This window comes from Nocardia sp. NPDC057663 (genome assembly GCF_042799895.1).
Taxonomy (GTDB): Bacteria; Actinomycetota; Actinomycetes; order Mycobacteriales; family Mycobacteriaceae; genus Nocardia.
This window is the reverse complement of record NZ_JBHVHX010000005.1, coordinates 340,519-396,664: the sequence shown is the minus strand read 5'-3', so window position 1 is coordinate 396,664 and position 56,146 is coordinate 340,519. Positions and strand designations below refer to the sequence as shown.

Annotated in this window: 51 protein-coding genes and 2 pseudogenes (2 of these 53 running past the window's edge); 24 read left to right on the top strand and 29 right to left on the bottom strand. The window is 68.4% G+C overall.

Translation table 11 applies throughout. The features are described 5' to 3' along the window. Positions 1 to 631, bottom strand: the 5' portion of a protein-coding gene (locus ACFVAV_RS15455) for a universal stress protein (RefSeq protein WP_379035293.1). 233 nt of this gene lie to the left of the window's left edge; 631 of the gene's 864 nt are visible here — the first part of the coding sequence; its start codon is at positions 629 to 631; the stop codon falls past the left edge of the window. A gap of 205 nt (positions 632 to 836) precedes the next feature. On the opposite strand from ACFVAV_RS15455, the gene ACFVAV_RS15450 reads away from it, so the two are divergent. Then, on the top strand, positions 837 to 1,787 hold the full coding sequence (locus tag ACFVAV_RS15450) for a CHAD domain-containing protein (protein ID WP_379035291.1): 951 nt from the start codon (positions 837 to 839) through the stop codon (positions 1,785 to 1,787). Between the two features lie 3 nt (positions 1,788 to 1,790). On the opposite strand, the gene ACFVAV_RS15445 is transcribed toward ACFVAV_RS15450, so the two are convergent. The 3 genes from ACFVAV_RS15445 to ACFVAV_RS15435 all read right to left on the bottom strand — a co-directional run bounded on the left by ACFVAV_RS15445 (position 1,791) and on the right by ACFVAV_RS15435 (position 4,889). Beyond that, entirely contained in the window at positions 1,791 to 3,530 is a 1,740-nt protein-coding gene (locus tag ACFVAV_RS15445) for a GAF domain-containing protein (RefSeq protein ID WP_379035289.1), read from the bottom strand. A 40-nt stretch (positions 3,531 to 3,570) separates the two neighbouring features. After that, positions 3,571 to 4,215 (bottom strand): response regulator, encoded by a 645-nt coding sequence (locus ACFVAV_RS15440; RefSeq protein ID WP_379035287.1) that lies wholly within the window; start codon positions 4,213 to 4,215, stop codon positions 3,571 to 3,573. Between the two features lie 242 nt (positions 4,216 to 4,457). After that, positions 4,458 to 4,889: a hypothetical protein gene (locus tag ACFVAV_RS15435; RefSeq protein ID WP_379035285.1), complete on the bottom strand. Its 432-nt coding sequence runs from the start codon at positions 4,887 to 4,889 to the stop codon at positions 4,458 to 4,460. 294 nt (positions 4,890 to 5,183) lie between these two features. Between ACFVAV_RS15435 and ACFVAV_RS15430 the strand changes: the two genes are divergently transcribed. Next, the gene (locus ACFVAV_RS15430; RefSeq protein ID WP_379035283.1) at positions 5,184 to 6,089 is read left to right on the top strand and encodes a universal stress protein; all 906 of its coding nucleotides are present in this window, start codon (positions 5,184 to 5,186) and stop codon (positions 6,087 to 6,089) included. A gap of 75 nt (positions 6,090 to 6,164) precedes the next feature. Here ACFVAV_RS15430 and ACFVAV_RS15425 read toward each other — a convergent pair whose 3' ends face one another. The 5 genes from ACFVAV_RS15425 to ACFVAV_RS15405 form a co-directional block, all read right to left on the bottom strand. After that, the gene (locus tag ACFVAV_RS15425) at positions 6,165 to 7,163 is read right to left on the bottom strand and encodes an Acg family FMN-binding oxidoreductase (RefSeq protein ID WP_379035281.1); all 999 of its coding nucleotides are present in this window, start codon (positions 7,161 to 7,163) and stop codon (positions 6,165 to 6,167) included. Between the two features lie 84 nt (positions 7,164 to 7,247). After that, positions 7,248 to 8,171, bottom strand: a complete 924-nt coding sequence (locus ACFVAV_RS15420) for a universal stress protein (protein WP_379035279.1) — start codon at positions 8,169 to 8,171, stop codon at positions 7,248 to 7,250. A gap of 30 nt (positions 8,172 to 8,201) precedes the next feature. After that, positions 8,202 to 9,728 carry an AAA family ATPase gene (locus ACFVAV_RS15415; RefSeq protein WP_379035277.1) on the bottom strand — a complete coding sequence of 509 codons (1,527 nt, stop codon included), beginning with the start codon at positions 9,726 to 9,728 and terminating at the stop codon, positions 8,202 to 8,204. Then, positions 9,725 to 10,471 (bottom strand): SDR family NAD(P)-dependent oxidoreductase, encoded by a 747-nt coding sequence (locus ACFVAV_RS15410; RefSeq protein WP_379035275.1) that lies wholly within the window; start codon positions 10,469 to 10,471, stop codon positions 9,725 to 9,727. The genes ACFVAV_RS15415 and ACFVAV_RS15410 overlap by 4 nt, the downstream gene beginning before the upstream one ends. Positions 10,472 to 10,513: 42 nt before the next feature. After that, positions 10,514 to 10,795 (bottom strand): hypothetical protein, encoded by a 282-nt coding sequence (locus ACFVAV_RS15405; protein WP_379035369.1) that lies wholly within the window; start codon positions 10,793 to 10,795, stop codon positions 10,514 to 10,516. Positions 10,796 to 11,324: 529 nt separating this feature from the next. On the opposite strand from ACFVAV_RS15405, the gene ACFVAV_RS15400 reads away from it, so the two are divergent. Together ACFVAV_RS15400 and ACFVAV_RS15395 are read left to right on the top strand one after the other, a co-directional pair. Next, positions 11,325 to 11,984: a DUF2267 domain-containing protein gene (locus tag ACFVAV_RS15400; RefSeq protein WP_379035273.1), complete on the top strand. Its 660-nt coding sequence runs from the start codon at positions 11,325 to 11,327 to the stop codon at positions 11,982 to 11,984. A 64-nt stretch (positions 11,985 to 12,048) separates the two neighbouring features. Beyond that, on the top strand, positions 12,049 to 13,029 hold the full coding sequence (locus ACFVAV_RS15395; RefSeq protein WP_379035270.1) for an Acg family FMN-binding oxidoreductase: 981 nt from the start codon (positions 12,049 to 12,051) through the stop codon (positions 13,027 to 13,029). Positions 13,030 to 13,249: 220 nt separating this feature from the next. Here ACFVAV_RS15395 and ACFVAV_RS15390 read toward each other — a convergent pair whose 3' ends face one another. Genes ACFVAV_RS15390 through ACFVAV_RS15380 form a run of 3 tightly spaced genes read right to left on the bottom strand, consistent with a single transcriptional unit; the run spans position 13,250 to position 15,247 of the window. Then, positions 13,250 to 14,215 (bottom strand): acyl-ACP desaturase, encoded by a 966-nt coding sequence (locus tag ACFVAV_RS15390; RefSeq protein ID WP_379035268.1) that lies wholly within the window; start codon positions 14,213 to 14,215, stop codon positions 13,250 to 13,252. Beyond that, positions 14,190 to 14,657 (bottom strand): pyridoxamine 5'-phosphate oxidase family protein, encoded by a 468-nt coding sequence (locus ACFVAV_RS15385; protein ID WP_379035266.1) that lies wholly within the window; start codon positions 14,655 to 14,657, stop codon positions 14,190 to 14,192. The genes ACFVAV_RS15390 and ACFVAV_RS15385 overlap by 26 nt, the downstream gene beginning before the upstream one ends. After that, positions 14,654 to 15,247, bottom strand: a complete 594-nt coding sequence (locus ACFVAV_RS15380) for a sigma 54 modulation/S30EA ribosomal C-terminal domain-containing protein (RefSeq protein ID WP_379035263.1) — start codon at positions 15,245 to 15,247, stop codon at positions 14,654 to 14,656. The genes ACFVAV_RS15385 and ACFVAV_RS15380 overlap by 4 nt, the downstream gene beginning before the upstream one ends. Before the next feature lie 626 nt (positions 15,248 to 15,873). Here ACFVAV_RS15380 and ACFVAV_RS15375 point away from each other — a divergent pair. Further along, positions 15,874 to 17,241, top strand: a complete 1,368-nt coding sequence (locus ACFVAV_RS15375) for a wax ester/triacylglycerol synthase family O-acyltransferase (protein WP_379035261.1) — start codon at positions 15,874 to 15,876, stop codon at positions 17,239 to 17,241. 258 nt (positions 17,242 to 17,499) lie between these two features. Here ACFVAV_RS15375 and ACFVAV_RS15370 read toward each other — a convergent pair whose 3' ends face one another. Next, on the bottom strand, positions 17,500 to 17,916 hold the full coding sequence (locus ACFVAV_RS15370) for a hypothetical protein (RefSeq protein WP_379035259.1): 417 nt from the start codon (positions 17,914 to 17,916) through the stop codon (positions 17,500 to 17,502). Between the two features lie 227 nt (positions 17,917 to 18,143). Next, entirely contained in the window at positions 18,144 to 18,362 is a 219-nt protein-coding gene (locus tag ACFVAV_RS15365; RefSeq protein ID WP_379035257.1) for a hypothetical protein, read from the bottom strand. Positions 18,363 to 18,474: 112 nt separating this feature from the next. Here ACFVAV_RS15365 and ACFVAV_RS15360 point away from each other — a divergent pair, with 112 nt between their 5' ends. The 4 genes and pseudogenes from ACFVAV_RS15360 (at position 18,475) to ACFVAV_RS15345 (ending at position 23,589) form a co-directional block, all read left to right on the top strand. Continuing rightward, the gene (locus ACFVAV_RS15360) at positions 18,475 to 19,149 is read left to right on the top strand and encodes a response regulator (protein ID WP_379035255.1); all 675 of its coding nucleotides are present in this window, start codon (positions 18,475 to 18,477) and stop codon (positions 19,147 to 19,149) included. Beyond that, entirely contained in the window at positions 19,137 to 20,420 is a 1,284-nt protein-coding gene (locus tag ACFVAV_RS15355) for a sensor histidine kinase (RefSeq protein ID WP_379035252.1), read from the top strand. Before ACFVAV_RS15360 ends, ACFVAV_RS15355 begins: the two co-directional genes overlap by 13 nt. A 168-nt stretch (positions 20,421 to 20,588) precedes the next feature. Further along, positions 20,589 to 21,800, top strand: coding sequence for a DUF4158 domain-containing protein (locus tag ACFVAV_RS15350; protein WP_379035250.1), 1,212 nt, complete (start codon positions 20,589 to 20,591; stop codon positions 21,798 to 21,800). Next, a pseudogene (locus ACFVAV_RS15345) lies at positions 21,763 to 23,589 on the top strand (Tn3 family transposase). The gene ACFVAV_RS15350 and the pseudogene ACFVAV_RS15345 overlap by 38 nt, the downstream one beginning before the upstream one ends. A 103-nt stretch (positions 23,590 to 23,692) precedes the next feature. Here ACFVAV_RS15345 and ACFVAV_RS15340 read toward each other — a convergent pair. Continuing rightward, a complete protein-coding gene (locus ACFVAV_RS15340; RefSeq protein WP_379035248.1) occupies positions 23,693 to 24,478 on the bottom strand; it encodes an SDR family oxidoreductase in 786 nt (261 codons plus the stop codon). Between the two features lie 63 nt (positions 24,479 to 24,541). Between ACFVAV_RS15340 and ACFVAV_RS15335 the strand changes: the two genes are divergently transcribed. Further along, positions 24,542 to 25,567, top strand: a complete 1,026-nt coding sequence (locus ACFVAV_RS15335) for a helix-turn-helix transcriptional regulator (protein WP_379035360.1) — start codon at positions 24,542 to 24,544, stop codon at positions 25,565 to 25,567. A 12-nt stretch (positions 25,568 to 25,579) separates the two neighbouring features. Here the strand turns inward: ACFVAV_RS15335 and ACFVAV_RS15330 are convergent, their stop codons facing one another. Next, a complete protein-coding gene (locus tag ACFVAV_RS15330) occupies positions 25,580 to 25,756 on the bottom strand; it encodes a hypothetical protein (protein ID WP_379035359.1) in 177 nt (58 codons plus the stop codon). After that, complete coding sequence (locus tag ACFVAV_RS15325; RefSeq protein ID WP_379035357.1) at positions 25,699 to 26,451, bottom strand: tyrosine-type recombinase/integrase; 753 nt, start codon at positions 26,449 to 26,451, stop codon at positions 25,699 to 25,701. Before ACFVAV_RS15325 ends, ACFVAV_RS15330 begins: the two co-directional genes overlap by 58 nt. 255 nt (positions 26,452 to 26,706) lie before the next feature. On the opposite strand from ACFVAV_RS15325, the pseudogene ACFVAV_RS15320 reads away from it, so the two are divergent. The 10 genes and pseudogenes from ACFVAV_RS15320 to ACFVAV_RS15275 form a co-directional block, all read left to right on the top strand. Further along, positions 26,707 to 26,933, top strand: a pseudogene (locus ACFVAV_RS15320) (IS21 family transposase); the annotation flags it as partial. Between the two features lie 514 nt (positions 26,934 to 27,447). Then, entirely contained in the window at positions 27,448 to 28,398 is a 951-nt protein-coding gene (locus ACFVAV_RS15315) for a hypothetical protein (RefSeq protein ID WP_379035246.1), read from the top strand. Positions 28,399 to 28,649: 251 nt separating this feature from the next. After that, on the top strand, positions 28,650 to 30,101 hold the full coding sequence (locus ACFVAV_RS15310) for a S8 family serine peptidase (protein WP_379035244.1): 1,452 nt from the start codon (positions 28,650 to 28,652) through the stop codon (positions 30,099 to 30,101). A 7-nt stretch (positions 30,102 to 30,108) separates the two neighbouring features. Then, complete coding sequence (locus tag ACFVAV_RS15305; RefSeq protein WP_379035242.1) at positions 30,109 to 30,732, top strand: 1,4-alpha-glucan branching protein; 624 nt, start codon at positions 30,109 to 30,111, stop codon at positions 30,730 to 30,732. 48 nt (positions 30,733 to 30,780) lie between these two features. After that, positions 30,781 to 31,986: a GNAT family N-acetyltransferase gene (locus ACFVAV_RS15300; RefSeq protein ID WP_379035239.1), complete on the top strand. Its 1,206-nt coding sequence runs from the start codon at positions 30,781 to 30,783 to the stop codon at positions 31,984 to 31,986. Between the two features lie 162 nt (positions 31,987 to 32,148). Continuing rightward, on the top strand, positions 32,149 to 32,754 hold the full coding sequence (locus ACFVAV_RS15295) for an HdeD family acid-resistance protein (protein ID WP_379035237.1): 606 nt from the start codon (positions 32,149 to 32,151) through the stop codon (positions 32,752 to 32,754). Positions 32,755 to 32,977: 223 nt separating this feature from the next. Continuing rightward, on the top strand, positions 32,978 to 34,411 hold the full coding sequence (locus ACFVAV_RS15290) for a three-helix bundle dimerization domain-containing protein (RefSeq protein WP_379035235.1): 1,434 nt from the start codon (positions 32,978 to 32,980) through the stop codon (positions 34,409 to 34,411). Positions 34,412 to 34,682: 271 nt separating this feature from the next. Beyond that, positions 34,683 to 36,314, top strand: a complete 1,632-nt coding sequence (locus tag ACFVAV_RS15285; RefSeq protein WP_379035233.1) for a TlrC/CarA/OleB/SrmB family ABC-F type ribosomal protection protein — start codon at positions 34,683 to 34,685, stop codon at positions 36,312 to 36,314. Positions 36,315 to 36,409: 95 nt separating this feature from the next. Beyond that, complete coding sequence (locus ACFVAV_RS15280) at positions 36,410 to 37,783, top strand: MFS transporter (RefSeq protein ID WP_379035230.1); 1,374 nt, start codon at positions 36,410 to 36,412, stop codon at positions 37,781 to 37,783. Positions 37,784 to 37,862: 79 nt separating this feature from the next. Next, complete coding sequence (locus ACFVAV_RS15275; protein WP_379035228.1) at positions 37,863 to 38,690, top strand: alpha/beta fold hydrolase; 828 nt, start codon at positions 37,863 to 37,865, stop codon at positions 38,688 to 38,690. A 39-nt stretch (positions 38,691 to 38,729) separates the two neighbouring features. Here the strand turns inward: ACFVAV_RS15275 and ACFVAV_RS15270 are convergent, their stop codons facing one another. After that, positions 38,730 to 39,695: a helix-turn-helix transcriptional regulator gene (locus tag ACFVAV_RS15270; protein WP_379035226.1), complete on the bottom strand. Its 966-nt coding sequence runs from the start codon at positions 39,693 to 39,695 to the stop codon at positions 38,730 to 38,732. A gap of 62 nt (positions 39,696 to 39,757) precedes the next feature. Between ACFVAV_RS15270 and ACFVAV_RS15265 the strand changes: the two genes are divergently transcribed. Further along, positions 39,758 to 40,894, top strand: coding sequence for an epoxide hydrolase family protein (locus ACFVAV_RS15265; RefSeq protein WP_379035224.1), 1,137 nt, complete (start codon positions 39,758 to 39,760; stop codon positions 40,892 to 40,894). Positions 40,895 to 40,900: 6 nt separating this feature from the next. Here ACFVAV_RS15265 and ACFVAV_RS15260 read toward each other — a convergent pair whose 3' ends face one another. Genes ACFVAV_RS15260 through ACFVAV_RS15250 form a run of 3 tightly spaced genes read right to left on the bottom strand, consistent with a single transcriptional unit; the run spans position 40,901 to position 43,964 of the window. Then, positions 40,901 to 42,457 carry a multicopper oxidase family protein gene (locus tag ACFVAV_RS15260; RefSeq protein WP_379035222.1) on the bottom strand — a complete coding sequence of 519 codons (1,557 nt, stop codon included), beginning with the start codon at positions 42,455 to 42,457 and terminating at the stop codon, positions 40,901 to 40,903. A gap of 5 nt (positions 42,458 to 42,462) precedes the next feature. Next, positions 42,463 to 42,846, bottom strand: coding sequence for a hypothetical protein (locus ACFVAV_RS15255; RefSeq protein WP_379035220.1), 384 nt, complete (start codon positions 42,844 to 42,846; stop codon positions 42,463 to 42,465). Continuing rightward, entirely contained in the window at positions 42,843 to 43,964 is a 1,122-nt protein-coding gene (locus ACFVAV_RS15250; RefSeq protein ID WP_379035218.1) for an amidohydrolase family protein, read from the bottom strand. The genes ACFVAV_RS15255 and ACFVAV_RS15250 overlap by 4 nt, the downstream gene beginning before the upstream one ends. A gap of 162 nt (positions 43,965 to 44,126) precedes the next feature. Between ACFVAV_RS15250 and sigJ the strand changes: the two genes are divergently transcribed. Beyond that, positions 44,127 to 45,059, top strand: coding sequence for an RNA polymerase sigma factor SigJ (sigJ, locus tag ACFVAV_RS15245; protein WP_379035215.1), 933 nt, complete (start codon positions 44,127 to 44,129; stop codon positions 45,057 to 45,059). A gap of 13 nt (positions 45,060 to 45,072) precedes the next feature. Here the strand turns inward: sigJ and ACFVAV_RS15240 are convergent, their stop codons facing one another. After that, positions 45,073 to 46,077: a saccharopine dehydrogenase gene (locus tag ACFVAV_RS15240; protein ID WP_379035213.1), complete on the bottom strand. Its 1,005-nt coding sequence runs from the start codon at positions 46,075 to 46,077 to the stop codon at positions 45,073 to 45,075. A gap of 65 nt (positions 46,078 to 46,142) precedes the next feature. Here ACFVAV_RS15240 and ACFVAV_RS15235 point away from each other — a divergent pair, with 65 nt between their 5' ends. Both ACFVAV_RS15235 and ACFVAV_RS15230 read left to right on the top strand, forming a co-directional pair. Beyond that, positions 46,143 to 46,751 (top strand): TetR/AcrR family transcriptional regulator, encoded by a 609-nt coding sequence (locus ACFVAV_RS15235; RefSeq protein WP_379035211.1) that lies wholly within the window; start codon positions 46,143 to 46,145, stop codon positions 46,749 to 46,751. Positions 46,752 to 46,781: 30 nt separating this feature from the next. Next, a complete protein-coding gene (locus tag ACFVAV_RS15230; protein ID WP_379035209.1) occupies positions 46,782 to 47,111 on the top strand; it encodes a hypothetical protein in 330 nt (109 codons plus the stop codon). 112 nt (positions 47,112 to 47,223) lie between these two features. Here ACFVAV_RS15230 and nuoN read toward each other — a convergent pair whose 3' ends face one another. The 7 genes in view from nuoN to ACFVAV_RS15195 are tightly spaced (at most 1 nt apart) and all read right to left on the bottom strand, a layout consistent with a single transcriptional unit that may run on beyond the window. Beyond that, positions 47,224 to 48,846 carry an NADH-quinone oxidoreductase subunit NuoN gene (gene nuoN / locus ACFVAV_RS15225; RefSeq protein WP_379035206.1) on the bottom strand — a complete coding sequence of 541 codons (1,623 nt, stop codon included), beginning with the start codon at positions 48,844 to 48,846 and terminating at the stop codon, positions 47,224 to 47,226. Then, positions 48,843 to 50,465, bottom strand: coding sequence for an NADH-quinone oxidoreductase subunit M (locus ACFVAV_RS15220; protein ID WP_379035204.1), 1,623 nt, complete (start codon positions 50,463 to 50,465; stop codon positions 48,843 to 48,845). Before ACFVAV_RS15220 ends, nuoN begins: the two co-directional genes overlap by 4 nt. After that, positions 50,462 to 52,348, bottom strand: a complete 1,887-nt coding sequence (nuoL, locus tag ACFVAV_RS15215; RefSeq protein WP_379035202.1) for an NADH-quinone oxidoreductase subunit L — start codon at positions 52,346 to 52,348, stop codon at positions 50,462 to 50,464. Before nuoL ends, ACFVAV_RS15220 begins: the two co-directional genes overlap by 4 nt. A gap of 1 nt (position 52,349) precedes the next feature. Continuing rightward, on the bottom strand, positions 52,350 to 52,649 hold the full coding sequence (gene nuoK, locus ACFVAV_RS15210; RefSeq protein ID WP_189028720.1) for an NADH-quinone oxidoreductase subunit NuoK: 300 nt from the start codon (positions 52,647 to 52,649) through the stop codon (positions 52,350 to 52,352). After that, positions 52,646 to 53,467, bottom strand: a complete 822-nt coding sequence (locus tag ACFVAV_RS15205; protein WP_379035200.1) for an NADH-quinone oxidoreductase subunit J — start codon at positions 53,465 to 53,467, stop codon at positions 52,646 to 52,648. The genes nuoK and ACFVAV_RS15205 overlap by 4 nt, the downstream gene beginning before the upstream one ends. Beyond that, the gene (gene nuoH / locus ACFVAV_RS15200) at positions 53,464 to 55,248 is read right to left on the bottom strand and encodes an NADH-quinone oxidoreductase subunit NuoH (protein WP_379035198.1); all 1,785 of its coding nucleotides are present in this window, start codon (positions 55,246 to 55,248) and stop codon (positions 53,464 to 53,466) included. Before nuoH ends, ACFVAV_RS15205 begins: the two co-directional genes overlap by 4 nt. Then, a protein-coding gene (locus ACFVAV_RS15195; protein WP_379035196.1) for an NADH-quinone oxidoreductase subunit G crosses the window boundary here: on the bottom strand, positions 55,241 to 56,146 show its final stretch. It continues 1,554 nt past the right edge of the window; 906 of the gene's 2,460 nt are visible here — the last part of the coding sequence; its start codon lies beyond the right edge, outside the window; it ends in the stop codon at positions 55,241 to 55,243. Before ACFVAV_RS15195 ends, nuoH begins: the two co-directional genes overlap by 8 nt.

The following is a 56,146-nucleotide window of genomic DNA, read 5'->3' as shown; positions in this document are numbered from 1 at the left end:
CGGCCAGCACCGCCTCGCCTTCGGTCTGCATCGTGGCCCGAGCCTCGTACCGGAAGAGCTCCGACCAGGCGTGCACCGCGATCAGGCGGGCACCGCGCCGGGCGGCCTCGTCGAAGGCGATGGCGATGGCGAGGGAGCTGCACAGCGAGCCGTCGACGCCGACCACCACCGCGGTGCGGGAGTAGAGCTCGGTTTCCGGGATCACCGCGACCGGGCATTCGGCGTGGCGGGCCAGCGAGGTGCTGACCGAGCCGAGCAGGGTGCGCCGCAGCGCGCCCAGGCCCCGGCTGCCCACGACCAGCAGCCGCGCGGATTTGCTGTGGTGACGCAGCACCGCGACCGGCGAGCCCTCCACCGCGGCAGTCGAGATCGCGACATCGGTGAACTCGGCGGCCTGGGCCGCGGCGGACGCGACGACCGACTCGCCATGGCTGCGGAGGCGTTCGGCATCGTAGATCGGGGCGGTCACCCCGGGCCCGAAGTCGACGGGGACATCGATGGCGTAGACGATATGCAGCGGCACTCGGTGTCGTGCCGCATAGTGAGCCGCCCAGCGCAGCGCGACGCGAGACTGTTCGGATTCGTCGACGCCTACCACGACCGGCTGATTCGGATTTCGAGAAGTGGACATGGTGCGTGCCTTTCTGTCTTCTGTCACTGTGCGCCCGGAGTCGCACACATCGGCAGGGCCGGAGTGCCCGCTGGCAGGGGTACTAGGTCGTTGCCGGGCCCGACCTGAATCGGGGACCGTGCGAGGCCAACGACCCTGGGGGTACGGGCGCGGCAAGCGCAAGGTGGAGGGAACAGATCCCACTCACCGAGGTAGGTCTTTTGCGATGACCGAGATCCCCACCGCCGATGCCGAGGGCGCCACCGAGCCCGCATCGGCGAGCACTTTGCTGGCTCGATACCTGCACCGACAGCGCGAGACGATCATGGATGGGCAGATCGCGGCCTGCGCCCACGATGACCCGGATGCAGTCGCCGACATGGTCATCGCCGCCCGACGCGCCCGGGGCGCGCTGGCCGCCCACCGGCAGACCGCTCGCACCCAGCCCGAGGTGCACCGGCTCATCGAGGAGTTGCGATGGTTCGGCATCACTGTCGGCGCCGCACACGAACTCCGGACACAGGCGGCATGGCTGCTCGCCGCAGCGGATCTGCTGCGACCCCGCTATGTGCGGGGTCCGGTGCGTGCCCGGATCAGCGGGTACTTCGCCGACCGCACCCGACCGGCGTGGATCGCGGGTCGAGAGCTTCTCGCCTCGCCACGATTCCCCACGATGGTCGAAGATCTGATGGCCGAGGAACGGCTGCTGTGCGGTGGTGTGGTGCCAGGGATCGACGACGTCGACAACACCGTAGTGCTCGAGGCGCTGCTCGAACGGGTCAGGTCGCGAATGCGTGCCGTGGAGTCCGCGCGCGGCGAGGATGCGCGCGATGCGGCGATGCACGGGTTGCGCAAGGCGATCCGCCGCACCCGCTACTACCTGGAAAGCGTCGACGATGTCGCTCCGGCGCGCACCGAACAAGCATGCCAGGGCCTGGCAGCGGTGCAGGACCTGCTCGGTGGCCACCAAGACGCGGCCGTGGCCAAGCATCATCTGATGCAGATCACCAGGGAAGCCGAGAACGCCGGGGAGTCGGCATTCACCTACGGGCTGCTGTTGCAGCGCGAGATCGATCGGGCCGCGCAGTGTTCGGCGGCGTTGCCCTCGGCGTACTGGCAGGCCCTGCGTGGTGCCCGGGTGATGGCCGATGTGCACCTGGGTTCGGCGAGCGGGTGAGGCTCAGTTCAGTGGCACCGACCACACCAAGGTGGTGCCGCCGTGTTCGTCGGCTGTGATGGAGAAGGTGCCGCCCATGTCGCGGGCGCGGGCGGCGAGGTTGGCCAGGCCGCTGCGGCGCGTGGCCTCGGGCGCGATACCGATGCCGTCGTCGGTGACCTCGATCGAGACCTCGTCGCCGACCACCAGCTCCACCGCGACGGCGTCGGCCTTGGCGTGGCGCACGACGTTGCTCACCGCCTCCCGCAGCACCGCTTCGACGTGGTCGGACAACGGCGGTTCCAGGACGGTGACCGGGCCGGCCAGCCGGACGGTGGTGCGCAGGCCGGTCTCGGCGGTCATCTCGGTGATGATGGCGTGCAGTCGTTTCCGGTAGGTCGGGGAGTCGGTCGACGCCCTGTTCTGTAGATCGAAGATCGAGTAGCGGATGTCCTGGACGATGGCTTGGATGTCGTCGATGGTTTCGTCGAGGCGGCCACGGATCTCGCTGGTCCTGGCCCGCTGCATCGTGCCCTGCAGGGACAGACCGACGGCGAAGAGCCGTTGGATGACGTGATCGTGCAGGCCGCGGGCGATTCGATCGCGGTCGGCGTAGACGTCGAGCTCCCGCATCCGGCGTTGGGTGTCGGCCAGGTGCAGCGCCACCGCCGCCTGGTCGGCATAGGTGGTCATCGACGCCTGATCGACCGCGTCGAGGCGGCGAGCACCGGCGGGAAACACCGATGTCAAAACGCCGGTCACTGCGCCGTTCGCGCGCAGAGGCAAGGTGAGTACCGCACCGACGTCGTGGAAGGAATCGAAGATCGGGTTGCTGGCGGGGCATGCCTCGCCCGAGACTGTCCGTCCGGCGCGGAACGCTTCGGACGAGTGCGGGTCGTCGAGCGGGATGTGCTTGCCGATCAGGTTCTCGGCATCGGTGCCTGCCGCGGCGACGACGACGAGTTCGGTGATTTCCTCGTGGGGGATGTCGGGGTCTTCGGGCAGTGCGAGGTAGGTACATGCCGAGCCGGTCAGTCCGTGGCCGCGTTGGGCGACGAGTCCGAGCACATCCCCGGAGGGGCTACCGGCGAGCAGTTCGGTCGCCACATCGCGGATGGCTTCGAGCCACTGCTGGCGTACGCGTGACTGCTCGTAGAGGCGAGCGTTTTCGATCGCGATACCCGCGGCGGCGGCCAGTGCCCGCACCACCACCTCGTCGTCGTCGGTGAACTCCTGCCCGCCGGCCTTCTCGGTCAGATACAGGTTGCCGAAGACCTCCTCACGCACCTGCACCGGCACACCGAGGAAGGTTCGCATCGGTGGATGGTTGGCGGGAAACCCCACCGAGGACGGGTGATCGGAAAGGTTGGCCAGCCGAATGGGTTTGGGTTCGGCGATGAGCAGGCCGAGTACACCGTGCCCGCGGGGCAGATCCCCGATCAGCACCCGAGTCCGGTCGTCGATGCCCTCGTAGACGAACTCGGCGAGCTCGGTGCTGTCGAGGTCGGTTTCACGCACACCGAGCGCACCGTAGCGGGCGTCGACGAGTTCGATCGCGGTGTGGACGATGGTGCGTAGCGTGTTGTCGAGGTCCAGCCCGGCGGTCACCACGAGCATCGCTTCCATCAACCGGTCCATCCGGTCACGAACATCGACGATCTGGGCGATCCTGTCCTGCACTTCGCTCAGCAGTTCACGCAATCGCAGTTGAGACAGGGTGTGGGTTACCGGCGGAAGGCCGCTAGCCGCCGACGAGTCGTCCATGCGGCGATTCTCGCATGGACGTTTCAGGCGGTGCCTGCGGTCATCGGTGCTGCGTCGAGCCGAGGTCGGCGGCCATGACCGCGGCCTGGGTCCGCCGCTCGACGCCGAGCTTGGTCAGCAGTCGCGACACGTAGTTCTTGACCGTCTTCTCCGCCAGGAACATGCGCGCGGCGATCTGCCGGTTGGTCAAGCCCTCGCCCAGCAAGGAGAGCAGGGTGCGTTCCTGTTCGGTCAATGTGGCCAGCGGGCCGGTCTCTTCCTCGGCTTCGGAGCGAAGCTTGGCCATCAGCGCCGCGGCGGCGCGGTTGTCGAGCAACGATTTGCCCTCGCCGACCTCACGCACGGCGTTGATCAGCTCCAGGCTCCGGATGTCTTTGACGACATAGCCGCTGGCACCGGCCAGGATCGCATCGAGCATGGCCTGCTCGTCGGTGAACGAGGTCAAGATCAGGCACCGTAAGCCGGGCACGGTCGAGAGCAGTTCGCGGCACAACTCGATCCCGTTGCCGTCGGGCAGGCGGACATCGAGCACCGCGACGTCGGGCCGCAGCGCGGGGATGCGGGCCAGGGCCTGCGCGCAGCTACCTGCCTCGCCGACGACGTCGAGATCGGGTTCGAGCGCGATCAGGTCACCCACGCCGCGCCGGACGATTTCGTGGTCGTCGACCAGGAACACCTTGGTCATCGCGGTTCCTTTCGTGGATGTGTTGTCGACAGTATTCCCAATTGTCCCCGGATTGTCCCCGGCCGCCGGGGACAATCCGGGGACAAATCGGGCAGCACGGCTCGGCATGATCATCGCGGTGTCCTCGGCAGGGTGGGTTCGGTCGTGGCCAGCTGTGCAGCCCGTTCGCAGGCCGGCGGCGATTGCTTCGGCGACCGCAGCGGTGTTGCCGAACATGGATTCATAGACGATCTGTGCTCGCATCATCGTTCTCGTTTCAGCGTCGTGAGATCGGTGCGGTACGGCAGCGGCGGGGCGCCGAGCGCGGCCACCGCGACGGCCAGGATCACACACACCGGCTGCACCCAGCTCAGTTCACGCAACACCAACAGCTGCAACAGAATCCAGACGATCAGTGCACACGCGGCGGCCATCGTCGTCTGCGGGGTGCGCGGGTCGCGGTGGGTGGCGGTGAGGGCGACAACGGTCATCGGCAGGCCGACCACCAGCGCCAAAGACACTCCAGCCAGGATCGGGCTCTGCCAGGGCAGCCGGTCCTGTGCCTCCGGGCCCAGGGTCAGAGCCCCGATGATCAGTCCGAGCGCCCCTGCGAGCGCCCACGTCGCCAGCAGCCCGGCGATCAGGCACAGCACGGATCGCCGTGGGTCGAGTCGCTGCAGGTAGGTCGAGATCATGCTCACAAGCCTGGCGTTTCAGCCCTGGTCGGGGGCAGGGTCGAAGGTCCCGCAGGTCGAGGACCAGCGTCTCGATCCGGTGACATACGGCCATCTTGTGCCGGTGGTGCACGCATCGGCCCCGAACGGCTGTTTCCCACCCTGGCGACCGCGATCGCGGCGTTACGCGAGGATTCAGGGCCGATGGCCCACCCCGGCAAGGACCTTGGCCCCTGACGCGCAGACCCGCACCAGACGAAGCTCGATATCGGCACGGCGATCGTGCCTCGATCGCGACGAGGAACAGGAGCGATGATGAGCGACAAACAACACGGGCCCACCGAACACCGCATCCAGCCGGTGCTGGCCGCGGTCGACGGATCGTCGAGTTCGTATCAGGCCGCGGCGTGGGCAGCGGTCGAAGCTACCCTGCACCATCTGCCGCTGCACATTCTCACCTCCGGTGCGGTGCAGACCGGGTTCGGGCCCGGCATATCGCTGGGTGAGGCGGATCTGGAATGGCTGCGCGTGGACGCCGAACGTGTCGTCGGGGAAGCCGAGCGGGTCGCTCGGGCCGCGGTACCCGACCAGGACCTCACGATCACCACCGAAGTCAGTTTCGAGCTGGCCGCCCCACTGCTGATCGAACGATCCCGGTCCGCACAGATCCTGGTGGTCGGCAGCCGCGGGCTCGGCGCGTTCGAGCGTGGACTGCTCGGCTCGGTCAGCCGGGCCGCGGCCCAGCATGCGCATTGCCCGGTGGCGGTGATCCACGGCATGGCCGCGATCGATCCGGTCTCGGCGGCGCTGCCGGTAGTGGTCGGTGTCGACGGCAGCGCCAACAGCATGCCCGCGGTGGAACTCGCTTTCGACGAAGCCTCGCGGCGCAAGGTGGAGTTGGTCGCGTTGCATGCGTTCAGCGATGCCAGTGCGCTGGATCTGCCCGCGTTCGGCTGGGAAGTCGGTCGGGTGTCGGCCGAGGCAGACCTGGCCGAGACCCTGGCCGGGTTTGCCGAGCAGTACCCGGACGTGCCGGTGCGGCGCATCGTGGTCGCCAACCGCCCGGTCCGATCGCTGCTCGACGAATCGGCGTCGGCGCAGCTGCTGGTGGTCGGCAGCCACGGTCGCGGCGGATTCTCCAGCATGCTGCTGGGGTCCACGAGTAACGCGCTGCTGCATTCGGCGGAGATCCCGACCATCGTGGTCCGCGACCGCAAATGAACGACTCCGGGCAGCGGCCCGGCGATACCGACGATCCCTCGTTTCGATCGGGTCCGTGGCGCCTAGGGGTATGTATCAGGGTGAGGCTCGCTTCTCGGTGAAGACATCGGTGAGTGGGCGACGCGGGGTGGGCGGTGGTTGGTCCTGCTCGGGAGCGACCCCGATCCGCACGATCACCTGCGGCACGCCGGGGTGACCGATCAGGCTACTCAGCAAGCGCCGTCCGGAGACCAGTTCGGTGATGTGGGTCAGCGCGCACGTCGATAGCCCGGAGGCGGTGCACTCGAGCAGCAGCGCCGAGAGCGCTTCGCCGGCGTGCAGCCACGTCATCGGGGATTCGTCGGTCGCGGTGAGCACGGCCAGATGGGCGCGGTCGCGCAGTTCGCCGCGCCGCGCCGACGGACCCGGTGTCGGGAAGTCGCGGGCGATGCCGACCCGGGCGCGTTCGGAGTCCGAGACCAACGCCGACGGCGGAACACCCTCGGCAGTATCGAGATGGCCTGCCCACCAGCCGATCTCGGCCTGATACCGCGGATCGTAGGCGCGCAGGGCACCAGACTGCTCGGAGGCCACGGCAAGGCGTGCGCGGGCGTCCTCGTCGAGCACATCGAGGGTGAGGTCATGGTCCTCCACGAGCGCGTCGAGGACCAGGCGCACCGAGGCCCACCCGAACGGTTCGGTCATCGGCAGCCGGTCGGTGTAGCGGCGTTGGATCGCTTCTGCGCGCCGGAATATCCCGATCGGCGGATGGGACCAGGGCTGGAACTCGAGGGTGGCCAGCAGATCGGGGCGGGTGGGGTCGGGCAACCGCACGACATCGGTGTGCCAGCAATGCGACGCGAACGCCGTCTGCACGTGGTGCAGGACGGCCCCGCAGCTGATCACCGCTTGACGGCCGTGCGGGTCGGCGGCGTAGAGGTGGCGTTCGGTGTCGCGCCACAGGTGCAGCCGGGTGCCGTCGAGCACCCACCGCCACGGCTGGGTGTTGTGGATCGACGGGGCCCGGCACCCGAGCTCGATCGCCGCCCGGATCGTGGGAGCGCCTGGGGCTCGGGGGACTGGTTCATCGCTCATATCTGCCAGTGTGATCTTCGCCGAGGGTGTGCCGAGACGGTCTTTGCACACCTTCGGCGGGGACCATATGCCCTGATCGGTGGGTCAGTCGTGGTGCACGACCATGACCGGGCAGTCGGCGTGTTGGACCAGCCAGTTGCTGGTCGACCCGAGCAGCAGGCCACGGAATCCGCCGCGGCCGCGGCTGCCGACGACGAGCAGTTGCGCGGTCTTCGACCAGTGGGCCAACCGTTCACGCGGCCCGTAGACCTCGATTTCCCGGCGCACGAGGACGTCGGGGAATTGTTCGGCCCACCCGGCGAGGCGTTCCGCCAGCAGCGCTTCCTCGGCGACGGCGAAGTCGTCGATCGGCATCTCGAGGTAGCTGGTGCCGCCGAATTGTCCCTGTGTCAGATCGCTCCACGCGTGGACGGCGACCAGCTCGGCGGCACGGAGGGAGGCTTCGGCGAACGCTGCGCCGATGGCGGGCTCACCGACGCTGCTGCCGTCGACACCGACGACGACGGGACCGCTGCGGCGATCGGGTTCGGGGCCGCGCACGATGACGACCGCGCCGTGCGCGTGCGAGGTCACCGCGAGCAGCGTCGAACCCAGGTGGGCGATCGCCCCCGCCGAGGCCGCTGCGCCCAGGACGACCAGATGCGCGTGCGCCGAGGCGTCGATGAGTGTTCGGGCGGGATTGCCGGGCGCGAGTTCGGTGGTCACCGTGAGCGAGGGTGCGACGGTCAGGGCGTACTCGCGGGCGGTGGCCAGCACGTGTTCGGCGGCAAGGCGGATGTCTTGCATCGTGGCGTAGATGAACGCGTCGTAGGCGCTGCGCGGTGTTCTGTCGGCGATCGGGTCGGTGCAGTGCACGATATGTAGCGTGCGGTCGCGGTCGGCGGCGAGGCGGGCGGCCCAGCGCACGGCGGGGACCGATCCGTTCGATCCGTCGGTGCCGACGACGACCGCGGCCGAGGCGGTGCGGTGGGGGCTGTCGCTGTGCAGGCTCTGGCTGTGGGAAGGCATGGTCGTTCTCCTTGGATCCGGTGAACTTGTTCACGCGGGGTGGACGATCGCGATGTCCTCGGGTGCGGCGCGCGGGCAGGCCCTTGTGCCACCGTGCCAGGTTCTGCAGGCGGCCGCGACGGACTCGGCGAGCGCGCCGCCGGTGTCTACGGTGTCAGCGTCGGGCCAGTCGGTGTCGCGGGCGGCCATCGCGTCGGCGACGTCGACGGTCGCGTCCGATTCGTGGCCGTGGCGTTGCCGGATCCGTTGGTGGGCCACTTCGGTGGGGCACTGGCACTGCAGCGCAACCAGTTCGGCGGCCAGCTCGGTCGCCAGTGCCTCGGCGCGGCGACGGTCGCCGGGATCGGTCCAGCTCGCATCGAGGATCACCGAGACTCCGCCGGCGAGCAGTTCACGTGCGCGGTCGAGGAGTTCGTCGTAGACCCGGCCCCGGTTGGCCGCGGAATATCGTCCGGCTCCGAATCGGCCGATGTCGCCGCCGATCTCCCCGGCTTGGGCCAGTTCCTTGCGCAGGTGGTCGCTGGACAGCACCACGGACCCGGTCCTGGCTGCCAGTGCCACCGCGACAGTGGATTTGCCGGTCCCGGGCAGCCCCCCGATCAGGGCCAGGCGTACTGCACCGCGGTCGAGGCGGTCCGCGGCGATTTCGAGGTGTTGGCGCAGGCGTTGACCGGCGGTCCGATCGCCTTGACCGGCGCGGATCATATCCACCTTCGCTCGTACCGTGGCCCGGTAGGCGATGTAGTGATCTCGCAGCGACGCCGGTGCGGGATCATCGGCCGCGCGAAGGTAGTCCGCGACAAGCTGGTCGGCCAGCTCGGGATGGCCCAGGAATTCGAAATCCATGGCGAGAAAGGCGATGTCGTCGAGCCGGTCGACACAGCGCAATCGATCGTCGAAGTCCAGGCAGTCGAGCACCCGGAAACCGTCGGGCAGATCGAAGATGTCTTCGGCCAGCAGGTCTCCGTGCCCGTCGAGCATGCACCCGCGGGCGATCCTGGCCTCCAACAGCGGGGTCCGGCCCTCGAGGTAACGCATCGCGCGGCGATCGATCCGGTCGAGCAGCGCGAGATCGACGAGGTCGGCCGAGCCTGCACGCAGCGGGTCCAACAGCGAGCGCCACCGGCCGCGCACAGCGCTGCAGGTGCCTGCCTGGTCGATGTCGGGGCCGTGTCGTGCGCCGTTGTGGAACTCGACCAGCAGATCGATCAGCGCCGCCAGCTCGGTCGCGGGCACGGTTCCTGCGGTGAGCAGCGCCGACAATCGTCGCTGCTCGGGCATGCGGCGCATGATCAGGACCGGTTCGGCGGGCCCGCCCTCGGGGTCGCTCAGGTGCGCGACCCCGAGGTAGACATCCGGTGCCAGTCGCGCGTTGAGCGTGAGCTCGCGGGCACAGGCACGTTCGCGCCGGGCCGGTGTAGTGAAGTCGAGGAAGTCGGTACGCAGCGACTTCTTCACCTTGTACGCGCGGTCCCCGCACAGCAGCACCACCCCGGTGTGGGTTTCGTGCACCTGCGCCGCGGGTGGGGAACTGGCCGATCCGGGTGCTGGTGTCATGAGGGCAGTACCAGAGAGGCCCCAGCGGTCGCACCGCCGTCGAGGACGAACTCCGAACCGGTGGAGAAGGTGGCTTCGGTGACGATGAACCCGACCATCGCCGCGACTTCTTCCGGCTCTCCGAAACGCGCAAGAGGTTGGCCGGCGACGACACTGGGATCCATGTCGGCGGTCATCGGGGTGCGGATCGGTCCTGGATGCACCGAGCAGACCCGGATTCCGGCCGCCCCGAGCTCGAGCGCGGCCGCTTTGGTCAGTCCGCGCAACCCCCACTTGCTGGCGACGTAGCCGGCGACGCCGGAGTAGCCGATGAGACCGGCGGTGGAGGACACGTTGACGATGACACCATCGCCGGCGGCACGCAGCCGCGGCGCGGCCAGGTGCATGCCCAGCCAGGAGCCCACGAGGTTCACATCCAGGACGTGACGGAACTGCGAGGGCGATTCGGACTCCACACCACCGAAATCGACGATGCCTGCATTGTTGATCAACACCGCCAGCGGCCCGAAGTTCGCTTCGGCGTCATCGAGTACCCGCCGCCATTCGCTTTCGTCGGTGACGTCGAGGTGGCAGAACATCGCCTGGGGTCCCAGGGCAGAGGCTGTGTCATGACCTTCGTGTTCGAGCAGGTCCGCGACGACGACGCCCGCACCGGCCTTGACGAGGGTGTGCACGACAGCCGCGCCGATGCCGCGTGCGCCGCCGGTGACGACGACGCTGCGTCCGTGGAGATCAGTAGCCATGATGATCGAACCTTCCTGTCGTGATGTGCGAAAGGGGAGTGTTCAGGCCGGCTGCGCGGGAGTCGCGGGGTAGGTGAGTGCGTAGTCGAGCAGGATCCGGCGTTCGGCGGAGGCGACGGCCCGCTCGCTGGCCTCGATGAGTTCCAGGCATGCTTCCAGCTCCCAGCGGGTGCGCACGAACGGGGTCATCACGTGCAGATCGGGGCTGCCAGGGGGCACCGGCAGACCCGCGGCGACGAGTTCGCCGAGGCTGGCGCCCTTGCCTCCGGCACGGTCGGCGTCGGCGAGGCGCAATCCACTGAACTCGGTGACGAATTCGCCCATCTCGGTTTCCTCGTTCCCGCTCGGATCCGTGTCTGCTTCCAGCCTCCGTCGGCACGCGCACACCCCGATACGGTCGAAGGTCCCGGTGGGGCGGGCATAAGGCCCCGACGAGTGCCCCACCCGGCTCGTGGGCGGTGGGCGTCCGTGCCACGCTGGTCTCAGCGCCGTCGCCACGCTGTGGGCCGAGGACCCACCTGCTCCACACGGACATCGGGCTGTACGACAACGGTTGGTCAGACCTACGATGCGGGAAGTACACGCTGACAACGACCGTGCCGAGCGTAAATCTCAGTCGGCAAGCGCTCGCGCATCACCGGGCCCCGCTCAGGTTCCATCTGAGGCAGCGCTCGAGCCGGTCGTCGCCGATGCCACCGCACGCCTGCGCACGGCGATCGCTGCCCTCGAGCACGGCTCCGGCGCGTAGCCGAGGTGACGACCAACGGCACCGGCCATGGGGCCGGTGTGCCCTGGTCGCCGTCTCCGCGGCCTGGTCGAATCGATGTGTCCGCTTCGACGACCAGGAGAAACCATGTCGACCAACCATGATCCGCTGGCCCCGACGGTCCACACGGCCCACGTGTGGCTGCGTGCGGTGGCCGACACTCTCGACACCGACGACCGCCGGTTCGCGCTGCGTGCACTGCGTGCATGGCTGCACACGGTGCGTGATCGGATCGGGGTCGACAGTTCGGCACACCTGTCGGCGCAGCTGCCCGAACTGCTGCGCGGGGTCTACTACGAGAACTGGGTGCCCAGCCATGTCCCCGTGCGGCACGGTGTGCGTGAGTTCTACGCCCAGTTCGCGCGCGAGGCCGGGATCGAGACCGCCGAGGTTCCCGCCGTTGTGGCGGCGGTGACCTACGCGCTCGACGAACAGTTCTCCCCGGGGCTGCTCGCCCGGATTTTCACCGGGATGCCGATCACGCTGTATCGCCTCCTGTACGGGGTGACATCCGATATCGCGGGCGAGCTTCGCCTGCCCGACGACATCGGCGCGCCCGATCAGCTGGCACCTGACCGTCTCACCCACCTCGAGCAGCACATGACGACGCTGACCGAGGCTGTCGTGGCACTTGCCCACGGGCTCGAGCAGTTGCCCACCGACTCCACCGACTCCACCCGCACGGCCGAGGCCGCGCGTCGCGCGCACGACCTGGTGCTGGCCGGTGGCTTCACGGCCGGTCGATGACCTGTTGGCCCTGCGACGACGAGGTTTTGCGATGATGATCCAGCAACACCCTGACCTTGACACCGTGCGTGCAGTTTTCGAGCGTGCGGCGCGGGCGCCGTCGCTGCACAACAGTCAGCCGTGGCGATGGCGCTGGGACGGATCGGGCGCGGCGCTGTATGTGGATACCCAGCGGATGCTGCCCGCGACCGACATGTTCAACCGCGAAGCCATCCTCGGCTGTGGAGTGATGCTGCACCATGCCGACATCGCCTGGGCTGCGGCGGGCTGGGACACCTTGGTGTCGCGCTTCCCGGACCCAACCGTTCGCGCGCATGTCGCCTCGCTGGAGCCTCGACACCCGCACGCACCCAGCGAACCCGAACAGCTGCTCGGTCGAGCGGTCGAGGCACGCTACAGCGACCGGATGCCGATGGACCCGCCACCGGAGTGGGCCACGACGCCGCAGGTACTGGAGTTCCTCGCAGGCAGATCCCACACGAACGTGACGTTTCTCGACGAGAACGGGGCCGGTGAGCTTCGCCGGATCTCGGAATTGACGGCGCGTCTACGCCGCTACGACCCCCAATACGGTTCCGAACTGACCTGGTGGACCGCAGGCCCGGATCAGGGCAACGCCGGAGTCCCCGCCGCGGCTCGGCTCTCGGCTGCCGACCGAGGCCATGCTCCCCTCGGCCGGGAATTCCCGGCCGGGACAGCTGAACCGGTCGGCGAGGACGTCGACGACGAGGCCAGGATCGCGGTCCTGTCCACCGAGGGCGATTCGGCCGCGGCGTTGCTCGACTGCGGATACGCGCTGTCTGCGGTGCTGGTCGAGTGCACTGTGCAGGGCCTGTCGACATGCACCGTCTCCCATGTCGTGGAACTTCCTTCGTCCCGGGCGTTGGTCGCCGATCTCGTCGGGCACCCCCACCCTCAAGTGCTGGTGCGGATCGGCGCCGCACGAACGCCACCACCCCCGCGGACTCCACGCCGCCCGATCGACAGCATCCTCGAGGTCGACACGTCCCGCGACGTCTCTGGAGTACATCGGCAAGACCAGTGACGGCTCGACACCGCCGACCGCCCGCCGCATCGAGAACGACTCCACCACGAGGTTCCGCTTCCGTAGCGGATCCGAGATAGAAAACGGAATCTGTCAGGGGTGCCGGATATGCTTGTGCCGCAAGTGATGGCACAAACCGCGTACCCTGGTCCCGATCCGGTCGCCGGTGTTGTCCTGCTCGCGGTGGCGGCGGGTTTGGTGGGTGTCGGCTGGGCTGGGATCAGGCGCGGGCGCGAGCTCTGTCGCGGGCCAGCGCCCGATCGCGATGCTCCTCGAACCTGGGGATCTTCTGCTGCTCCAGGTCGTCGAGGAAGGCGGCCAGGTGTTCTCTGGCTCGCTCTCCGCGGGCAGTGAAATCGCTGCGTTCGAAGATGCGCCATTGCCGCAGAACCGGATTCAAGACCTCTTCCAGATGCTGGCGCAGGTCGTAGACCCCGTGTTTGGCCATCAGCACGCCGTGGCGGCGGAAGTCGGGCATACCCGCACCGGGCATCTGGAAGTTACAAACGATGGTATCGATCGCTTCGATCGTCTGGTCGGGGATCAAGTCCAACGCCGCGGCACACACACTGCGGTAGAAGATCATGTGCAGGTTCTCGTCAGCGGCGATCCGTTGCAGCATCTTGTCGGCGATGTCGTCGCGGCACACCTTGCCCGTGTTGCGGTGGGTGACGCGGGTGGCGAGTTCCTGGAAACTGACATAAGCGACCGAATACAGCAGACCCGCACCGCTGTCGTTGTCGGATTCGGCTGTCCCCGCGGTGAATCCGTTGCTCATGTGTCTCATTCGCGCTGATTCGAGCCTGACCGGGTCCACGCCACGAGTGACGACGAGGTAGTCCCGGATGACGGTGCTGTGCCGCATCTCCTCGGCGGTCCACCGACCGACCCAGGTGCCCCAGGCGCCGTCGGGGGAGAAGTTCTGTGAAATCTCACGGTGATAGGAGGGCAGGTTGTCCTCGGTGAGCAGGTTGGTGATCATGGCTGCCTTGGCGACTTCGCTGAGTGCGGACTGCTCGGGATCCCAGTCCGTTCCGCCGAGCATCGCGAAGTTGCGGCCCTGGTCCCAGGGGATGTAGTCGTGGGGGTGCCATTGCTTGCTCATCCGCAGATGGCTGTTGAGGCAACTTTCGGCGACCGGTTCCAGCTCGGTGAGGATCTCACGTTGTGTCAGATCGCGGTGCATTGTGGTGGTTTGTCCTTCCGCAGTCGATGAGACGAATACCGGTGACGATGGTGGTCTCGATTTCGATGACCGAATCCATGGTCTTGTCCACCCATGGGGTCAGCATGCGCTCGTAGCGGGCGATCCGATCGGCGTCGGTGACCGGTCGTGCGAGCCCGGTCACCGTGACCGACCATCCGAGACGGTCGATGGGGTCGATGTCGTCGGCTTCGTAGGTGACCACCACCACGGAGTTGCCCCCGACCGCGGTGGTCAGCTTCGAGGTGACTCCGGTACGCACGATGACGGTGTCGTCGTGCTCGACCAGGTGATTGACAGGTCGCACAGCAGGCAATGCATCGCGCATGAACACGATCCGGCCGAACGGTGCCGAGGCAAGCAGCCCCAGGGCGGTGGCACGGTCGAGGTCGACGATGCGCCGGTCGGGTTCGGTGTCGTTCACGAGTCCGAGCCCGCCTGTGCGGTGTCGCAGGCAGCTACGGACATGCCGGCCTGAGAAGAGGTCGGCGACATCGGCTCGACGAGGCTCAGGTCGCCGTCGTAGCGGCGGTACAACAGCCGCCCGCGCCGGTCATAGGCGTCGGAGTAGAACAGAAACGGTAACCCATAGGCGCACAGGCGATCCGCGGCCTCGAGGTCGGTGAGCTGCAGTGGGGCATGGGAATTGACGGTGATCGCCATAGCGTGCGACGCCGCGGGAAGCTGCATCCGATGCTGGCGTGCAAGCCGGACACCCAGTGGGCCCGCCCAGTAGACGATCGCGTCCTCGCCGGTCTCGGCGTCGGTGAACAAATGGGCGTCAAAGTCCATCGCGTCCATGACTCGCACCGAGGTCTCGACACTGGTGGTGGCCAGCTCACAGCGTTTGCGCCGGACGATCCGACCGAGCTCGGTCACCGCGGCGAGGACCGGACGCGACGGATCGGGCCAACGCCGCGATGCCGCGGTCTCAGGGTGTAGTCGTGTGAGCAGACGGTCCAGCCGCTCGGCGGCGATGGCCGCGGCGAAATCGCGCGGGCCGCTGATCTGCACACGGACCGGCTCGTCGTGCCGATAGGTGTTCACCTGGATCAGCAGGTGCGCGTCGGCATCGGATACGGCGGTGAGTCGCACACGCCCGCTTCCGATGGAGTGTCTGCGCAGTGCGCGACCGATCTGGCGTGCCGCGCGTGCGGCCGTGGTGGGGTCGACCGGACCGTGAGTGGTTACCGTCAGTCCTGAATGCAGATCAGGTAAAGGCTGTTCGGTGGTTGCCACGCGACCCGTCCCCACTTTCATGTCATCGATATCGGTGTGGTCTGTCTGCACCTACATCACCATCGCCTCACCCGTACTCCGTAGGGCTGAATGACACATCGTGGGAGGACCTTCGGCAGCGCCGACACCATCCGAACCGGTGTCGCTCGTGTTCGCCCGGAACCCGGCGACCACCGCGATGCGCCTGTGCGCGACGGCTGGACGCGAATCGGTCCAGCATCTGCCAGAACCTGGTGACGGGTGCGGACGGTTTCACCGGTAGAGCAGTTCGGCGCGCTGGTCGGGACCATGTTCTCTAACCATCCCGACCCTTACACGAGAGCATTGAGCCAGTGGCCGTGCCCACCATTTCCCTGTACGGCACGACCGCCCGGCTGTCACGTCTACTGCGAGGTCGACCGATGAGTGAGCTGCATCCCCTGGACTGGGGGTTTATGGAGTTGGAGGACACCGACCGGCACATCAGCCTGGGAATCGGTGCCGCTGCGATCGTGGAAGGACCGGCGCCGACGCGCGCCGAGTTCATCGCGTGGCTGCAGCAGCGACTCGACCGCTATGAACGCCTGCGCCAGCGAGTGCGCAGATCGCGGCTGGACCTGACCGCCCCGACATGGGAAGAAGACCCTCATTTCGATCTGGCACACCATATTCGCTGGACCGCGTTGCCCGCACCCTGTGACGAGTCGACGCTGCAAGAGCTCATCGCGACCGAATTGGAACAACGGCTCGACCGAGACCATCCGCTGTGGCAATGCGTCGTCGTCGAGCAGCTGAGCAGTAACCGCTGGGCATTGATCGTCAAAGCCCACCACAGCATGGTCGACGGAGTCTCGGGAATCACCTTGTTCGAGCAGCTGTGCGATCCACCCGACGACGGCCCCGCCACAGAGCCGAAACCGGCCCCGGTCCCATCGGGCAACGGTCTACTCGACCTGGTGGCCAAAGGGATCAGCCTGCCGGTCACCGCACCCCGCTTCGCTGTCGCGATGATGCGCAGCCTGGTTCCCGTCGTGTTCGCCGCTGTGACGCCGAGCCCCGCGTCGTCGTTGAACGGACCCATCGGGCAGCAGCGACGATATGTGGTCGCCAGGGCATCGATGACTGAAGTCCGCGAGATCGGGGCGGTGTTCGGGGTGTCGGTCAACGATGTGGCACTGGCCGCGGTCACCGGCGCCTACCGCACGATTCTGCACCAGCGCGGCGAGCAGCCGACGGCGGAAAAGGTACGCATTCTGGTGCCGGTGTCCACACGGCCCACCGACGCCACATTCGTGATGGACAACCGTATTTCGGCGCTCCTTCCGTATCTGCCGGTGGAGCTGGTCGACCCGGTCGAGCGGCTCCGCGCCATCCACCAACGGGTGTCTCATCATCGTGCGAGGGGCGAAGCCGAGGCCGAGAGATCGATGTTGGCGATGGCAGAAGCGTTGCCTTTCGCAGTAGGGGCGTGGGCCTTCCGGCTGGCCGGACACTTCCCGCAACACAGCGTCGCCGCACTGGCGACCAACGTGCCGGGCCCGCGCCGACAGCTGACCCTGAACAAGCGCGAGGTGCTGGAAATCTTGCCCTGCATCCCCATCGCGATGCGCCTGCGCACCACGATCGCGATCTTGAGCTACCACGACCGCTTGTTCTTCGGGATTACCGGCGACTACGACTCCACACCCGATATCGCCCTGATCGCCGAGGGTATCGAATCCGGTATCGCCCAGTTGCTGGCCCAAGCCCATCTCACTCGTATTTCCCGTGCCAGAGATTCAATCGAGTAGTCGCCGCCCCACAGGACGGATACACGGTAGATGGCGGTCGCCGGTCGAGAAATGCCACTGCGAGATGGTCGTCGGTACCGACGCCGGGCAGCGTAGCCGGCCACGGCGACACCGTCGATAGGCGAACAGCTGCCGGATCAATGCGACAGTCAGGTCACCACCTCGACAAGAAGCCCCTGATGGAAACTCTCGAACCCGCTAATCCGGTGCAGTTGCGCGGGGATCTGGACGAGCCGCTCTCACGCGGGCTGGTCCTGGTCACATGGTGGCTGCTGGCGATTCCCCACTATCTGGTGGCGTTGGCCATGACCGGCGGCGGCATCCCCCGGTGCCGACCATGCCGCCGAACGAGGCCTTGTTCAGCTCGTCCATGAACCGTTGCTGGGAATTGATGTCGCGCACCGGAAGCACCTGGGAGACCTGGGTCGCGCGCAGCGCGAAGCTGCCGCCGTCGAGATCGTCGATGGTTCCGGCACCACCATCGGTACCATCCCGCTCACGTACCGGGTCGCAGGCAATGTCACCGAAGGAAGTAGAGCAGTTGCGCGCTATCGCGAAGCGTTCCCCAGTCTTCTGATCGATCCGGGGAGGGGACGCACCCGCCGGCGGGAAGTAACGGCGGGTGCGCCGGATCAGGCGGTATCGGGTAGCGCGTGGCTGTGGACGAGTCCGCATCGCGAGGGCAGCTCGTGATGCGGCACCCGCCAGGCGTGTGCGAGGAAGCTCGGCGGGGTTGTCGGGTCCATTCGGTCGGCGAGCCAGAGCTGCCGTACCTGATCCAGTAGCGATACTTCCGTACCTGTCGTGAGAATTTCGTGACCGGACGAGCGGCCGGGACAACGGCAAACGGCCCTCGATGTCTCGGGGAGTCGACATCGAGGGCCGCAGTGAGCGGGGGTGGATCAGTAGGTGTACAGATCCCAGCCGCCGATGACCTCGACGCACTCCCACTGCGAGCCGCCGGTGATCGGCGAGTTGCCGTCGGCAGCGCACGCTTCGAAAGTGGCGTAGTTGCCGACCCAGCCGGTGTGCGCCAGCGGGGCGGCGGTGGCCAGCCCGGCACCCGCGGCGATGGAGCCCAGGGTGATGGCGGAGACGGCGATCGCGGTCTTGATCTTCATGGCTTTCCTTTCGTACCAACCCGGTGGCTCCCGGGCTGAGCCCATTCCATGTGATCGACCATGAGAATTTCATGATGGAAATGCGGCGGGGGGTGGGTTACCCTCGCTGCTCGTGCGTGTGTTGGTGGTGGAGGACGACGAGAAGCTGGGTCAACAGATCGCGACCGGGCTGCGAAAAGCCGGATTCGCGGTCGATCTGGCGCAGAGTCTCGCCGACGCGGATATGAACATCTCGGTGAATCGATATGACGTGCTCGTCGTCGACCGGGGTATGCCCGACGGTGACGGTGTGCAGTTGATCGCCGCCTATCGTTCTGCGGGCTACCGGGTACCTGCGCTGGTGCTCACCGCCCGTGACGGGTTGTCCGACCGCATAGCGGGATTCGAGCACGGCGCCGACGACTACCTCACCAAGCCCTTCGCACTCGCCGAACTGGCGGCTCGGGTGCGGGCGCTGTGCAGGCGTCGCGACAATCCCGCGCCGACGCGAGTTGTGCTGGGCGACATCGACATCGATCTGCCCCGTCGCCGGGTCCAGCGCGGCGGGATTCTGCGCACGCTGACACCGAAGGAGTTCGCGGTGCTGGAGCTGCTCGCCGCGCGGGCGGGCACGGTGGTGACCAGGTCGGAACTGATCGAGGCCTGCTGGGACGAGATGGCCGAGCCCAATTCCAATGTCGTCGACGCCGTCATGGCTGGTCTGCGTCGTAAACTGGGGCCGCCGCAGGTGATCGACACGGTTCGCGGCGCGGGTTTTGTCCTCGGCGGGGCGGCATGCGCACGCTGATCTCGACCTCCGATCCGCGGCCCGCGGTGGCACGTCTGCGCCGCACCCGCAATCAGCTCACCCTGCTGATCACCGCCATCACCGCCATCTGCCTCATCGTGCTCAGTGTCAGCGCCGCGGTGATCGACGCGCGCTCCCGCGACGACGCCTTGGACAGCGAGCTCGACCGGGTGCTGACCGGGCTCGTGCCGCGGGTCTATCTCGACGATGACGACGAGGTCGACACCTCGGAGCTGCCCGGCCAGGAGCTGGTCGGCGGCAAGATCGCGATCCTGGTGGTGACCCCGCAGGGCACCGGTGGGTGGACGGTGCACTACGGCCATCTGCGCTCGCACATGCCCGCGGAGAGCGGGATCGCCGCCATGGCCGACGCCGCGCTGCGCGAGCAAGGCGAGACCGTCTATCGGGACTCCATCGACAGCGCTGGGCGCGACGTGCGATTGGCCGCAGCCGCGTTCGGCTGGGAGGACTCCGATCGTGAGGGCGTGCTGATCACCAGCGGCGATCCCGATGGCTGGGACCGTGGGCGCGCACTGCTGCTGTGGGCGTTGGTCGTCGGTGGTGTCACCATGGCGATGGCGGCCGGGGTGGCCGGGCATCTGCTGTCGGGGCGGAGCATGCGGCAGGCGCTGACGATGCTCGACGAGCAGGAACGCTTCCTAGGTGACGCCGCGCACGAGCTGCGCACCCCACTGGCCACCCACCGTCTCGTCACCGCGCCGCGCCCTCGTTCGGCGGCGGAAACCGAGCAGGTGGTGGACAACGCAAGGGCGCTCGGCGCCAGGATGGAGCGGGTGGTGGCCGGGCTGCTCACGCGCGCCCGGATGCAGTCGGGCGTCACCAGAATGGAACGGGTGCAATTGCTGCTCGACCAGCTCACCGAATCGGTGATCGATGAGTTCGACGGTGCCAATATCGTGCTGCACGCGAATCCGACTGTAGTGGTGGGTGATCCGAGCCTGCTGAGCTTGGCCATCCGCAATCTGGTGGAGAACGCGCTCACCCACGGCTCGGTGAATCCGCGCGCGCCCGTCGAGGTGTACGTCGGTGAGGGGCGGGTGAACGTGCGCGATCACGGCACCGGGCTGGCGCCACAGCTGTCGTCGAATCCGTTCGAACGTGGCGTCACCGGTGGGCGTGGCAGCGGCATCGGGCTGGCGCTGGTGGCCTGGATCGCCGAACTACACAGTGGCACAGCGACTATCGAACCGGTCGCTGGTGGTGGGGCGATGGCGACCTTGCGGCTGCCGCCGCCCGGGTCCGCGCTCTAGGCGTGCTGTTCCGCCGCGACGGCTGAACGTGGAGGACTGGGCACTAGAGGAGCATCCGGCCGAAATCCGGCGCTAAGCGCCGTGACGGTCGTTCCGTGAGCGGTGTTGGGCTGTAGGTGATTTCATGTCGCGATGATCGGTGATGGCGGATACGGCCGGTTTGGAGTGTTGTCTCGACAGGATCTGGAGAGGTACTGCTACCTCGATGATGAGGACCGCAGGCTGATCGCTGCCCGGCGCCGTGACTACAACCGGTTGGGGTTCGCGGTCCAGGTCGTGACGGTCCGCAATGTCGGGATGTTCCTCACCGATCCGCTCGATGTTCCCGCCGATCTCATCGACTACCTGGCCGAGCAGTTGGAGATCACTGATCCCTCGTGTGCGAAGGCATACACCGAGCGGGACAAGACCCGACTCGAACACGCGTGGGAGATCCAGCGCGAGTATGGGATTAGAGCCTTCGCTGATGTCGCGGACGAATTGTCGGCGTGGATCGCTGATCAGGCGTGGACGACCGGTGACGGGCCGAAGGCGATCTTCGCCGGCGCGGTCGAGTGGCTGCGTGCCCACAACGCGCTACTTCCGGGCATCACCACGCTGGAGACCTTGGTCGCCGAGGGCCGCAAGATCGCCGACGAACGATTGTGGGTGCAGGTCGCAGACCAGGCCAGTCCCAGCGCGGTGTCGGCGCTAATGCGGTTGTTGGAGGTCCCGCCGGACTCGAAGGCGCGGGTGAGTGAGCTGGAGCGGCTGCGTAAGAGCGCGTTCCGGACGTCGTCGAGAGGGATTCTCAAGGCGCTGGACCGGCTCAGGGATGTCGAGGCGATCGGTGTGGGTGAGGTGGATCTGAGCATGATCCCGCCGCGCCGGTTGACCGGTCTGGCCACGTATGGGCTGTCGGGGAAGGCTTCGGCGTTGCGGAGGCTGGAGCCGCGAACCCAGCGGATTGCGGTGTTGGCCGCGACCGCGACAGCGATGCGGGCGCGGGCGGTCGATGACGTGCTCGAGGTGTTCGACCTGCTGATGACGACCCAGTTGCTGGCCAAGGCCGAACGGCAGTCCAAGGACGAGAAGGTGCGCCGCTACCCGAGGGTGTCGCGGAACGCGGGAAAGCTCGCGGCCGCGGTGAGGGTGCTGCTGGAGATGGTCGAGGTCGACCAGAACGTGGAGCTGGGGGTGGTGGTGGATCTGATCGAGCAAACGGTCACCCGCTCCGAGCTGCGGCATGCCGTCGCCGCGATCGACGAGCTTGTGCCCGCTGGGGATTCGGAACTGGATGGGCAGCGGTTGACCGAGCTGGCCGGTCGGTTGTCCACGGTCCGCCCGGTTTCTGCCCGCGTTGATGACCCGGGTGCGGTTCGGGGCGACACCGGACGGTGAGCGAGTGCTGGCGGCGATGCGTGCCCTTGCCGAGCTGCTGACGGTGCGGGCGACCGGCGCGCTCGGGCCGCATCTGCTCGATGCCCGTGCGGTCGACCACGACCTGGTGGTGGGTGCGTGGCGGCGGCTGGTCTATGTGCCGGGCCGTCCGGAGGCGACGGTGGACAAGGCCGCGTACACGATGTGCATGCTCGAACAGTTCCATCGCCATCTCAAGCACCGCAGCATCTTCGCGGTGGATTCGCAGCGGTGGCGTGATCCGCGCGCTCACCTGCTCGACGGCGCGGCATGGGAATCCGCCCGTGAGCGGGGCATGAACGCGTTGAACCTACCCACCGCGCCGACCGACCTTCTCACCGAGCACACCGAAGCGGTGGACGCGGCGTATCGGGAGTTGGCGGAACGTCTCGGGGAGGACAGCGCGGCCAGCATCGATGACGACGGCCGGCTGCATGTGGCGGCGCTGGAGGCCAAACCCGAACCGGCGTCGCTGATCGACTTGCGGAAACGAGTCGCCGCGATGGTGCCCGAGGTCGACCTGCCCGAGCTGATCATGGAGGTGATGAGCTGGCTGCCGGGGTTCGTCGAGGCGTTCACCCACGTGTCGGGGGAACGCGCCCGCGTCGCCGACCTGGGCTTGTCGGTCGCGGCAGTGTTGTGTGGGCATGCGATGAACGTCGGGTTCAAACCGGTCACCACCCCCGGCGTTCCTGCGCTGACCCGCAACCGGTTGCTGCATATCGATCAGTGCTACGTCCGCGCCGAGACCCTGGCCGCGGCCAACACCGTCCTGGTCGACGCCTAGGCCGGGATCGAGCTGGCCCAGGCGTGGGGCGGTGGGTTGGTTGCCTCGATCGACGGGATGCGGTTCGTGGTGCCGGTACGCACCCATCACGCCCGACCGAACCCGAAGTACTTCGGCCGCCACACCGGGATCACCTGGTTGAACATGCTCAACGACCAATCCGCAGGGTTGGCGGCACGCGTGTATTCCGGCACGCCCCGGGACTCGCTGAACATGATCGACGTGGTGTTTTCCCAGCGTGGCGGGCCGACACCGGAGGTCATCATCACCGACACCGGCTCCTACAGCGATATCGTGTTCGGGCTTTTGCACCTGCTGGGATTCCAGTATCGGCCGAAGCTGGCGAACCTGCCCGATCAGCGGTTGTGGCGGTTCGACACCCGCGCCGACTACGGGCCGTTGAACACCGCCGCGCGTGGGGTGATCGCCGCCGACAAGATCAGCGCCCACTGGGACGACATGTGCCGGGTCGCGGTGTCGATCAACACCGGTGAGGTGTCCGCGCATGAGGTCACCCGCATGATCTCCCGCGACGGCCGACCTACCGCGTTGGGCGAAGCGATCGCCCACTATGGGCGGATCTTCAAAACCTTGCACATCCTGCGGCTGGCCGACGACGAACCGTACCGGCGGGAGGGCAAACGCCAGTCCAACCTCACCGAAGGTCGTCACGACCTGGCTCGGTCGGTGTATCACGGCCGCAAGGGTGAGATGCGCCAGGCGTACTACGAGGGCATGGAGGACCAGCTTCACGCGCTCGGCCTGGTTCTGAACTGCGTCGTGCTGTGGAACACCGTCTACCTCAACCACGCCATCGAGGCACTGCGCGAGCAGGGGTATCCCGTGCTCGATACCGACGTCGAGCGGCTCTCAGCGTTCATCCGCTCCCACCTGGGTTTGGACGGACACTACAGCTTCGTACTGCCCGACCTGGGCGGAGTCGTCCGGCCGCTGCGCGACCCCACCCAGGTCGGGCAGGACTAGGTTTCGGGCAGCGACAGCGGGTCGAGGCTGCGTTCGATTCTCACGACCTCGGACCAGAACAGCGCATCGACGACGGAATTCAGCGGCACACCAGGGTATTCGGTCAGGTCAATCCGCCGTCGGCGCGGATGTTCTGGCCGGTGACCCAGCGGCTGTCAGGGTGAACGAGGAGCGCCACGAGGTCGGCGATATCGGTAGGTTGGCCGATGCGACCGAGTGCGGTCATCGCAGCGGCCCCCTCCACGGCGCCTGGTTGCGCGCTGGCACGCAGCAGATCGGTATCAGTCGGGCCGAGCGAGATGGTGTTGGCCGTGATGCCCCTGTGCCCGAGCTCGCGGGAAGCGACGCGAGTGAGCTGCTCGACGGCAGCTTTGCTGGCCGCGTAGATCGCTTCCCCAGGGCTCGGCCAATGGGTGCCGACAGTGGAGACCGTGACGACCCGGCCGTTGTCACGCAGTCGCGGCGTTGCCTGAGCAAGGGTCAGGAACGTGCCTCGGGCGTTGACGGCCATCACCCGATCCCACTCGTCGACAGTCGCCTCAGCCAGTGGTGCGCTGATGAATACACCGGCGTTGGCCACGAGAATGTCGAGCCCGACGCCCGCGGTCCGAAACACCTCGTCCGCCGCAGCGAACCCAGCAGTGACCTGGTCGGGGTCGGCGAGATCGACCTGCACGGCCGATACTTGCCCGTTCGATTCGGTGTTCTCGGCGACCAGCGTGTCGGCGGCATCGGAGCTAGTGGCGTAGGTGAACACCACGGTGGCGCCGTCTGCGGCCAACCGGCTGGTGATCGCGCGGCCGATGCCGCGCGATCCTCCGGTGACCAGGGCGCCTCGCCCCGCCAGCGGTCGGAACGGTCTGGCAGATGGACGTGTCGAAGTAGTCATGTCGGTAACGGTGGCATCGATCGCGGCACGAATCGCTCCGCAATAGATGAGACGCTGGTGACCATGGTCGATACCAGTGTCCGGCTGCTGCGGCTTCTCGGGCTCCTACAAACCCAACGGCTGTGGACCGGGGCCGAGCTGGCGTCGCGTCTGGGCGTGAACACCCGCACGATCCGTGCCGACATCGCACGCCTGCGGCGGCTCGACTATCAGGTCGACGCTGTTTCCGGTGTGGCAGGCGGGTATCGACTCCGCGCCGGCGCGAGACTGCCACCTCTGCAACTCGACGACGACGAGGCCATCGCGGTAGCCGTAGCTCTGCGCACCGCCGTCGGTGCCGGTGTGGTCGGTATCGGCGAAGACGCGGCCCGCGCGGCCACCAAACTCCAGCAGCTACTCCCGCCCCAGCTGCGTCACCGGCTACACACGATCAGCGCGGTTGCTGAGGCCATACCGAACTCTCGAGATCCGGTGGAACCCAGTATTTTTCGCGATGTGGCCACGACTGTCGAGCGCAGCGAAGTGCTCCGCTTCGACTACACTGATCGGCACGACAGAGCCAGCGAGCGTCGTGTCGAACCGTACCGGTTGGTTCACTCCGGCGGCCGGTGGTATCTCGTCGGCTACGACCTCGATCGCCAGGACTGGCGCAGCTACCGCCTCGACCGAATCTCACCGAAGACGCCGACCGGGCCCCGATTCACCGCCAGAGACCTCCCCGCGCGCGATCTCGCGACATTCGTGACCCGTGGACGGATGGCCGCACTGTGGAACTACACCGCCCGAGTGATCGTCGACGCGCCTGCCGAAACCGTCGCAGCGCGCATACCTACCGGCATCTGGATGGTTGAACCGATCGATCCGCACACCAGCGCGCTCGAGGCCGGCGCACAAAGCCCGCAACTGCTCGCGGCATACCTCGCCGCGATGGACCTCGATTTTCGTCTAGAGGCAGGCCACGCGCCCGAGCTCGCGGCCGCCATCGCGACGCTCGCGGCACGCTACACGGCAGCTATGCACCCTACGGAATCACCAGGACTCCATAGAGGCAGCTGTTCGCTGAAAGGGCTTACTACCCCTTCTAGTTGACGCGCCCGCAGCTCACCGCTCGCGGCGCCGTGACGCCGGATCGGTCGATGCCTGCCACCGGCCCAGCGCCTCGGCCGAAACTCGGGTGTACTTGGCCAGGCTTCGCACCGACGTGTGCCCCGACAACGCCATCAGCATCGGGGTAGACGCACCGTCCTCCGCAGCGTGCGTGAGTTTGCTGTGCCGCAGCTGTGCAGCGTGAACGGGCCCCGCGTCATCGGCTCGGTGTGCTCTTCGAACAGCGCCGCCGCGCGCCGATACGACAACCGAGCCCGCCCGGTGGTCGGGTCGACATCGACCAGCGCCACCGACGGCTTCGCCTTCCGGTCGGTGAGAAACAGCGGGCCACGTCGACGGCCCGCGACCATGCGCGGCAGCAGCCGCGCGGTACCGGTCTGCCAGTAGACGACATCACGGGCACCGCCCTTGCGGACCACGGTCGCGCAGCGGTTCACCGGATCGAGATCGCCGACATCGAGAGTCAGGATCTCCTCGGCACGGGCGGCGGTCTCGTACAGCATCGTCCACAACGTCCGCTCCCGCAGCGAGGCATCGGAGGCGAGCAGCTCGCTCACCTCATCGTGGGTCATGACCCGGCTGCGATCCGGAGCAACTGGCCGCGCCCGCAACCGGACCAACGGATCGCCGGCGAGCCAACCCTGCTCCCGCCACCACGCGCACGCCGACGTCAACGCGGTCAGCCGAAGGTTGAACGTCTTGGGCGACATGGCGCCCCACACGAAGGTGAACCAGCCACTGATCCGGTCAGGCTCCCGGTCCAGCAGTGCTACATCGGTGTCCGCATCGAAGTCGGCCACGAGCCGATCGAGCGCGACCGCGTAACCGCGGCGGGTGTTGGCGACGGTGATCGTCGCCGAGAACATCCGCACCGCGTCACCGCACTCCGCCCGCCACAGTCGACAGCTTGCGCACGACACCCATCAGAACCGACCTCCAGCGCTACGGCAGATAGTTTCCCGAGTCACCCCTGCACGAACTCGGCATCGCGCCAGGACGACTCCCGGTCTATGGCAGATAGTGGGCCGCTATCTGCCATAACTCCTTAGCGCCGGATTTCCCGCCGATGCTCCCCGACCCCCGACTGGGCGGAGATCCGCCGGTTGCATCGCGCGGAAGGAATGGCGATCCGCGCGAGCCGCGTGGGTCGGCGGTCGATGAGTTCGAGCCGTCGATCCGGGTGGAGCTCCCGGACATGCCGACGACTGTGGTCATGGAGTGCGTCGGCTGACGGCGGGGCAAGACGGTGTTCTTCGAACGGGTGCAGCAGCTGCGGCCGTTGTTGAAGCCGGTGGATCCGGCCTCGCGGACCGAGCATCAGCCCGGCGAGCTGGCCCAGTGCGATCTGCGGTTACTGACATCCAGTGACGCCTTCTACTGACACGACCGACGTATCGCCTGATCGCGGCACTGACATTTTGATGACGGGTGTCACGAAGGTGTCATTGGTACGCCCGTACAGGCGAGCACAGTTTCCGACTGGTTTCGTGGCATTTACGTTTGGTTGGATACAACCAAACGTAAACGTAAATAATCCGAGGTGCTCGGGCGTAGGCCAGGACTCTGACCGCCGATAATGTTCACTTATCGGCGGTCAGACAGAGAACCGCTCGATTCGAGTCCTCAAGGGGCGACACGGTTTTCGTTTCGTCTAATCCGTAGGGAAATGACGAAACCAACGTTACGATTCTCCCGTGTCGAGCGTCTGCAACTATCCGGGCTGTGCCCGTCCCATTACCCGCGGCGGTGGCCCGGGTCGTCCGTCCGAGTACTGCGATCACCCGGACCACACGCGATGGCGTGCCTGGCGTGAACGGCAACGGCTGCAACAGGAGTCGGAGAGTGCGGGGGATTCCGTCACTGTGACGACTCAAGGGCCGGTGACGGTGGCGCGGCTGCGGGCCGACGAGCTGCTCGGTCAGTTCCGTGGGCTCGCGGAGCAATTGGGGACCACGCTCACTGCCGCGGTCGCGGAGCTGCAGACGCTGGGTGACCCGTCGGTGGCAGAAGCGCAGGTCCAGGCGGTGCAGGCGGATGCCGCGCGACGGATCGCCGAGGCCGAGATGGCAGGCGTCGCTGCCGAACAGGCGCGGCGGGGGGCCGAGGAAGCGCGGACACTGGCGGAATCGGTGGCACAGGAGGCGGTGCTCGCCGCCGAAGAGGCCGAACAAGCGGTGGCCGAAGCGCTCGCCGCCAGGGATGAAGTACTGGCCTCGGTGGAGCAACTCAGCAAACAGGCCGCCGACGACGTCTTCGCCGCGCGCAGCGAAGCCGAGTCCGAAGTGCGGGCCGCGCAACGGAAAGCGGCCGACGAGATCGACGCCGCACGGCAGGACGCCGCCGACAGCGTTGTGCGGGCCGAGCAGCGGGCCGATGCCGAGGTGGCCCACCAGCGCCGGGATGCCGAAGCGCGGGTCGCCGCCGCGAACGCCGAACGGGATCTGGCGATCCAACGTGCCGCCGACGCCGACCGCGCCACCGCACGTGCCGAACAAGCCACCGCCGAGCGGGTGGAAGCCGCGGCCGAAGCGCGTGAGGAGTGGCGCCGGGCGCGGACCGAACTCGACACCACCCGAACCGAACTCGATCGAACCCGCGTCGAACTCGCCGAGCTTCGCCGCACCACCGCGGCGGACGCCGAGCAGCGGCGCGTCGAATCGGCGGCCGCGCTCGACCAACTGCGGACCGAAACCGCGGAACGATTGGCCACGCTGGACGACGCCCGTCAGCAGACCCTCGCGCGCGCCGAACGTGCCGAACGTCAACTCGACGAACTCCTGGCCGTCCGGGCACTACACCCTGCGCGCGAGTAATCGGAGCCGGTGACCGAGTTCACCGGCCTTGATCGACGCGGTGGCCTTCGAGTCCTCACCGTGGCCGATCTTCCGCCGGGCCAAACCGTGTGCGACACCCGCCGTTCGCGCCGCAGGGCGTCGGCGCGGCACAGCGGATCCTGGCCGATCTGCTCGGCGCGACCAGGTTCGCGGCACGAGTCGGGCGTGTCGCGAATCCGGTTGCGGCGCATCGGTGGCGGCTCGGCCCGGCGCACTGTTCACTGGTAGCCATGGCTTCCACCGCCCGACCCAGCAGGCAGCGTCGACCAGGGGTGCCCGGCCCCGCGGTCTCGCCGGCCGAACTGGTCGTCGTCACCACGCCGACCGCTACCGAGCTCACGCCGATCGCGCTACGTGAGAACCGTTCCGTGCGCAGCCACGTCGACGACCTGCTCCCTGCCGCGGCGCAGCTGGTCCCCATCTTCGGCCCGGACAACCGGCTCGCGGAGCGACTGGCGGATACACCGCAGGCGCCGGTCGCCGGGGAGTACCTCGGCTACTACTCGGTGCGCGGTCAGGTGGGTGATCTCGCGGCACTCGCGGATCGACTCCGCCGGGACGACACGGTGGCCGCCGCCTACGTGAAACCCGCGGCCGAACCGCCCCTCGCGCCACTGGCCGAGAACACCGTCGCACCGGACGCACCGGCGGCGACCCCCGATTTCCGCAGCAGGCAAGCCTATCTGGACGCCGCGCCGACCGGGATCGACGCGGTGTGGGCGCATACCCGGCCCGGTGGGCTCGGCACCGGGATGCGGGTGATCGACGTGGAGGGGGCCTGGCGATTCACCCACGAAGACCTGCGGCAGAACCAAGGCGGCGTGATCGGCGGAACCTCCTCGGCCGATATCGGCTGGCGCAACCACGGCACAGCGGTCGCGGGGGAGATCAGTGGCGATCACAATGGCTTCGGTGTCACCGGGATCGCGCCCGAAGCGCACATCAGGGCGATCTCGATCTTCGGGATCGGCTCGGCCGCCGCGATCCGCTCGGCGGCTGATGCCCTCGACCCCGGCGACGTCCTGCTCATCGAATTGCACCGCCCCGGACCTCGATTCGACTACCGGAGTCAACCCGATCAGCGCGGCTACATCGCCGTCGAGTGGTGGCCGGACGATTTCGCCGCCATCCGGTACGCCGTCGGCCGCGGCATCGTCGTCGTCGAGGCCGCAGGCAACGGGAACGAGAACTTCGACGATCCCGTCTACGACGCCCGGCCCGGCGACTTCCCCGCGACCTGGCACAACCCGTTCCGCGGCGGCGACACCGACTCCGGCGCCGTCCTGGTCGGCGCGGGCGCCCCACCACCCGGCCTGCACGGCCGCGACCACGGCCCCGCCCGCTCCCGCCTCCCGTTCTCCAATTACGGTGCACGCCTGGATGTCCAGGGCTGGGGCCGTGAAGTCACCACCACCGGCTACGGTGATCTCCAGGGCGGCGCCGACGAAGACCTCTGGTACACCGACGAATTCAGCGGAACCTCGAGCGCATCCCCGATCGTCGTCGGTGCCATCGCCGCCTATCAGGGCATGCGAGCCCTCGGTGCCGGGCGCGCCACGCCGGATCAGATCAGAGCCCTCCTGCGTGCCACCGGCTCACCGCAGACCCCGGCTCCCGGCCGCCCCACCACCCAGCGCATCGGAACCCTCCCCGACCTGCGCGCAATGCTCGGACGGACATAGCGCACTCATGGCAGTCATCCACCAGACCACCCTCACCCCGAGCAAGCTCGAGCTCGTTGCCGCGTGGCTGCCCGGGCGGCAGTGGTACCTGGGCACGACACCCAGGCTCAGGAAGGTCGGCGGGTTCCGGCTCGACGATGCCGACGGAGCGGTGGGCATCGAGTTCCTGTTGCTGATGGACGAGTCGGGAGCCGATGCGGTGCTGTACAGCGTTCCGCTCACCTATCGCGGTGTCCCGGTGCCCGGTGGCGACGGTGCGCTGCTCGGGACGGCCGAGCACGGTGTCCTCGGTCGCCGGTGGATCTACGACGGCGCGAGCGACCCGGTGGCCGTGGACGCGGTCCTCGACCTTGTGGCAGGGCGAGTGTCGGCTCGAGCGCAGAATGCCAGTGACAGCGTCGATACGTCGGTGGTGGTCAGCCGCGCGGAGTTGTCGTGGGCTGGTGGCGAGATGCGCGGCGCCGTCGACGATGACGCCGGCACCGACGTCAGTGTCGGCGGGATCGTCTTGCGCTTCAGCCGTAGGCCGGTCGCGCCCGCACCCGGTGTGGTGGGTTCGGTTGCCGCGCCGTCCGCGTCGGCCGACCAGGGGCAGGGGTTGGTCGAGGTGGTGCGGGTGGTGCCCGGCTAGCCGGAAAATGGGATGTGCGGTGGTGGCTGGGCGTGGGATGGTACGGAGATGGCATCAGCGAAGAGCGTCACCGTGCGGTCGGGTACCAGCGAGGATTGGGCTGCGATCATCGGATTGCAGGAGGCCGGTTTCGGGATGCGGTACCGGGAGGACGAACTCGGGTACCGGGGCGAGTTGTTTCCGGTCGAGCGGTCGCTGGTCGCGGTCGACGGTGATCGGATCGTGGGCCACACGGTCGATCTGACGATGACGGTGACCGTGCCGGGGGAGCGCACCGTGCAGGCGTGCGGTGTGTCGGGGGTGGCGGTCGCGCCGACGCATCGGCGGCGCGGGATCCTGCGGGAACTGTATACCGCGCAGCACGAGCGGACCGAGGCCGACGGGTTACCGCTGACGATCTTCACCGCCAGCGAGGGCACGATCTACGGTCGGTTCGGCTACGACACGGCGATCCTCGCCACCACCGTCTCCATCGATCGCCGGCGCGCCGAATTCCGTTCGACCACACCCGATCCCGGTGGTGTCTCGATGGCGACGCTCGCCGAGGCCGCACCGCATATCCGGCAGGTGTACGAGCGCTGGCAGCGGTCGGTGCCCGGCGCGCAGGTGCGGCCCGAACCCAAGTGGGACCTGTTCTTCGCGGATGTGGAACGCCACCGCGGCGGCGCCACCTCGCTGTTCGCGCTGATTCACCCCGACGGCTACGCCCTGTACCGGCGGCGCTACCACGATCAGCGGTCCGTCGCGGCCGTGTGGGAATACCGTGCCGTCACCCCCGACGCCCACGCCGCATTGTGGCGGGTGCTGCTCGGCATGGATCTGATCGACGCGGTGGAAGTCGAGATCGCCGACGACGATCCGCTGCCGTACCTGCTCACCGACCCACGTGCCGTTCGGGTGACCGATCGCGGGGACGCACTGTGGGCGCGGCTCATGGACATTCCCGCAGCCCTGACCGCGCGCACGTACCGCCACGACGTCGACACGGTGCTGTCGGTCCACGATCCGTTCCGGTCGGCGGGCGGCACCTTCGCCCTGCGGATTCGCGACGGCATCGCCGAATGCGAACCGACCACGCGGCCCGCCGAACTCGGTTTCGACATCAACGTGCTCGGCGCCCTGTACTTCGGCGCGCATCGCGCCAGGAACCTCGCCGCCGGCCATCGGATCCGGGTCGGCGCGCCCGCCGCGCTGCGCGATTTCGACGAAGCGTTCGCCTCCGAGCGTGCGCCCGAACTCGGCTGGTTCTTCTAGCGCGCCCGCGAGTGTGTGTGCCGGGTCCCGGGCGCGCAATCTGAGTAGCTGTGGATTCGCGCGAGGGCGATCCTCTGGTCCGGGACCGGTTGACGTGAACCCGCCGCCGACGCGCGCGGGCAAATCTACGGCTATCGAGCGATGCGGGCATATCGTGTGCCAATGCCCGTGCACGACGGGGAGGGGAAACCGGCGCGTGACCGAACCCGCCAGGCGATGCTGATCGCCGGCGGGTGCTCCTTCGTTCTCGGCGTCGTCACACTGCTGTGGCCCGGCCGCAGCGAATCCACGCTGGCCGTCCTGTTCGGCATCTCGCTGCTGCTCAGTGCCGCCGTGCAGGTGTATCTGGCGCTGCGGGCGCGGATCGCGTTCCTGCTGCGGGTGCTGGTTCTGGTCAGCGCCGTGCTGACGGTGATCCTGGCGGTGCTGGCCTTCAGCGGCGGCAACATCGAACTGCTCGCGCTGTGGATCGGGATCGGCTGGTCGGTCCGCGGCGTCGTGCAGGCACTGGTCGCGGCCTGGGACTACAGCGTCACCGACGGCTGGCTGCACGAAGTCTGCGGGCTGGGTACGACGGCGATCGGGATCACGATGATCGCCATGCAGTTCCAGACCGTCACCGGACTGGCGACGGTCGCCGGGAGTGCGCTGCTCGTGATCGGCGTGCTGGAACTGCTCGCCGGTGGGATGCTGAACACGGCACTGCGCGCCGCACGGCAGGCGCCGACCGAAACCGCGGTCGTCCACAGACCGGCCGCCTCCGAATAAAAGTAGTGAATCCCACACGGGCAGTAGGGGATTCGATGTTTACGCGAACGCCCGGACAACATGACATTGCGGGCAGCGGAGCGGGTGCTGAACTCTGCGTGCCAGGCCGTTCACAGCTGGGGCAACTGTGCTGCGCGCCGGTAGCGTGGCCCGCGGCGTGCGCACGGGAGGGCCCGGTCGGCGCGCCGCGTCCGCAGCCCGATGTGAGTCCAGGAGAATTGTGGTGTCGCGCGTAACCCCCGGCGAAGCCGCCGATACCGTCCAGCGTGAAGAGCTGGCCATGCGGCGCATGACCGAGAGTCTGGTCGAAGACCTGTCCGAGAACGTCCCCGCCGACCAGGTGACCTCGGCGGTGGGCGCCGCGCATCATCGTTTCGCGGGCAAGCCGATCCGGGAGTTCGTGCCGATCCTGGTCGAGCGGATCGTGCGCACCGAACTCGCCGATCCCGATCCGACCGTCCGGGTGCCCGCGCCCGCGGCGACCGTCCGCGCCGCCACCCCGGATCCGGAGACTGCGCCGGAGGCGAACTCGACCGGCGAGCGCGGGAGCCTGGTGAGCAGGCGCGGCGTGCTACCCCTGTCGATCGGTGCGGTCACCGTCGTCGCCGCGGTCGCGGCCGGGGTGATCCTGCTGCCGGGCGGTGCGGACGCCCCCGCCGCCGAGACTCCCGCCGTCGCGGCGGCGATTACCGTGCGCGGTGTCGTCGGCTCGGAGAAGGTGGCGTTCTTCCAGGACGAGCGCGTGGTGAAGGTGCTCGCCGACAACGGGGTGAAGGTGGAGGTCGAGCCGGCCGGGTCGCGCCAGATCGCGACGACCGTCGATCTCGGTCAGTTCGATTTCGCGTTCCCGTCGAGCAGCCCCGCCGCCGAACGGATCCAGCGGCAGCGCAACATCACCGCCAAGTACACGCCGTTCGCCTCGCCGATCGCGATCGCCACCTATCGGCCGATCGCGGACCTGCTGACCGCGGCAGGGGTGATCAAGCCCGGCCCGGTCCCGACCTTCGACATGAACCGGTACCTGGAACTCGCCGGCACCGGCGTGCAGTGGGACGACCTGCCCGACAACACCACCTACCCGGTCGCGAAGAACATCCTGGTCTCGACCACCGACCCACGCAGCTCCAACTCCGCCGCCATGTACCTGTCGATCGCGAGCTACGTCGCCAACGACCACACCATCGTGCGCGGCGCCACCGCCGAACAGCACGTGCTGCCCGCCCTGTCGAAACTGTTTCTCGCCCAGGGCTACACCGACAACAGCAGCGAAGGCCCGTTCACCCAGTACCTCACCAACGGAATGGGCCCGACGCCGCTGGTCTGCATCTATGAAGCCCAGTACGTCGAGGCCGCGGGCCAGGGCCGGATCAAGCCTGACATGGTGCTGACCTACCCGACCCCGACCGTGCTGTCGAGCCACACCCTGGTCCCGCTGACCGGCACCGGTGACACGATCGGCAAGCTGCTCACCGAGAACCCCGAGCTGCGGCGGCTGGCCGCCGAGCACGGCTTCCGCACGGGCGACAACGCGCAGTTCACGGCGATCGCCACCGAACGGAATGTGCCGGTGCCCGCCGACCTGATCGACGTGGTCGACGCGCCCGCCTACGACACACTCGAGCATCTGCTCGACGGGGTCGCGAAGTCCTATAACTGACCGACAGCTCACCCGGTGCCGCGCAGCTCCACAGCTGCGCGGCACTCGTGTTTTCTGCCACCGAAAAAGAGGTGGCGCACCGAGCGGACTGTCGTTATGGTCGTAGACCTCATGGGTTTCCTGATCTAGTGACCGCGCCGAACGCGTAGAGCTGAGCTCCGCGTTCCGCCACCGCACGCCACCTCGCTCGGTCCGCGTGCGTTCCCTCGATCCAGCCCCGTCACGGGGCCTTTCGTGCGGCCCTGCGCGGCCGAGAACAGGAGCTGCCGACATGACCAGCACCGCCCAACTCACCCTCCATGACGTCACCAAGCGCTACGACGCCACCACCGTTCTCGACACCGTGTCGCTGTCGATCGCACCCGGTGAAACGGTCGGCGTGATCGGCGAGAACGGTTCAGGGAAGTCGACCCTGCTCCGGCTGCTCGCCGGAGCCGAACACCCCGACAACGGCAGCGTGATCGTCGCGGCGCCCGGCGGTATCGGCTACCTCCCGCAGGTCCTCGAACTGCCCGGTACCGCGACCGTCGCCACGGCCATCGACCACGCACTGGCCGACCTGCGGACACTCGAGGCACAGCTGCGCAGCACCGAACAGCAACTGGCACACGGTGATCCGGCGCTGCTCGACGACTACGCGGCATTGCTCGCCCGGTTCGAAGCACGCGACGGCTACCGGGCCGACGCACGCGTCGAGATCGCGCTGGCCGCGCTCGGCCTGCCAGGGCTCGATCGCGATCGTCCGCTCTCGACCCTGTCCGGCGGGGAGAAGGCCCGGCTCGCGCTGGCGGCGACGATGGCCTCGGCGCCGGAACTGCTGTTGCTCGACGAACCGACCAACGACCTCGACGACGGCGCGGTCGCCTGGCTCGAACAGCAGCTGAGAGCACATCGGGGCACGGTGGTCGCGGTGACCCACGACCGGGTGTTCCTGGAACGGATCACCAGCACCATCCTCGAGGTCGATGCCGGGCAGGTCGCCCGCTTCGGCGACGGATACGCCGGCTACCTGGCCGCGAAAGCGGCCCAACGACGCAGGGCCGCACAGGAATACGCGGACTGGCGGGCCGAACTGGCACGCAGCAGGCGACTGGCCGAATCCAATGTCATCCGGCTCGAGGCGATTCCGCGGAAACTGCCGCTGGCCGTGTTCGCCGCCGGACCGTTCCGGGCACGTGGGCGCGGGCACGGCGCGATGTCGCGCATCCGCAACGCCAAAGAGCGGGTCGCGCGGCTCCATGCCGATCCGGTGGCGGCGCCGATCGATCCGCTGCAATTCCATGCGGCGGTGCCGACCACGATCGAGGATGCGGTGGCGGGTCCGGTCGCCGAGCTGACCGGCATCCGCGTCGACGATCGCCTCGCGCTGCCCGCGCTGCGCGTCGAACCCGGCGCGCGGATGCTCGTGACCGGGCCGAACGGAGCGGGCAAGACAACCCTGCTGCGGATCCTCGCCCGTGATTTGGTGCCCGACGCCGGGACCGTGCGGATCACCGGCCGGGTGGGCTGGCTGCGGCAGGAACCACCCCGCTACCGGGCGTCGGCGACCGTGCTCACCGCGTTCGCCACCGACCGACCCGGCCACCCCGACGACCACGCGGACACCTTGCTCGATCTCGGCCTGTTCCGTCCGGCCGAACTCGCGCTGCGGGTCGGTGAGCTGTCCTACGGGCAGCGCAGGCGCATCGAGATCGCCCGCCTGGTCACCGAACCCGCCGACCTGCTGCTGCTCGACGAACCGACCAACCACCTCGCCCCGGCGCTGGTCGAGGAACTCGAGCAGGCGCTCGACGAGTTCCCGGGCGCCTTGGTGATCGTCACCCACGATCGCCAGCTGCGCCGCCGGTTCACCGGGGACCGGATGGCATTGCGGGACGGGGAGATGACCGAGATCGCCGCGTAGCCACCGGCGGGCCGGATTTGCTGTTCCGGCAACGATTCTGGTCATCCGGCATGGGCGGTGGCGATACTCGGGCCCTCATCCGAGGAGGACCACCCATGCTGGACAACCCCACCCGCACGCGCGCCGCGGCCGGCGCCGTCCACCCCTGGACGGTGCTGGGCGTGTGCTCGCTGAGCCTGTTCGTCGTCGGGCTCGACGCGACCATCGTCACCGTCGCCCTGCCCGCCATCGCCGACGGCGTGCGCGTCGGCACCCAGGGACTGGAATGGATCGTCGACGCCTACACCCTGGCCCTGGCGAGCTTCCTCATCACCTCCGGCGCGATCGCCGACCGGTTCGGCAGGCGCCGCGTATTCCGGCTCGGGCTGGTCGTTTTCGGTACCGCTTCGGCGGTGTGCGCGGTCGCGCCGACGGTCGAGGTGCTGATCGCGGCCAGGATCGCCCAGGGCATCGGCGGGTCGATGCTGAGTCCGGTGGCGCTGGCGATCGTGGTGGCCACGATCACCGATCCGCGGCAGCGTGCCAGGGCGATCGGAGTGTGGGCGGCGGTGTTCGGGCTGAGCATGGCGGTCGGGCCGACGCTCGGTGGCGCGCTGGTCGACTGGTTCGGCTGGCGGTCGGTGTTCTGGATCGCGGTGCCGGTCGTGGTCGTCGCTCTCGTGCTGACGATGCTGGTGGTGCCGGAATCCCGGGGACAGCATCCGCGGCGGATCGACGGTGCGGGGCAGGTACTGCTGGTCGTGGTCGTCGGCGGGGTGATCGCGGTGCTCATCGAAGGCCCGCGGATCGGGTGGACGTCGACCGCGGCGATCGCCGGTTACCTCGGCATCGGTGTGGCGGCAGGCGGATTCGTGTGGGTCGAGCGCAAGGTGGCCGAACCGTTGATGGATCTGCGGTTGTTTCGGCGGCCGCCGTTCACCGCCGCGGTGGCCGCCGCGGTCGTCGTGTTCGTCGCGCTGACGACGACGTTGCTGTTGAGTACCTGGCATCTGCAGCACGAGCGGGGAATGAGCGCGGTCGCAGCGGGCGCGATCACGCTGCCGTTGGCTGTGGCCGCGACACTGTGCGCACCGCTGTCCGGGGTGCTCGTCGGTCGCGTCGGTGCCCGGCCGCCACTGCTGCTCGCGGGCGGATTCCTCACCGCCGGTGGGCTGTTGCTCGCCGCGGCAGGCACGGACCCGGCGGTACTCCTGGTGGCTCTCGGACTCGTCGGCATCGGGTTCGGATTCGCCAACGCGCCCATCACCAACACCGCGGTGAGCGGGCTGCCCGCCGATCGGGCCGGAGTCGCGGGCGGTATCACCTCCACCGCCCGGCAGGTGGGTGCGGCGGTCGGCATCGCGGTGGCGGGCGGGCTGGTCGCCGCGGCAGATCCGATCGGCGACGCGCTGTCCGGGTGGTCCGTGGTGGCGGCGTGCGGGCTGCTGGTGCTCGTCCTCGCCCGTCTTGCCCCGGCGAAAGCGCGATGAATTCGCGGCGAGCGATGAAATCCCGGACCGGCCACCGTCTCAATGAGTGCTACCTGTAGCCGAGATCCGGGAGAGTCTCATGACCGCCAGCTCCGCCGTCACCACCGGCACCCTCGTGGTGCCCGATGCCCGCCTGTACTACGAGGTCCGCGGGACGGGACCGCTGTTCGTGCTCGTCGGCGCGCCGATGAACGCCGCCGCGTTCGCGCCGCTGGCCGACCAGCTCGCCGCCACCAACACCGTGCTGACCACCGATCCGCGTGGGCATTTCGCCAGCCCCCTCGACGACCCGCAGCAGGATTCGGCGGTGCTCGCCCGCGCCGACGACCTCGCCCGGCTGATCACCCACCTCGACGCCGGTCCGGCGGTGGTGTTCGGTTCCAGCGGCGGCGCCGTCAGCGCGCTCGCGCTCGCCCAGTCCACCCCCGACCTGGTCACCACCGTCGTCGCGCACGAACCGCCACTGCGCGAGCTGCTGCCCGACGCGCAGGACCAGCGCGCCGTCACCGAGGACATCATCGCCACCTACGACACCGGCGACGTGGTCGGCGCGTGGCGGAAATTCTTCGCCCAGACCGGCTTCGCGATCCCGGACGCGGTGGTGCAGCGGATGTTCGGTGGTGACCGGGACCCGCGGCAGGTCGACAGCGAACGCCACTGGTTCGACCATGAACTGCGCGCCACCACCGAGTGGGTGCCCGACCAGCCGTTGCTGCGCTCCGTGCCCACCCGCGTGATCGTCGGCATCGGCGCCGCGTCGACCGGGCAGTTCTGTGACCGCACGTCGCGCGAGCTGGCCGCGGTGCTGGGCACCGAGCCGGTGCTGTTCCCCGGTGATCACACCGGATTCGTCGGTGGCCCGATCGCGTTCGCCGCCCGCCTGCAGGAAGTCCTGGACGAGCCGTGAGAGGTGCTGGGGCAGCGCATCAACAGCGGGCAGTCGGTGCTAGTCGGCATCAGGTGCATCGACCGCGTTGCGGCATCGGTCGCTCAACCTGCGCAGTGCCGTGACGAGTTCGGGTGGGCCGGTGACGGTGAAATCGGTGTCCAGCGCGGTGATCATCCAGGCGAGCGAGGCAGGGGAGTCCGCGCCCAGATGCAGCAGACAGGTCACGTCGTCGACCGGTTCGAGAACACCGGTGCCGGGCCACAGACGTTCGGCTATCTCGGTGGCCGGCCCGTGCAGGGTGACGACGGTGCGCCACAGCCACGACTCACTCGAGAGCCTGCGTGACAGATACGCCACCGCGTCGCCGTCGGGCAGCGGGCGCGGGGTGAAGCGCGGTCCGGTCGGGATCCGCGGACGCAGCCGGTCGACCCGGAACGACCGCCAGTCCGCCCGGTCGACGTCCCAGGCGACCAGATACCAGTGCCTGCTGACATTGACCAGCGAGTCGGGTTCGGCGTCGCGCACGGAGGTGCGGCCGGTGTGATCGGTGTAGTCGAACCGCAGGCGTTCGTGCCGCCGGCACGCTTCCGCGATCGCCAGCAGGGTCTCCGACGGCACGCGTGGCGCCTCGGCGGCGACGCGCACCATCGACTGCTGCAGGGTGCTCAGCCGGTGCCGCAGTCGCGACGGCAGTACCTGTTCCAGCTTGGCCAGCGCCCGCAGCGAGGCGTCCTCGATGCCGGTGACGGTGCCACCCGAGCTGGTCCGCAGACCGACCGCGACGGCCACCGCCTCCTCGTCGTCGAGCAGCAGCGGCGGCATCGACGCCCCGGCGCCCAGCCGATAGCCCGCCGTCCCCTGCAAGGCCTGCACCGGATAGCCGAGCCCGCGCAGCCGCTCGATATCGCGGCGCACGGTGCGCGCGGTGACCTCGAGCTTCGACGCGAGTTCGGCGCCGGACCACGCACGGTGGGTCTGCAACAGCGACAGCAGGCGGAGCAACCGGGCCGACGTTTCGGACATGCCTCCAGAATGCCCGCAACTTAGGTCCGATTTCGACCTAACTGGTTCGTAGCGTGGTCGGCATGAACGACATCCACCCCTTCCTCATCGACATTCCGCAATCCGACCTCGACGAGCTGCACGATCGCCTCGCCCGCACCCGCTGGGCCGACGACCTGCCCGACACCGGCTGGACCTACGGCCTGCCCACCGCGTACCTGCGTGGCCTCGCCGACTACTGGCGCACCGGCTTCGACTGGCGCGCCGCCGAAACCGCCCGCAATGCCCGACCCCAGTTCGTCACCGACATCGACGGTCAGCGCATCCATTTCACCCACGTCCGCTCACCCGAACCCGGCGCGCTGCCGCTGGTCCTCGTGCACGGGTGGCCGTTCACCGATTTCGCCGCGACGATCGGACCGCTGACCGACCCCCGCGCCCACGGCGGCGACCCACACGACGCCTTCGACGTGGTGATCCCGACCCTGCCCGGCTTCGGCTTCTCCGGTCCCACCCGACAGCCGGGACAGGCCGCGACCGAGCGATCGGCGATCCTGATCGCACAGCTCATGAGCAGGCTCGGCTACTCCCGCTACGGGGCGCAGGGCAGCGACGCCGGGTCGTTCATCGCCCCGCAACTGGGCCGCATCGACACCGAACATGTCGCCGGGGTCCATCTCAATGCCGCGATCACCATTCCCGCCTGGGACGACGACGGCGCAGGCTACTCGGTGCAGGATCAGGAAAAGCTTGCCGCACTCCAGGATTGGAGCAGCAACGAGACCTCCGCGTACGCGGGTGTGCACAGCACCCGCCCGCAGACCCTGGCCCATGCGGTGACCGATTCACCCGTGGGACTGCTCGGCTGGGTCGTCGATGTCGTCAACACCTACAAGGATCCGGCCGCCGCCCTGCCCGAGGACTCCCTCGACCGCGATGCGCTGCTCGCCGAGATCGCGATCCTCTGGTTCACCCGCACCGCGGGCTCCTCGATGCGCCTGTACAAGGAATCCCAGCAGTGGGGTGCCGACCTGCCCAGCTCCGGCGTGCCGACGGGCATCGCGGTCTTCCCCGGCGACAGCACGATTCGCGGTATCGCCGAGAAGCAGAACAACCTGGTGCGCTGGACCGAGTTCGACCGTGGCGGGCATTTCGCGGCGATGGAGGCGCCCGATCTGCTCGTCGACGATGTGCGCGAGTTCTTCCGGCCGCTGCGCTGACCGCGCTCACCGCACCTGGAAGTCGGCCATCATCGCCATGTCCTCGTGTTCGAGATTGTGGCAGTGCAGCATGAACGGGCCCGCGTAGTCGGTGAAGCGGACCGCGACCGTCACCATCTCGGCGGGCCGGACGTCGACGGTGTCCTTCCAGCCCGCGTCGAACGGCCCCGGAGCCCGGTTGTTGCGGGCGATGACCTGGAACGGGTCCAGATGCACATGCACCGGATGATGGAAATCGGTGATGAACCGCCAGATCTCGACGGTGCCGCGGCGCGGGTCCGCCAGCGCCCGGCCGGGTTCGTAGGGTGCGCCGTTGACGGTCCAGCCGTCGGGGCGCAGCTGGAACAGGAAGGTGCGTTCGGCGACGGCGGTGGCCGGGTCCAGGCGCTCGAGGTCGGTGAGCCGGTCCGGGACGGCGGTGTCGTCCCGGACCGGTGGTCCGGTGATGTCGAAGCGCAGGACATCGGCGGCCGAACCGGTGCCGAGGGTGTTGCGGAGCCGGACCTCGGTGCCGGGCGGGTAGGCGGCGAAATCGATGACGACGTCGAACCGTTCGGCGGGAGAGATGTCGAGGTGCCGGTGCCGGATCGGGTGGTCGAGCAGGCCGCCGTCGCTGCCGATCTGCACGAATCCACCGCAGGGAACGGCGGATTCGAGCGTGAGCCGGTACCGGCGCGCATTGGAGGCGTTGAGGAGCCGGAACCGGTAGCGCGCCGGCGCGACCCGCAGCCGCGGCCACGGTGCACCGTTGACGAGGATCACGTCGCCGAGCACGCCGTTCATGTATCGGTCGGTGACGCCGGGTGTGTGCAGGGACGGATCGAGGAGCGGATAGGCGAACGATCCGTCGGCGGCGAAGGACCGATCGCTGATGCACAACGGAATGTCGCGGTCGCCGCGCGGCAGCGGCAAGGCGTCCTCGACATCGTCACCGATGAGGTGGAAACCGGCGAGGCCACGCCAGACGGCCGGACCGGTGAACCCGTGCCGGTGGTCGTGGTACCAGAGCGAGGCCGCGCGCTGCCTGTTCGGATACAGGTAGGTGCGTTCACCGTGCGCGACCGCGCCTGTGGCGGTGGTGATCCCGTGCCCGTGGCTCCGGGACCGGCTGCCGGTCGCGCCGACCGGCAGCACCACATCCATCGGATAGCCGTCGCTGTCGGCCGGTGTGTGTCCGCCGTGCAGGTGCACCACCGTCGGATGGGGGAGTTCGTTGCGGTGACGCACGGCGGTGGCCCGGCCCGACCGTGCCCGGATGGTCGGGCCGGGGAAGGTGCCGTGATAGGTCCATGCCTCGGTCCGCAGTCCGGGCAGGATATCGAGATGGGCGCGCTGCTGGACGATGTCGTAGTAGTCAGTGGTCGCATCGGCGCGCACAGGCTGCAGCACCGCCGGGATAGGTAACTCCGTCCGGAACGGACGCGGCAGCGGTGTGCCGCTGGGTAGCAGCACACCCGGCTGCCCAGGTGCGGTGATCCGCGGGATGCCCACCCATCCGGCCGCACCGAGCGCCGCTGCCGCACCGACACCGGCTCCCGCGCGCAGGAATCCCCACCTGCTCATGCCCCTCACCGCTGCCACCGCCACGCCCAGCTCACCAGCAACGCCGTTCCGATCGCCAACCCGACCGCCAGCGGAATGTGCAGCGCGAGTACCCGCTGCTCACCGAGCGGGATGAGCGCCGCACCGATCAGCACCTGGACCACCGCGGTGCGCGCCGGCCATGCCGGACCACCACCCAAGCGCCACAACGACACCGCCGAGATCAGCTGGAGCAACAACACCATCGCGACCAGGCCGCCGTTTCGGCTGTGCAGCGCCAATGCCTCGAAATGCCCGGCGAGGAAGCCACCGGCCAGGGCTGCCTGGGCGAAGACGAGCACCGCCGCGCCGGTCGCTGTGGTCCGGAACAGTGCCAGCGGCCAGGCGCGGGCGGTCTCGGCCGTGGTCATCGGGCCTGCCGCACGCCGCGCCGCCACACCTCGGCGATCGCGAGGGTGGCGGTGATGTCGATGGTCGGATCTCCGTCGACGAGCAGCAGATCGGCGCGCAAGCCGGGAGCGATCCGGCCGCGATCGGTCAGCCCGAAACGGTCGGCGGGCCTGCTGGTCGCGGCGGCGAGCACCTCCGGTGGGGTCAGTCCGGCTTCCGTCAACAGCACCAGTTCGCGATGCAGCCCGGTGCCGTGCGCGGGGACGAACGGAGTGGCGTCGGTGCCGGCCAGCAGTGCCACTCCAGCGCCGCGCAGGGCGCGTGCGACACGCATCGCGCCGTCGAAGGACCCCGGCACCGCGCAGTCGGCGACATTCTCGCGGCCCTGGGTGATCGCCTCGAAGTACGCCAGGGTGCTCACCACGAAGACATCACGGTCCACGATCTGTGCGATCAGATCGGTGGTGCGCGAAGAGAAGTCGGTCCACACGTGGGCGAGACCGTCGACTCCCGCGGCCAGCGCGATCTCCACCTCGGCCTCGGTGACGGCATGCGCGATCACCTGCACACCCGCCGCGTGCGCTTCGGTGACCAGCGCGCTCGCTGTGGCCGCGGACAGTACCGGCAGCTCGATCCCGTGGACGGCGCCGTCGTCGATGACGATCTTCAGATAGTCGGCCCCTTCGGCCAGTCTGGCCCGCACGAAGTCGCCCGCCTCGGCTGGATCTGTGATGGTGTCGAACGGGGCGACATCGAGTTCGGCGACCCCCGGCGCCGCCAGCAGCTGACTCGGATGACCGCCCGGCGCCGTCGCCAGGGTGCCCGCGCTCCGGAAGTCGGCGAGATCGTCCCGGCGGTCCGCCGCAGCCCGCTGCTCGGCCAGTCGTGCCGGGAGACAGAACATGTCGAGTTCGGTGGTCACGCCATAGGCGAGGGCGCGGGCAAGGTCGCCGGTATCGAAGGTGTGGGTGTGGGCGTCGATCAAGCCGGGCAGCAGGGTGCGGCCGGTGCCGTCGACGACCACGTCGGCGGGGCTGTCGTCCTCGGCGACGATGCGATCGCCGTCGACGAGGACCGAGGTGCGGTCGACGATGTGTTCGCCGTCGAAGACGCGGACGTCACGGATACGGGTGCGCATGGCAACCTCCAGGTGGGAGAAATGGATTCGCCGACAAGGAGTGGAACCGGATCACCGACTGTGACGGACGAACAGCGTGCGCGTGGGATGGATCACACGCTCGGGCACTCCATGTCACACATCCGGTGGCCACGCACCTCTCTGTAGCGACACCTTTCCGCCATGAAGGAGGACACCGTGCACAGCGATGACACCGCCGACGCGACCGACATTTTCGTGAACCACCGCGAACTGCTGTTCTCGGTGGTCTACAACATGCTCGGCACCGTCGCCGACACCGAGGACGTCCTGCAAGAGGTGTGGCTGGCATGGACGGCCCGAACGCGCGGCGACCACATCGACAACCCCCGCGCCTACCTGACCCGGATCGCGGTGAACCAGGCGCTGGCCCGGCGCACCGCCGTCAGCCGTCGACGCGAAGACTATGTGGGCCAATGGCTCCCCGAACCACTCGTCGACGACGCACCCCAGAGCGACGGAGCCGCCGCGGTCGTGCGGACCGAGTCGTTCTCGATGGCGATGCTGGTGGTCCTGGAATCCCTGACCCCGCTCGAACGCGCCGTGTTCGTCCTCAACGAGGTCTTCGCCTACCCGCACACCGAGATCGCCGACATGGTCGACCGTTCGCCCGCGGCGGTTCGGCAGCTCGCCCACCGCGCCCGCGCCCACGTGCAGGCCCGCAGACCACGCACCCAAGTGGACCCCCAGGTCTGCCGCGCGGTGACCGAACGGTTCGTCGCCGCCGCGATGGGTGGGGACCTCGAGGAGCTGCTGGCCGTGCTGTCGCCTGATGTCACCCTGTGGACCGACGGCGGCGGCACCGGACCCGCGACCAGTCTGCGCCCGGTGCACGGGCGGATGCCGGTGGCGCAGGTGTTCCTCGCTGTCGCCGCCGCGGGGCTCGACGGCTACCGGGTCGGATGGCGGACCGTCAGCGGCGACCCGTGCGCGGTCGTCTTCGACGGCGACGCGCCACTGGCCGTCGTTGTCCTCGACGTCGCCGCCGACGACACCGTGGTCGGCATCTACTCGGTCACCAACCCCGCGAAACTCACCCACGTGATCCCCACCGGCCCAGGCATGCTCGGGTCATGACCCAGTCGGTTCTCTAGTCCACGTCGACGAGGACGGCTCCCGCCTCGGCCATCCGCTGCGCGGCATAGCGGGGGTCGATCAGTGCCTCCGGCGTGTAGGTGCCGGGGCCGACCTCGGCACCGCGCAGTCCGAGCAGTCGTTCGGCACCGAGCGCGACCCCGAGCGCGGTCAACGGCCGCTGCCCGGCCGGGTGCAGCAGCGACCGGCTCCTGCTCAATGGAGCTCCCGCCGCATCGGTTCCGCGCAGGTCGATGCGGATTTCGATCGACGCGGGTTCGCCTCGGAGCCTGCTCGGGGTTTCCCCGACCGCCAGGTCGACCCGGACATCCGGCGCGCCGGTCGCCATTGCCAGGCTCGGCACGTCGAGAATCGGGATGCTCTGCCCGGCCAGGCGGGTGCCGTCGACAGTGCGCACCTCCACCTGGGCATCCTCGGCGGCGAGCCAGGTGAAGACCCCGTCGCGGCGCACCAGGCCCGCCGAGGTCACGGCGTACCAGCGTTCGAGGTCGGCGACACCGGCGGGCCCGCCCGTGTCCGTCTCGTCGAGCACGGCAGCGAGCCGGACGCTGTCGACCCGGTCGAACTCCCGCGCCTCGTGCAGTGCCGCGAGCACCGCGAGTCCGGCGAGGAAGTGGCTCGCCACCAGAATCGGTGCGGCGCTTCCCCGTTGGGCGCCAGTGACGACTTCCGGTCCGATATCGAACAGGCCACTCGAGATGCTGAGGTACGGCAACCCGTGGTCCTGGGCATAGCCGAGCCCGTTGAGCCGGTCGTCCCACAGTGTCGCGACCACCGCCGAGTAGGCCGCCTCGGCAGGCAGACCGAGATCGCGCCGTCGCAGGTCGACAGTCACGGCGTTCGCGGTGCCGAGTGAGTCGGCGACCCGCTGGGCCCGGTCGAGATCGCGGCCGGCGATCGTCAGCGGCAGCGTCGGGTGCCAGCGACGCAGCAGGGCCGCCGTGTCGGAACCGGCCTGTCCCGAACCGCCCAGCATCAGGACAGAGGGCGAATGCTCCATGGTGATTTCCTCTCTCAACATTAAGCTACATTTTGTAACTTACTCTTTGTAGCTAAGCTGGCGGCATGACGCAAGGGAGGACGATGCCCGCACGATCACCCCGGCTCTCCAAGGCCGCCCGGCGCGAGCAGCTGCTCGACACCGCACTGACGATGGTGCGCGAGCACGGCACCGACGGGCTGACGCTCGTGACGCTCGCCGAAGCCGCCGGCGTGAGCAGGCCGATCGTGTACGACCACTTCGGCACGCGCCCCGAACTGCTACTCGCCCTCTACCGCCGGCTCGACGAACGACACCGCCTCGCCGCGGAACAAGCCGTGCGTGACGCCGAACCCACCGTCGCCGAGATCGCCCGGGTGATGAGCGCCGCCTACTTCGCCTGCGCCACCGACATGCCCGAATTCGACGCGATCTCCGCCGCCCTGAAAGGCAATCCGGACGTCCAGGCGATCCAGCACGACATGCTCGACAGCTACCGCGACTGGATGGCCAATGCCCTGCTGCCCTATTCGAGCCTCGACGCCGCCGCGCTCCGGCTGCGCTGTGTCGCCGTCCTCGGTGCCGCCGAGACCCTGGGCGCAGAGCTGAACCGAGGCGCGACGACCGCAGGCGAAGCGGTCGCCGCCCTCACCGACCTGATCGTCGGCAGTATCGGCGTCGAGCAGCGCCGATGACATGCCCGGGTCCTCGGTAGGATTCGGCGGGTGCCAGATACTTCCGAGATAGCTCGACTCTTCGATCGGCGACCGCGGCAGTGGGGAGCGCCCGGCGATCCGGTGGCGTGGGATGTATTGCGCGACAGGATCTGTGCCGTCCCGGCACCGGAGACGGCGACGGAGTTCGCGGCATTACTGCGGCAGGAGTTCACCCTCCTGGTGGGTGTCGACATCGACGACACTGCCGCCGAGCGTGAGTTCGTCGCCGGTGAACGGTCGGAAACAGTGCACCTGCCGACTTGGCGCACCATCCTGCTACCGCTGCTGACCACACGTGCGCGTCAGTTGTACGGGGAGCTCCCGACGGAACGGCCATGACGCCGACGCGGAGGTCAGGCGGAGCAGGTCAGCTCGGCGAAGGCGAGGTGCGGGGCCGCGTCGGCGACGACAGCGACTCCTTCTGACGGGATGGGGTCATCGGACGACATGGTCAGCGGATGAGCGTGGCGGACTCTTCGGCCAGGTCGAGCAGCGGCTGGGGGAAGACACCCAACAGCAGCGTGGCGCCCGTGCTGAACGCGACCACCAGGGTCGTCGCGAATGGCGCGGTCACGGTGGGGGCGTCGGCCGGGGGATCGGTGAAGAACATCAGGACGATCACCCGGACGTAGAAGAACGCCGCGATCGCGCTGCACACGACGCCGATGACGACCAGCGAGGTGTAGCCCGCACCCGAGGCCGCCGCGAACACCGCGAACTTGCTGACGAAACCGCTCGTCAGCGGCAATCCGGCGAACGACAGCAGCAGCAGCGCGAAAACCGATGCCAGCCAAGGGGATCGGCGGCCCAGACCCGCCCACTGCGACAGCGCGGTCGCCTCGTCGCCGGAGGAGTCGCGCACCAGAGTGACGACCGCGAAGGCGCCGACCGTACCGAGACCATAGGCAAGCAGGTAGAACAGGATCGCCGCGACGCCCGCGCTGTCGGCGGCGACGAGGCCGACGAGCAGGAAGCCTGCGTGCGCGATCGAGGAGTACGCGAGCATCCGCTTCACATCGGTCTGGGTGATCGCCATGACCGCGCCGACGACCATCGTCGCCACCGCCACCGCCGCGAGCACCGGCCGCCAATCGTCGCGCAGCGCACCGGCTGCCACCATCAGCACCCGCAGGGTCGCGCCGACCGCGGCGATCTTGGTGGCGGCGGCCATGAATGCGGTGATCGGTGTCGGAGCGCCCTGGTAGACGTCAGGCACCCAGGCCTGGAACGGGGCAGCGCCGATCTTGAACAGCAACCCGACGGCGAGCATCGCGATGCCGAGCAGTGCCAGCGTCGCGTTCTCGGGCTGCTTGTCCAGGGCCGCACCGATTCCGGGCAGCGAGACAGTGCCGGTCTGCCCGTACAGCAGAGCGACGCCGTAGAGGAAGAACGCGGAGGAGAACGCGCCGAGCAGGAAGTACTTGAGCGCCGCCTCCTGCGACAGCAACCGCCTGCGCCGGGCCAGCCCGCACAGCAGATACAGCGGCAGCGACAGCACTTCGAGCGCGACGAACATCGTCAGCAGGTCGTTCGAGGCGGGGAACAGCAGCAGGCCGCCGAGCGCGAGCATGGTCAGCGGGAACACCTCGGTGGTGGACACCCCGGCCCGCACGGCAGCCAGCTCGTGCGCGCTGCCCGGCACCGCCGACGCCTGCGGGGTGAACGCGTCGACACCCCGTTCCAGGACAGCGGCCGCCCGGCTCCAGGTGCCCGGCCCGCTGCGGGCCCGCGGCACCGCGCCCCGCTCGGCGATCAGCAACAGACTGAGCAGCGCGACCACCAAGATCGTGCCCTGCAGGAACAGGGTCACGCCGTCGACCGCGACGGCCCCGACCACGGCGGTGCCTTCGGTCCCCGCGAGCATGATCACGGCGACCAGCGCGCCGATCACCCCGGCCAGGCCGAGAACCACTTGCGTGAGGTAGCGGGAAGACCGTGGCACGAACGCCTCGACCAGCACACCGACCACGCCGACCGTGAAGACGATCAGCATCGGTGCGAGCAGGTGGTATTCGATGCTCGGTGCGGGCAGGGTGGCCGCGAGCTCGTTGATGATCACGGAGTCCGTCCTCATTTGTGTCCGCCTGCGGGCGAGATGGCCGCACCTGCTTCGGGAGCGGGGACCGTCGGAGCGGGATCGTGCTTACCGATCGTCGAGAGGGTGTGTCCCACCGCGGGATCCACCAGGTCCAGGATCGGTTTCGGATAGAAGCCGAGCGCCAGCAGGGCGACCAGCAGCGGTACCACGACGGCGAGTTCGCGTGGCACCAGATCACGCAGGTGCTCGTTGCCCTTCTTCACCGGGCCCGTCATCATCCGCTGGTACATCCACAGCACGTAGATCGCGGCCAGCACCAGCGCACTGGTCGCGACGACCGCCGCCACCTCGTACTTGGCGAAAGTGCCGATGAGGACCAGGAATTCGCTGACGAACGGTGCGAGACCCGGCAGCGACAGGGTCGCCAGACCGGCGATCAAGAACGTGCCCGCCAGTACCGGCGCGACCTTTTGCACGCCGCCGAACTCGGCGATCATCCTGGTACCGCGCCGCGAGACGAGGAATCCGGCGATGAGGAACAGTGCGGCCGTGGACAGTCCGTGATTGACCATGTATAGGGCCGCGCCGGACTGGGCCTGGGAGGTCATCGCGAAGATGCCGAGGATGATGAACCCGAAGTGCGAGATCGAGGTGTAGGCGATCAGGCGCATCACATCGGTCTGCCCGATCGCGAGCAGCGCGCCGTAGACGATGCCGATCACCGCGAGGGTGATCACCAACGGCGCGAACGTGTCCGAAGCGAGCGGGAACAGCAGCAGGCAGTACCGGAGCATGCCGAACGTGCCGACCTTGTCGACCACGGCCATCATCAGCACCGCGCTCGACGGGGTGGCCGAGACGGCGGCATCGGGCAGCCAGGTGTGCAGCGGCCACAGCGGCGCCTTCACCGCGAACGCGAACAGGAAACCGAGGAACAGCGCGTTCACGACCGCGGTGCTGCCACCGAGCTGACCGTTGTTGGCCGCGGCGACCACGGTCCGCAGATCGAAGGTGCCTGCCGAGCCCTCGCCGAGCCCTGCCTGCGCGGTCAGCACATACAGCCCGATGACCGCGGCGAGCATGATCAGTCCGCCGAACAGGTTGTAGAGCAGGAACTTCACCGCGGCTCGCGAGCGTTGCGCGCGGACGGCGGCATCGCTGGTGCGTGCTCCGAAGCCGCCGATGAGGAAGTACATCGGGATGAGCATCGCTTCGAAGAAGATGTAGAACAGCAGGATGTCGAGGGCGAGGAAGGAGATCAGCACCATCGACTCGACCAGCAGCATCAGCGCCATGTAGATGTGGGCGGACTTGCGCCCACCGCCTGCCGCGGTGTCGTCGTGCCAGCCTGCCAGGATCAGCAACGGCACCAGCAGTGCCGTCAGCAGCACGAGGACGGTGGCGATACCGTCGAGGCCCAGGGTGTAGCCGACACCGAACGCCGGAATCCATTCGTGCGATTCGACGAACTGATACTGGTCGCCGCCCGGCTGGAACCGGACCGTCACCGTGACGGCGACCGCGAGCACACCGATCGACACCGCGAAAGCCAGTGCGCGGGCCATATTCCGGCGCGCGGCGGGCATCGCGAGCACCGCCGCAGCGCCGACCGCGGGGGCGAGCCAGAGCGTCGTCAGCCAGGGAAACGAGTTCACCAGAACCTCACCGCCAGCAGGGCAGCGGCCACCAGGGCCGCGCCGGTGAACATGGACAGGGCATAGGAACGCACGAAACCGGTCTGGATCCGCCGGATTCGCGCCGACAGTCCGCCGATCCCCGCGGCGGTGCCGTTGACGATGCCGTCGACACCGCGCGCGTCGAGGAACACCAGCGCGCGGGTGAGATGGCGACCGGGACGCTCGAACGCCGCCTCGTTGACCGCATCGCCGTAGAGGTCCTTGCGCGCTGCCGTCGTGAACACCGTGACCTTCTCGGGCGCGATCTCCGGGACCGGGCTCTCGGCGTACTTGCGGTAGGCGATCGCGACACCGAGGGCGACCGCGGTCAATGCCAGCCCGGTGACCGCGCCGGCAGGCACGACGGGTTCGGCGTGATGCGAGCCGACGACCGGTTCGAGCCAGTGCTGCAGCGAGGAACCCCAGACGAACAATCCACCCGCGAAGACCGAACCGAACGCCAGCAGGATCATCGGGCCGGTCATCACCGCAGGCGCCTCGTGCGGGTGCGTGTCGGGCTTCCAGCGCCGCTCGCCGAAGAACGTCAGCAGCATGACTCGCGTCATGTAGAACGCGGTGAGCGCGGCGCCGGCGAGCGTGACCGCGCCGAGCAGAATGCCGGTCGCGCCACCGTGGTCGAAGGCGACTTCGATGATCTTGTCCTTGGAGAAGAACCCGGAGAACGGCGGCACCCCGATGATGGCGAGGTAGCCGAGACCGAAGGTGACGTAGGTGATCGGCAGCAGCGTGCGCAGACCGCCGTAGCGCCGCATGTCGGTCTCGTCGTTCATCGCGTGCATCACCGAACCGGCGCCGAGGAACAGGCCCGCCTTGAAGAAGCCGTGGGTGAGCAGGTGCATGATCGCGAACGCGTAGCCGGCCGGGCCGAGACCGACCGCCAGGATCATGTACCCGATCTGGCTCATCGTCGACGCTGCCAGTGCCTTCTTGATGTCGTCCTTGGCGCAGCCGACGATCGCACCGAACAGCAACGTCACCGCGCCGACGGCGATGACCGCGGTGCGTGCGTCGGGTGCGAGGTTGTAGATCGGGTTGGAGCGGGCGATGAGGTACACGCCCGCGGTGACCATGGTGGCCGCGTGGATGAGTGCCGAGACCGGCGTCGGGCCTTCCATGGCGTCACCGAGCCAGGACTGCAGCGGCACCTGTGCGGACTTGCCGCAGGCGGCCAGCAACAGCAGCAACCCGATCGCGGTGAGCGTGCCTTCGCTCGCACCGGGTGTCGCCGCGAAGACGGTGCGGAAGTCGAACGAGCCGAAGACCGCGAACATCGTCATCATGGCGATGGCCAGGCCCATGTCGCCGACCCGGTTCACCACGAATGCCTTCTTGGCTGCCGTTGCGGCCGAGGGCTTCTCGTACCAGAACCCGATCAGCAGGTAGGACGCCAAGCCGACGCCTTCCCAGCCGAGGTAGAGCACCAGATAGTTGTCGGCCAGGACCAGCACCAGCATGGCGGCCAGGAACAGGTTGAGGTAGCCGAAGAACCGGCGCCTGCCCGGATCGTGGCTCATGTAGCCGATCGAGTAGAGGTGGATCAGCGATCCGACGCCGGTGATGAGCAGGGCGAAGCAGATCGAGAGCTGATCGAGTTGCAGGCCGAACCCGACCTGGAGGTCGCCGACAGGCACCCACTCGAACAGTTCCCGGTGGATGGCGCGGTCGGCGTCGGCGCGACCGAGCATGTCGACGAACGCGACGGCGGCCACCACGAAGGAGGCCAGTGCCGCGGCGGTGCCGAGGTAGGCGCCCCAGCGGTCGGCGAAACGCCCGAGCAGGAGCAGCACGATGGCGCCGGCGAGCGGGAGGGCGGGCAGCAGCCACAACGTTGCGGTGCCCATGTCAGAACTTCAGCAGGTTGGCGTCGTCGACCGAGGTCGACCGGCGGGCACGGAAGATCGTCATGATGATGGCCAGGCCGACGACCACTTCGGCGGCCGCGACGACCATGGTGAAGAACGCGATCACCTGACCGTCGAGGTTGCTGTGCAGGCGGGCGAAGGTGACGAACGCCAGGTTCACCGCGTTGAGCATCAGCTCGATGCACATGAACACCACGATGGCGTTGCGGCGCAACAGCACTCCCGCGGCGCCGATGGTGAACAGCAGCGCAGACAGGAACAGGTAGTTCTGGGGGTTCACCGGGTGCCTTCCTCGTCGGCCGTCGGGGTGACGTCGCTGCCCGCACCGACCGAGAGCGCGGCGGCCTCGGTGTGGGCGCGGGTGCGGCGGTGACGCAGGATCGTGCTCACCGAGAGTTCGGCGAAGGTGCCGTCGGGGAGTTGAGCGGGGCTGTCGACGGCGTTGTGCCTGGCGTAGACGCCCGGGGTGGGTTGCGGGGTGACGCGTTCGCCCGCGGTGCGGAACCGGTCGCGCGACATCTCGCGCTGACCGCGGCGCGGCGTGAAATGGTCCCGGTGCGCGAGCACCATCGCGCCGATGGTCGCGGTGATCAGCAGCGCGCCGGTGAGTTCGAACGCCCACACGTAGCGCAGGAAGATCAGTTCGGCCAGTTCGGCGATGACGTCGCGGCCGCCGAAACCACGTCCGGGGAAAGTGGTCCCGCTGTCGCGCAGCGCCGCGCCGATGCCGCCGATGAGCAGCAGCCCGAACCCGACACCCACGATCGCGGCGGCGATCCGCTGCCCGCGCAACGTTTCCCGCAGTGATTCGGCCGAGTCGACGCCGACGAGCATCAGCACGAACAGGAACAGCATCATCACCGCGCCGGTGTAGACCACGATCTGCACGACGCCGAGGAACAGCGCGCCCTGGGCGATGTAGAACACGGCGAGCGCGATCATGGTGGCGGCCAGGCAGATCGCCGAATGCACGGCCTTGGCCGCGGTCACCATGCCGAGCGCCCCGAGCACGGCGATCGGCGCGAGCACCCAGAACAGCACCGCCTCACCCGTGGAGGTGGACGCGATCTCGGCGGCCAGGACGTGTGCGGTGGTCATCGCAGCACCTCTTCCGACGTGGTGGGGCGGACCCGGCCCAGGTAGTAGTCGGCCTCGTCGGTGCCGGGCGCCATCGCGTGCGGCGGCGCGGTCATGCCCTCCTGCAGCGGGGCGAGGAGGCGGTCCTTCTCGTAGATCAGGTCGGCGCGGTTGTCGTCGGTGAGCTCGTATTCGTTGGTCATCGTGAGCGCCCGGGTGGGGCAGGCCTCGATGCACAGGCCGCAGCCGATGCAGCGCAGATAGTTGATCTGGTAGACGCGGCCATAACGCTCACCGGGAGAGAAGCGCTCGTCCTCGGTGTTGTCGGCGCCTTCGACGAAGATGGCGTCGGCGGGGCACGCCCACGCGCACAGTTCGCAGCCGATGCACTTCTCCAAGCCGTCCTCGTACCGGTTCAGTTGGTGGCGGCCGTGATAGCGCGGCGCGGTCGGCACCTTCTGCTCGGGATAGGACTCGGTGTTGGGCTTCTTGAACATCGTGGCCGCGGTGACCGCGAAGCCGGCGAGCGGTTCGAACAGGCCGACCTCGGGCTGCTCACCGGCCGGGCGTGGTGGCATCGGCGGGACCGGGAAGCCGAGGAACACCGGGGATTTCGCGGGTTCCTCGGGCAGCGGCGGCAGGCCTTCTGCGCGGCCCGCGCGCAGGAACATCGCGATCATCGCCGCGGTGATGAGGATGCCGACGGTCACCAGGATCGCGGTCTGGCCGGGAATGCCCTCGATGTCGAGTACCCGGGCGGTGGCCACGATCATCACCCACACCAGCGAGGTGGGGATGAGCAGCTTCCAGCCGAGGTTCATGAACTGGTCGTAGCGCAAGCGGGGCAGGGTGCCGCGCAGCCAGACGAACACGAACAGGAACGTCCACACCTTGGCGGTGAACCACAGCAGCGGCCACCAGCCGGAGTTGGCGCCCTCCCACAGGCTGATCGGGAACGGCGCCCGCCAGCCGCCCAGGAACAGGGTGGTCGCCAGCGCGGACACCGTGGCCATGTTGACGTATTCGGCGAGCATGAACATCGCGAACTTGAGCGAGGAGTACTCGGTGTGGAAGCCGCCGACCAGCTCGCCTTCGGCTTCGGGCAGGTCGAACGGCGCCCGGTTGGTCTCGCCGACCATCGCCACGCAGTAGATCAGGAACGAGGGCAGCAGCAGGAAGACGTACCAGGTGCCTTCCTGGGCGGTCACGATCCCGGAGGTCGCCATGGTCCCGGACAGCAGGAACACCGTCGCGAACGTCAGCGCCATCGCGATCTCGTAGGAGATCACCTGTGCGGTGGAACGCAGCCCGCCGAGCAGCGGATAGGTCGATCCCGACGACCAGCCGGCCAGCACGATGCCGTACACACCGATGGAGGTGATGGCGAGGATGTAGAGGACGCCGACGGGCATGTCGGTCAGCTGCAGCGGGGTGCGCTGGCCGAGGATCGACACCTCGGGGCCGAACGGGATGACCGCGAACGCCATGAACGCCGGGATCACCGAGATGATCGGGGCGAGCACGAAGATCGGCTTGTCCACGATCGCCGGGATGATGTCTTCCTTGAGCGCCATCTTCACGCCGTCGGCGATGGACTGGAACATGCCCTTCGGGCCGACCCGGTTGGGGCCGAGGCGCATCTGCATCCTGGCGACGACTTTGCGTTCGGCGTACACCGCGATCAGCGGCACCAGCATCAGGTACACGAATACGCCGAGTGCCTTGAGTACCACCAGCCAGAGCGGGTCGGTGCCGAAGACAGGTGTCGAATCGGCAGCGAGGTGCAGCACGGGATCACTCATGACGGTGTTCCTTCATCCTGTCGTCGGCGCGGCGCAGGCGCACCACGGCGCCGGGCGTCACGCCGAGGGTGGCGGCGACCGTCGAACCGGGCGAGTGCAGCGGCAGCCACACGACCCGGTCGGGCAGGTCCGTGATCATCAGCGGCAGCGTGATCTCGCCGCGGTCGGTATAGACGATGACGTGTTCGGCGTCGTCCGCTTCGATCTCGGCGGCGGTCGCGGCGGACAGCCGCACCACCGGTGGTCGGGCGATGCCGGCGAGGTTGGGTTCGCCGTCCTGCATGCGGCCCGCGTCGAGCAGCATCCGCCAGCCGGCGAGTACCGCGGTGCCAGGATCCAGCACGGGACGGGTCTGGCCGGTCATGTCCGGTGCGGAGATCGGGGTACCGGTCCACGCGCCGAGGGCGTCGAGTTCGGTGCGGGCGGTTGCCGGGTCGGGCAGGTTGATCGGCACCCCTATTTCGGCGGCGAGGGAATGCAGTACCCGCAGGTCCGACAGTGGCGCGGCGGCTCGGCGGGTGGTGTCGAGCGGTGCGGCGCCGAACGGGCGTGGTCGGTCTTCCCAGGTGCGGAACGTGCCGGATTTCTCCATGACGGACGCGACCGGGAAGACGACGTCGGCGCGTTCGGTGACGGCACTGTGGCGCAGCTCCAGGCTGACGACGAAGCGGGCCACGTCGATGGCGGCCAGCGCCGCGGCCGGGTCCGGCATGTCGGCCGGGTCGACACCGCCGATGACCAGTGCGCCGAGCTGTGCGGCACTCGCCAGAATGCCCGCCGTGTCGCGGCCCAGGGTGACGGGCAGCTCTGCGGCCTGCCACCGATGCCGAACCTGTTGACGCGCAGCGGGATCGACGACCGGCCTGCCGCCGGGCAGCAGCCCGGGCAGCGCGCCCGC

Excerpts from the sequence above, each read along its gene's own strand:
- ACFVAV_RS15335 (WP_379035360.1), top strand. The coding sequence starts at position 24,542 with ATGGTCGATACCAGTGTCCGGCTGCTGCGGCTTCTCGGGCTCCTACAA.
- ACFVAV_RS15400 (WP_379035273.1), top strand. The coding sequence starts at position 11,325 with ATGTCGACCAACCATGATCCGCTGGCCCCGACGGTCCACACGGCCCAC.
- ACFVAV_RS15355 (WP_379035252.1), top strand. The coding sequence starts at position 19,137 with ATGCGCACGCTGATCTCGACCTCCGATCCGCGGCCCGCGGTGGCACGT.
- ACFVAV_RS15365 (WP_379035257.1), bottom strand. The coding sequence starts at position 18,362 with ATGAAGATCAAGACCGCGATCGCCGTCTCCGCCATCACCCTGGGCTCC.
- ACFVAV_RS15435 (WP_379035285.1), bottom strand. The coding sequence starts at position 4,889 with ATGATCTCGACCTACCTGCAGCGACTCGACCCACGGCGATCCGTGCTG.
- ACFVAV_RS15310 (WP_379035244.1), top strand. The coding sequence starts at position 28,650 with ATGGCTTCCACCGCCCGACCCAGCAGGCAGCGTCGACCAGGGGTGCCC.
- ACFVAV_RS15250 (WP_379035218.1), bottom strand. The coding sequence starts at position 43,964 with ATGCGCACCCGTATCCGTGACGTCCGCGTCTTCGACGGCGAACACATC.
- ACFVAV_RS15270 (WP_379035226.1), bottom strand. The coding sequence starts at position 39,695 with ATGTCCGAAACGTCGGCCCGGTTGCTCCGCCTGCTGTCGCTGTTGCAG.
- ACFVAV_RS15405 (WP_379035369.1), bottom strand. The coding sequence starts at position 10,795 with ATGGGCGAATTCGTCACCGAGTTCAGTGGATTGCGCCTCGCCGACGCC.
- ACFVAV_RS15265 (WP_379035224.1), top strand. The coding sequence starts at position 39,758 with ATGAACGACATCCACCCCTTCCTCATCGACATTCCGCAATCCGACCTC.
- ACFVAV_RS15420 (WP_379035279.1), bottom strand. The coding sequence starts at position 8,171 with ATGCCTTCCCACAGCCAGAGCCTGCACAGCGACAGCCCCCACCGCACC.
- ACFVAV_RS15410 (WP_379035275.1), bottom strand. The coding sequence starts at position 10,471 with ATGGCTACTGATCTCCACGGACGCAGCGTCGTCGTCACCGGCGGCGCA.
- ACFVAV_RS15340 (WP_379035248.1), bottom strand. The coding sequence starts at position 24,478 with ATGACTACTTCGACACGTCCATCTGCCAGACCGTTCCGACCGCTGGCG.
- ACFVAV_RS15240 (WP_379035213.1), bottom strand. The coding sequence starts at position 46,077 with ATGGAGCATTCGCCCTCTGTCCTGATGCTGGGCGGTTCGGGACAGGCC.
- ACFVAV_RS15260 (WP_379035222.1), bottom strand. The coding sequence starts at position 42,457 with ATGAGCAGGTGGGGATTCCTGCGCGCGGGAGCCGGTGTCGGTGCGGCA.
- ACFVAV_RS15415 (WP_379035277.1), bottom strand. The coding sequence starts at position 9,728 with ATGACACCAGCACCCGGATCGGCCAGTTCCCCACCCGCGGCGCAGGTG.
- ACFVAV_RS15375 (WP_379035261.1), top strand. The coding sequence starts at position 15,874 with ATGAGTGAGCTGCATCCCCTGGACTGGGGGTTTATGGAGTTGGAGGAC.
- ACFVAV_RS15205 (WP_379035200.1), bottom strand. The coding sequence starts at position 53,467 with ATGACCACCGCACACGTCCTGGCCGCCGAGATCGCGTCCACCTCCACG.
- ACFVAV_RS15445 (WP_379035289.1), bottom strand. The coding sequence starts at position 3,530 with ATGGACGACTCGTCGGCGGCTAGCGGCCTTCCGCCGGTAACCCACACC.
- ACFVAV_RS15295 (WP_379035237.1), top strand. The coding sequence starts at position 32,149 with ATGCCCGTGCACGACGGGGAGGGGAAACCGGCGCGTGACCGAACCCGC.
- nuoN (WP_379035206.1), bottom strand. The coding sequence starts at position 48,846 with ATGAGGACGGACTCCGTGATCATCAACGAGCTCGCGGCCACCCTGCCC.
- ACFVAV_RS15235 (WP_379035211.1), top strand. The coding sequence starts at position 46,143 with ATGACGCAAGGGAGGACGATGCCCGCACGATCACCCCGGCTCTCCAAG.
- ACFVAV_RS15425 (WP_379035281.1), bottom strand. The coding sequence starts at position 7,163 with ATGAGCGATGAACCAGTCCCCCGAGCCCCAGGCGCTCCCACGATCCGG.
- ACFVAV_RS15450 (WP_379035291.1), top strand. The coding sequence starts at position 837 with ATGACCGAGATCCCCACCGCCGATGCCGAGGGCGCCACCGAGCCCGCA.
- ACFVAV_RS15285 (WP_379035233.1), top strand. The coding sequence starts at position 34,683 with ATGACCAGCACCGCCCAACTCACCCTCCATGACGTCACCAAGCGCTAC.
- ACFVAV_RS15390 (WP_379035268.1), bottom strand. The coding sequence starts at position 14,215 with ATGCACCGCGATCTGACACAACGTGAGATCCTCACCGAGCTGGAACCG.
- ACFVAV_RS15280 (WP_379035230.1), top strand. The coding sequence starts at position 36,410 with ATGCTGGACAACCCCACCCGCACGCGCGCCGCGGCCGGCGCCGTCCAC.
- ACFVAV_RS15325 (WP_379035357.1), bottom strand. The coding sequence starts at position 26,451 with ATGTTCTCGGCGACGATCACCGTCGCCAACACCCGCCGCGGTTACGCG.
- ACFVAV_RS15370 (WP_379035259.1), bottom strand. The coding sequence starts at position 17,916 with ATGCGGACTCGTCCACAGCCACGCGCTACCCGATACCGCCTGATCCGG.
- sigJ (WP_379035215.1), top strand. The coding sequence starts at position 44,127 with ATGAAGGAGGACACCGTGCACAGCGATGACACCGCCGACGCGACCGAC.
- ACFVAV_RS15255 (WP_379035220.1), bottom strand. The coding sequence starts at position 42,846 with ATGACCACGGCCGAGACCGCCCGCGCCTGGCCGCTGGCACTGTTCCGG.
- ACFVAV_RS15440 (WP_379035287.1), bottom strand. The coding sequence starts at position 4,215 with ATGACCAAGGTGTTCCTGGTCGACGACCACGAAATCGTCCGGCGCGGC.
- ACFVAV_RS15300 (WP_379035239.1), top strand. The coding sequence starts at position 30,781 with ATGGCATCAGCGAAGAGCGTCACCGTGCGGTCGGGTACCAGCGAGGAT.
- ACFVAV_RS15430 (WP_379035283.1), top strand. The coding sequence starts at position 5,184 with ATGAGCGACAAACAACACGGGCCCACCGAACACCGCATCCAGCCGGTG.
- nuoL (WP_379035202.1), bottom strand. The coding sequence starts at position 52,348 with ATGGGCACCGCAACGTTGTGGCTGCTGCCCGCCCTCCCGCTCGCCGGC.
- ACFVAV_RS15305 (WP_379035242.1), top strand. The coding sequence starts at position 30,109 with ATGGCAGTCATCCACCAGACCACCCTCACCCCGAGCAAGCTCGAGCTC.
- nuoH (WP_379035198.1), bottom strand. The coding sequence starts at position 55,248 with ATGAGTGATCCCGTGCTGCACCTCGCTGCCGATTCGACACCTGTCTTC.
- ACFVAV_RS15275 (WP_379035228.1), top strand. The coding sequence starts at position 37,863 with ATGACCGCCAGCTCCGCCGTCACCACCGGCACCCTCGTGGTGCCCGAT.